Genomic DNA, 56,691 nt, shown 5'->3' on the forward strand with positions numbered 1-56,691 from the left:
GCGATCTCATACCCTGCATCTGCGTGGCGCATGACGCCGGTGGCCGGATCGTTCCACAGCACCCGTGCGATACGGTGGTCGGCATCCTCGCTGCCATCGCAGCAGATCACCACGCCGGAATGCTGCGAAAAGCCCATCCCAACCCCGCCGCCATGGTGCAGCGACACCCAGGTCGCCCCCGAGGCGGTATTGAGCAGCGCATTCAGCAGCGGCCAGTCCGACACCGCGTCGGATCCATCCATCATCGCCTCCGTCTCGCGATTGGGCGAGGCGACCGAGCCGCTGTCGAGGTGATCGCGGCCGATGACGACCGGCGCCGACAACTCGCCATTGCGGACCATCTCGTTGAAGGCCAGCCCGGCCCGATGCCGGTCGCCAAGGCCGATCCAGCAGATCCGCGCAGGCAGGCCCTGAAAGGCGATCCGTTCCTCTGCCATATCAAGCCAGCGATGCAGGCCCTCGTTCTCGGGGAACAGCTCTTTCATCTTGGCGTCGGTCTTGCGGATATCCTCGGGATCGCCCGACAGCGCGCACCAGCGGAAGGGACCAATGCCCCGGCAGAACAGCGGGCGGATATAGGCGGGCACGAAACCGGGGAAGTCAAAGGCGTTTTCCAGCCCCTCCTCCAGCGCCATCTGGCGGATGTTGTTACCGTAATCGACGGTGGGAATGCCCATCGCGTGGAACTGGCACATCGCCTCCACCTGCACCTTCATCGAGGCACGGGCGGCCTTTTCCACCGCTTTAGGGTCTGTTTCTCGCTTCTGCTTCCACTCGCCCATGGTCCAGCCCTGCGGCAGGTAACCATTCACCGGGTCATGGGCCGAGGTCTGGTCGGTCACCAGATCGGGGCGGACGCCGCGCGCGACCAGCTCGGCAAAGACATCGGCCGCATTGCCCAGAAGGCCAACGGATTTTGCCTCTCCGGCGGCAGTCCAGCGGTCGATCATCGCCAGGGCCTCGTCCAGGGTCTCGGCCTTCTCGTCGAGGTATTTCGTGCGCAGGCGAAAATCGATGCTGTCGGGGTTGCATTCCACCGCCAGACAGCAGGCGCCCGCAAAGACCGCTGCCAAAGGCTGAGCCCCGCCCATACCGCCAAGGCCGCCGGTCAGGATCCACTTGCCACGCATATCGCCGCCATAGTGCTGGCGGCCGGCCTCGGCAAAGGTTTCATAGGTGCCCTGCACGATGCCTTGGGTGCCGATGTAGATCCAGGACCCGGCGGTCATCTGGCCGTACATCATCAGCCCCTTTTTATCGAGTTCGTTGAAATGGTCCCAATTCGCCCAATGCGGCACAAGGTTCGAGTTGGCGATCAACACGCGCGGCGCATCCTTGTGGGTCTGGAATACCCCAACGGGTTTGCCCGATTGCACCAGCAGGGTCTGATCTTCTTCGAGCGCGCGCAGGTTGTCGACGATCAGGTCGAAGTCCTTCCAGGTCCGCGCGGCGCGGCCAATGCCGCCATAAACCACCAGCTCGTGCGGGTTTTCGGCGACGTCGGGATGCAGGTTGTTCATCAGCATCCGCAGCGGCGCCTCTGTCAGCCAGCTTTTTGCGCTGATCTCAGGGCCGGTGGGGGGATAGATATCGCGGTTGTTCTTGCGGGGATCGCTCATGTCGGCCTCCAGGTTTTCAGATCGGTCAGAATGCGGCTCAGATGCGCCCGCAGCCGGTCAGCGCGGGCGTTGTCATAGGTCCAGGGCGCCTGTTCAAGGCAATAGCAGCGCTGCGCCAGTTCCATCTGGATCGCATGCAGGCCCTCGGACGGGCGGCCATAGTGGCGGGTGGTCCAGCCACCTTTGAAGCGCCCGTTCAGGATCGCGGTGTAGCCTTCTGCTGCCTCACAATGGGCCAGGGTCAGCGCCTCGATCGCCGGATCGCAGGTCGTGCCCATATTGGTGCCCACGTTGAAATCCGGCAGCGGCCCGTCAAAGAGGAAGGGAATTTCGCCCCGGATCGAATGGCAATCATAGAGAATGGCAAAGCCGTGCTGTGCCCTGACCCGCTCCAACTCTGCCCCAAGCGCGGCGTGATAGGGCGCGTGATAGGCGTCGCGGCGGCGGGCGATCTCTGTTTCGTCCGGCTCCGCCCCTTGTGTCCAGATCGGGCGCCCGTCGAAATCGGTCAGCGGCACCAGCGTCGTGGTGTTCTGCCCGGGATAGAGGCTGACACCCGCCGGATCGCGGTTCACGTCGATGACATAGCGATGGACCGGGGTGCGCACGGTGGTGACCTCTTCCACCAGCCCCGCGTAAAGGTCGTGAATATGCCAGTCGGTATCGGCCAGTGCCCGGCCCGTCTCGTTCAGCCCCGCCCGGATGCCCTCCGGGACGTCGGTGCCGGTATGCGGCAGCCCCAGAACCAAAGGAGCAGAGCCACGGGTAACCTCGATCATCGCACCACCTCGGTTCCGGCGGCCCGGGCGATGTCACCGCTGCGGATCATGGCGCTGGCGGCCTCAATCTCGGGGGCGAGGTAGCGATCTTCGGCGAGCGGCGGGATCTCCGCCCGCAGCGCCTGCAGCACTTCCGTCAGCCGATCAGAGGTCACCAGCGGCGCCCGCGCCTCTACCCCTTGGGCGGCGCAGAGCAATTCGACGCCAAGGATCACAGACAGATTCGCGTTCATCCGCCCCAGCCGCAGTGCACCATGGGCGGCCATCGACACGTGATCCTCCTGATTGGCAGAGGTGGGGGTGGAATCGGTTACGCAAGGATTGGCCAGATGCTTGTTCTCGCTCATCAGGGCCGCCGTCGTGACCTCGGCAATCATGAAACCGGAATTGAGCCCCGGATCGGGGGTCAAGAAGGGCGGCAGGTCAAAGGACAGCGACGGATCCACCATCAGCGCCACACGGCGCTGCGCGATGGCACCGATCTCCGCCACAGCGAGGGCAATCTGATCAGCGGCGAAGCCAACGTATTCGGCGTGGAAATTGCCGCCCGACACGATCTTTCCGGCCTCGACCAGCACCAGCGGGTTGTCGGTGACCGCGTTTGCCTCGATCTCCAGCGTTGCGGCAGCCATCCGCAGCACGTCCAGCGCCGCGCCCAGCACCTGCGGCTGACAGCGGATGCAATAGGGATCCTGCACCCGGCTGTCGCCGTCACGGTGGCTTTCGCGGATCTCGCTACCACTCATGATGGCGCGCATCTCGCGGGCCACGTCAATCTGACCCGCATGCCCCCTGAGCGCGTGAATATCCGCGATCAGCGGCGCGGTGGACCCCATGATCGCATCCGTTGTCAGCGCCGCCACCACGATGGAGGCTTCGGCCAGACGCCAGGCATCAAACAATCCGGCAAGAGCGCAGGCGGTGGAAAACTGGGTGCCGTTGATCAGGCCCAGCCCCTCCTTTGGCCCCAGAACGATCGGCTCCAGCCCCGCCAGTTCCAGCGCCCTGGCGCCGGGCATGCGCGCCCCGTCATAGGTAGCCTCGCCTTCGCCGATCATCACCGCCGCCATATGCGCTAGCGGTGCCAGATCGCCCGAGGCGCCGACAGAGCCTTGCGAGGGCACAACGGGAATGACCCCGCATGCCAGCATAGCCTCGATCTGGGCGATCACCGACCAGCGCACACCGGAGGCGCCCCGTCCCATCGAGAGCAGTTTGAGCGCCATCATCAAGCGGGTGCGGTCTGCAGGCAGCGGATCGCCGACACCGCAGCAATGGCTGAGGATCAGATTGCGTTGCAGCGTGGCGGTGTCTTCCGGCGCGATCCGGGTCGAGGCGAGTTTGCCAAATCCTGTGTTGATGCCATAGATCGGCGCATCACCCGCTGCGGCGTCGGCCACCATCCGGGCTGCAGCCTCGACAGCGGGGCGCGCCGCCGGGTCCAGCCGGACCGGGGTGTCAGAGCGATACAGGGTTTCGAGCGTTTGCAGCGTCACCGCGCCCGGGGTCATCTCAATCATGGTCTGCCTTCGAAAATACGTGCGTGGAGCGGGTTGAAACCGATGCGATAGGACAGTTCGGCCGGGCGACTGACGTTCCAGATTGCCAGATCGGCGCGCAGGCCCGCCGCGATGCGGCCCCGGTCCGAAAGGCCCAGCGCCTGCGCCGCGTGGCAGGTCACCCCGGCCAGTGTCTCTTCCGGGGTCATGCGGAACAGGGTGCAACCCATGTTCATCGCCATCAGGAGCGAGGTCATCGGCGAGGAACCGGGATTGCAGTCCGTTGCCAGCGCCATCGGCACGCCGTGGTCACGAAACAGCGCGATGGGCGGCGCCTGGGTTTCCCGGATCGTGTAATAGGCACCGGGCAGGATGGTCGCGACACTGCCTGCCCCGGCCATTGCCGCAGCATCCGCCGCATTGGCATATTCAAGGTGATCGACCGACAGCGCCCCATAACGCGCGGCCAGCGCAGTGCCGCCCTGATGGCTCAGCTGCTCGGCATGCAGTTTGACCGGCAGGCCCAGTTCCTGCGCGCAGGCAAAGACCTGTTCGATCTCTGCCGGGGAAAAGGCGATGTTCTCGCAGAAACCATCCACCGCATCGACCAGTCCTTCGTCATGGGCCGCGCGCAGGGTGGGCAGGCAGGCCTCCTGCAGATAGGCCCCAGCGCGGCCGGTGTATTCCGGCGGCACGGCGTGGGCGCCCAGAAAGGTCGTGATGACTGTCACCGGGCGCATCTGCCCCAACCGACGGGCGGCGCGCAGCATTGTCAGCTCAGCCTCGCGGTCCAGCCCATAGCCGGATTTGATTTCGACCGTGGTGATCCCTTCGGCGATCAGCGCATCCAGACGCGGCAGGGCGCTCGCAACCAGTTCCTGTTCTGACGCGGCGCGAGTGGCCGAAACGGTCGAGACGATGCCGCCCCCGGCACGGGCGAGTTCTTCGTAAGATGCGCCGTTCAGACGCATTTCGAACTCCTGCGCCCGGTCACCGCCGAATACCAGGTGGGTATGGCAGTCGATCAACGCGGGCGTCAGCAGCCGCCCTTCGAGATCCTGCCGGTCCCAGTCTGCGTAAGTATCAGGCAGGTCAGCCTCAGCTCCGATCCAGTCGATCAGGCCATCCTTGATGGCGACAGCCGCTGCGGAAATAAGCCCATAAGGCGCGTCCCCCTGCACCAGCGTGGCAGCAGGTCCTCCGGTCAGCACGTATCGGGATGCGTCAGTCATCAGCCCCTCACAAAGTTCTTGATGCAGGATTGATATGAGCATATTCATATTATGTCTATACATAAGGTGATCAGATGCAGACAATTTTTGCACGGCAGGCCCGCACCCCATCGGGATGGGTCCAGAACGTCCGGCTGAGGATTGAGAATGGAGCCATTGCAAAGATCACCGCCAATGCGGCGCCCGGCGATGGGGATGCCCGCGTCGACACACTGTTGCCGGGGCTGGGCAACCTGCACTCGCATAGTTTTCAGCGGGCGATGGCGGGGATGAGCGAATACCGCGCCGCCGGGCAGGACAGTTTCTGGACCTGGCGACAGCTGATGTATCGCTTTCTCGACCACCTCAGCCCTGAGCAGTATCAGGCCATCGCTGCGCTGACTTTCATGGAGATGCTTGAGGCCGGGTACACCGCCGTGGGTGAGTTCCACTATGTCCACCACCAACCCGGTGGCGCCCTATATGACGACCCAGCCGAGTTGAGCAACCGGGTCTTTGCCGCCGCTGGCGAGACCGGTATCGGCCTGACGCATCTGCCGGTTTTGTATTCCTATGGCGGGGCTGGGCAGCAGCCTCTGACAGGTGGGCAATTGCGGTTCGGCAATTCGGTGGACGGGTTTACCGATCTTGTGGCGCAGGTTCGCAGAAATGCTGACCGAGACCTGCCCGCCGACACCCGCGTTGGCATCGCTCCGCACTCCCTACGTGCCACCAGCCCCGAAGATCTGGCAGAGGTCCTGAAGATCCAAGACGGCGCGCCAGTCCATATCCATATCGCCGAACAACCCGCCGAGGTGAAGGATATCCAAGACTGGCTGGGCGCTCGTCCTGTCGAATGGCTGCTGAACAACGCGCCGGTGGGCAAGGACTGGTGCCTGATCCACGCCACCCATATGACCGAGGCGGAAACGCGGACGATGGCCACATCAGGCGCGGTCGCGGGGCTGTGCCCGATCACCGAAGCAAATCTGGGCGATGGCCCGTTTAATGGGGCGGAGTATCTGGCGCATGGCGGACGCTTCGGGATCGGATCGGATTCCAATATCCGCATTGCCCTGCCCGAAGAACTGCGCCAGCTGGAGTATTCCCAGCGCTTGCGCGATCTGGCCCGCAACGTGATGACCCCGGGACCGGGATCCGTCGGTGACACCCTGTATCTGGGCGCCGCCCGGGGCGGGGCGCAGGCGCTGGGCCGCGCCGCCGGACAGATCGAAACCGAGGCGCTGGCCGATCTTATTGCCGTCGACACCTCTCTGCCTGCTCTCTGTGCGCTGACGCCCGAACAACTGCTGGACGGTCTGTGCTTCGCCGCGGGTGACGGCGCCGTCACCGATGTCTGGAGCGCCGGGCGTCATCAGGTGAAACAAGGGCGCCACGTGGGCCGGGAGCAGATTCTGGCCGCCTTCCGCGACACAGTGCAGTCCTTGCGCGCCGCACTCTGACCGCGCGACTTTACAAAACGCGCCCGGGCGCCGAGAACGGATCGACCCTTTCGCCACAACCAACAGCAGGACAGCCGGTGCAGCCACAAAAGAAAACCAGTTTTCAGGATATCCGGGACGAGGTGCTGCGCCGCATTCAGGACCGGGTTTGGGATCAGGGTGCCCTACTCCCCACTGAACAGGAGTTGTCCGAGGAATTCGGCTGCGCCCGCGCCACGGTGAACCGCGCGCTGCGCGAACTGGCCGAACGTGGCATCATCGACCGCAAGCGCAAGAGCGGCACGCGCGTTGCCATCGCGCCGGTGAAACAGGCGCGGCTGGAAATCACCGTAACCCGCCAGCAGGTCGAAGACATGAACGCGGTGTATCGCTACCGGCTGGTCAGCCGTGCCGCCGTGCCTGCGCCGGGGTGGCTGTCCTCGCAGATGGGGCTGACGGCGGGGGCAGAGGTCCTGCATCTGCAATGCATGCATTACGCCGACAACAGCCCCTTTCAGTTCGAGGACCGCTGGATCAATATCGACGCGGTGCCGGATGTCGCGGAGGCGGATTTTTCGCAGACCGGGCCGAATGAATGGCTGCTGTCACGGGTCCCCTTTTCCAATGCTGAAATCACCCTGTCCTCGGTGGCGGCGGATGCGGCGCTGGCCGGGTTCCTTGGCACGCAAGAGGGCACGCCGCTGTTCCTCATGGAACGGGCAACCTGGTTTCAGGAGCAGCCGGTGACCTTTGTCCGGATGCATTTTCACCCGGGCTACCGGATGCGCACCCAGTACTGACCCCGCACCTGCCCCTCAGCCAGCCTTCAAAAGCAGCTGGCTTTCGTATCCTTTCAGCGCCGGACGGGCAGCGGGGCCGTAGGCGGACCAGTCGCCGCCGATGAGGTTCAGGATCTCGGCCCGCGTTTCACCATCAAAACTGGCAGCGGTTTCAAGGCCGGGATGATAGCTTTCGCTGTCCAGCCCGTTGCCCCGGATGATCTCATGCCGGTCAAACAGCAGGTGCACATAGGTCACCGGGCCGCCATCACGGCGCATGCGGATGCTGTCGCCGTTTACCAGATCCTTGGCCTTGACCAGAACCTGCGGCGCACCAAACAACAGCTCTGCCCGATCCGAGGACACAAGAACCCGGTGGCAGGGCGACAGCTCTAGCGCAGCGTGATCGCCCAGCGCGCCTGCGGCCAGAACCACCGGCGCATCGGCGCCCTCTGCGCGGCGGTGGCTGCGGCCGACCCAGCGCAGCGGCTGCAATCCATTGTCACGGGTATGAACCAGAGTACCCGGCTCCAGCTTCTCCACCGGCTGCGGCCCCGCGGCGGTATCAATCAACGTCCCGGCCACGAAACAGGGGACCGTGGTCATTTTCACCAGACCCGTGTCGGTATTCCCCAGCCCATCGGCAACCGTATAGGTAAAAGTCGTGGTCTCGGGATCGTCGACATCATCCTGCGCGGCAATGTCAAAGGTGCCATCGTCATTCAGGGTGATGCGCTGGCCGCCCGACAGGGTGACGGTGCTGCCCGCCACCACCGGCTGGCCGTTGATATGGGTGATGGTCAGCGTCGTGCCGGGCGTGTGGCTGTCATTGGCCAGCACATCCAGCGTGTCCGAACTGCCCTCATCCAGCGTGATTGCGTCATCCCCTGCCACCAGCGCGGTCTGGATAGAGTCCCCAGCGATCAGCAGGTTGGAATCGTATTTATCATCACCCGCATCCGCGATGCCGATCTTGATCGAGTTCACCTGCCCCGGCTTGACCGGCGCGGTCAGCGTCAACGTGATGGTGAAGCCGTCCATTTCGGTATTGTAGGTGTCGTCATGCTGGTTGTTGTCGACATAAAGATCCTGGTTCGACCCATCGTTGATATTGTCGATGGAAATGTCACCGCTGCCGATCGTCAGCTCGGCCTGCTCGCCGTTGACCCAGACCCCGACCGCGTCGTTGAACCCCTTGTTGACGTACTCCAAATACTCTTCCGAGGAGAACACGAACTGCATGGTCAGCGTCGAGCCCGCCGGAATAAAATTCGCCTCGAACACCGCCGCATCATAGGTCTGCATACCCGCCAGATCGGTCAGGTCGGAATCGCCCGCTTCTCCGTGGCGAGTCGTGGTCCGCGAGCTGGTGTTCACGTCACCGCTGCTGTTGGTCACATCCGTCACATTGCCAGTCGACAGGATCACGCCGGTGTCCGAGGGGGTGATCTCGGAGGCAACCGTGTCGCCATCCGAATAGATGCCTGAGGCGTCTTTGGCGCCTGTGTAGCTGGCATTGAGAACGGTAATTCCGCTGCCGAACATCGCATCCGCCATCTGCGCCGCAGAGGCTGAGGTATCGACGGGCAACTCGGATGCAATGGGCATAAGATCGGTCCTGAAAAAGCATGAGCAAAACAGAAAATCGGCCCGGCACGTGAGAACCGGCCCCGCCTCCCTTAGCAGACCCGGAGTTGAGGATCGGTAAACCAGCGCAAATGACAGCCTCGCAGACCACTTCTGCAGGCTCTAAGACGATTGACCGCGCAGCGCGCCCCGCGTATGGCCTGCGCCATGGAAAAGAAGAAACCCTCCCGCCAGCAGGTCTATACGCTGCTGGTTCAGATTGGCCGCAAAGAAGGCGACGGGCTGCCCGATGGCGCCTCGGGCGCTGCGCTGATGGTCTATGCCTCCGGCGTGGATGAAGCCGAAGCCGTGCGTGAAACGGTGGCGATCCTGAAACAGGCCGACACCGCGCCGCTGGATGTGACCGGATATGGCACCCTGGCCGAGCGCGAAGCCGAAGGTCACGAGATCGGAGAGGAAGAGCGAGAGCTGATGGACCGCGCACTGGCGGAGAACGCCGTCATCGTCGCTCAGATGACGCCGTTCTTTGACGGGGAAGAACCCACCATCCACTGAACGCGTACCCGGGGGTCCAGATCACCTCGATCCGCCGAACCAGCGTTTATAAAGCTGATCATAAGTGCCGTCTTCTTGCAGTGCCAAGAGCGCGCGGTTGGCTTCTTCCGTGTGTTCTGAGCCCTGCGGGAACAGAAGACCGTAATTCTCCCGCAGGAAAGCAGACCCAATGGTGCGCCCGTGGGCCTCGCCTTCGTGTGTGACGTAGTAATTCAGCACCGGCGCGTCAAAGACCACCGCGTCGATCTTGCGCCCCTCAAAAGCTTCGATCAGCTCTTCCAGTCCCGGGTAGCCATAGAAATCGATATCCCGCCGCTGCAGGAAGCCCGATGCCGTGGATCCCTCGATGGTGCCGACCCGCTGCCCATAGAGGTCATTGACGGAATTCACCTTGCCGGTGATCGCCTCGACCGTCATCGCCGTGGTGATCTTTGCGACAAAGACCGACACCACGAACAGCGATGAAATCACCAGCAGCACCCCGAACAGGCGACCGATGGGGGTGCGGGGGACGCGCTCTTCAAAACCGCCATTCACCACCAGATTCAGCGCCCACCAGAAGGACGGAAACCAGGCTTCTTTCAGCGGTCGGTCGAAATAGGGCTGGGCGCGGCGTTCGAATGTCCACATCAGCATGCCACCCCCGAACAGCAGCAGGAACGCCAGACCGATGGCAATCGCCAGATCCCAGGACAGCATGGCCCGCCACAGCGACGGCGCCCGCACGTCCTCGGCATGCACCATGATCTGCAGCCCGCTTTCGAACACTGGCTGGCTGAAATCCATTTCGGTTTCGCGCGCCGCCGTGATCGAGATATTGGCCGCCGCCATATCCACCGTGCCGTTGCGCACGCCCTCCAGCATCTCGGCAAAGGTCTCGGTCCGGTTGATCTCGTAGTTCCAGCCAAGGCGATCAGCCATCGCCTCCACCAGCTCGATCGAGAATCCGGTATCGACCCCATTTTCCACCATTGAAAACGGCGGCCGCGTCACGGTGTTGACCGTCAGCATCTGGGCCAGGCTAACCTGTCCCCAGAGGGCAAACATCATCAATAGAAGAAGACGGAAGAAAGACACGTCGAAATCACGACCCTGGATTAAGGAAATCAGAAATGTCTTAGGCCGGATAATAGCATCACGCAAGCGTGATGCCGCGCGCTCCCCTCGGGTCATGCTCTGCCCTGCCCAATGGCGCGGCACAGGAGGCAGACTTCTTGCTCAGCCGATCTGCATAGCCGACAGCAAACGCCCCTCAGCCCCGGACAGGGCCCGCCGGGCCGCAGGTCCATAACCGGTGCCGGTTTCCGGGTCCAACTCGGGGAACAGGGCGCAGATTTCATCCAGCACCCTCCGTTCGAACAGGTTCGGGGTTTCCGGACCGGGCAGGAAGCTTTCGCTGGGCAGGTCCTCAGAATAGATCACCTGATGGCGGTCGAACATCAGGTGGACATACTCCACCTCGCGGCAGGGAGAGGGCCGGACCGTTCTGTCATTGATCAGATCCCGCGCCGTCACCAGAACCTCGGGTTCGCCAAACAAGAGTTCCGCCGCAGCGCCGCGCACCAGCACCCGGTGCTGCGGAGAGACGGACAATGTCCGGTGCGCGCCAAAGCTGCCCGCAGCAATCCGTACCGGTGCCAATTCCCCGGTCCCGGCAACCCGGCGCGATCCGGTCCAGCGCACCGGCTGCGGCCCGTCATCGCGGGTCATGACCAGATCCCCGGGCATCAGGCTCTCCACCGGCACTTCGCCGCGCGGGGTGCGGATCAGCGTCCCTGCCACAAAGCAGGGGATCGAAGTCGCATTCACCACCCCGGTATCTGAATTGATCCCATTGCTGACGGTATAGGTGAAGGTGAAATCCTCCACGTCGCCATCCCCGACCAAGGTCAGCGTGCCATCACCGTTCAGCTCGACCGTCTGCCCGGTGCTCAGCGTCACCAGCGATCCTGCTGTGACCGCGACACCATTCAGATGGGTGATCGTCAGCGTGCTGCCCGACACATTTGTATCATTTTCCAGCACATCGATCGTCTTGCTGCCGTCGGCCTGCACGTGCGCCAGATCCGTCTGCGCCACCAGATCTGTCTGGATCGAATCCCCGGCAATCAGAAGGTTACTATCGTATTTGTTGTCGCCCACATCGGCGATACCGATGCGCAGGGTGTTCACCTCATCCGGGTTGACCACCATCGTCAGCGTCATGGTGAGCGTCAGCCCGTCCATTTCGGTGTTATAGGCATCGCCGGTATTGTCGAGATAGAGGTTCTGATTGTTGGTAGAACTGACAGTGTCCGGGTTGGCGGTGTCGCTACCCACCTCCAACTGTACCTGTTCGCCATTGATCCAGACCGAGACCGAGTCCTGATAGATCGAATCCTGGTATTCCGGAAATTCCTCGGACGAAAAGATGAACTGCATCGTCATCACGTCCGCATCGGGAATGAAACTTACATCCAGATAGGAGGCATCATAGGTCCGCGCGCCAGCAGCCGCGTTGAAATCGGCGTTGTCGTTCTCACCGCTGGTATTGGTGGACTGGTTGGCCCGCTGGTTCGCCTCGCCGCTGGAATTGGTGTAGTCATCCGCGCGGCCCGTCGACAGGATCACCCCAGTATCGCCCGGCGTTGCACCGGGGGCTATTGTATCGCCGCCCGAGTAGATTGCAGAGGAACGACTGTCGCCGGAATAGCTCGCGCTGACCACCGTGACGCCGGTGCCAAAGATCTCTTCCGCCATCTGATCGGCAGACGCCGCCAGATTGTAGTTCAGTTCAGACGCTGCCACCATTGCCCTGCCCTCACTCATAACGATGAGACAGACCATCCGGCGCATTGAAACGCCTTTTCGGCGCCATGCGGGGTAAAGACCCTTCCGGGTCCTGTTTTCCGGGATGCAGTGGCCACATGGACCTGTACTGCGCGTTGGTGACCTGCCTCAGGTCTTCTTGGTTAATGGATTATTAACACGATTCTTTTTGCCTGTCCCCGCCTCTGAAGGGGGTACACAAAATGACCTTTTTTGCGCCACGTTTCGCCCCCTCTCCGCCCTTTCACAGTCCCATGACCTGCCCCCTTGGCGACCTTCTGGCGGTTTGCACCTTGCCGGGATCCACGCTAGGCCATGACAAACCGGAATTTCAGGAGCCCACCGCATGTCCCCGACCGATCCCGCCCGCCTGACCGCCGATCTGATCCGCTGCCCGTCGGTCACCCCTGAAGAGGGCGGCGCGCTGGAGCTGCTGGAACAGATCCTAAGCGCAGCAGGCTTTGACTGCGCCCGGGCAGACCGCGGCGGGATCAGCAACCTGTTTGCCCGCTGGGGTGCAAAAGGCCACGCCCGCACCTTTGGCTTCAACGGTCACACCGATGTGGTGCCCGTGGGCGATGAAGCAGCCTGGACCGTCGATCCTTTTGGCGCCGAGGAAAAAGACGGCATCCTTTATGGCCGGGGCGCCACCGACATGAAATCGGGCGTTGCCGCCTTTGCCGCTGCTGCCATCGATTTTGTGCAGACCACCCCGCCCGACGGCGCCGTCATCCTGACCATCACCGGCGATGAAGAAGGCGATGCGCTGGACGGCACCACCGCGCTGCTGGACTATATGCAGGAACAGGGGGAGGCCATGTCGGTCTGCCTGGTAGGAGAGCCCACCTGCCCCAATACCATGGGCGAGATGATCAAGATCGGGCGCCGCGGATCGCTGTCGGCATGGTTCACCGTGACCGGCAAACAGGGCCACTCCGCCTATCCGCACCGGGCCAACAATCCGCTGAGCGCCATGGCGCGGCTGATGGATCGTCTCGCCAGTCACGAGCTGGATCAGGGCACCGAACATTTCGACGCCTCGACGCTCGCGGTTGTCACCATCGACACTGGCAACCCGGCGACCAACGTGATCCCGGCGCAAAGCCGCGCCACCGTAAACATCCGCTTCAACGATGCCCACAGCGGCGCCAGCCTGACGGAATGGCTGCGGGCAGAGGCCGACAAGGTCGAAGCCGAGTTTGGCACCACCATCGACATGCAGGTCAAGATTTCCGGCGAAAGCTTCATAACGCCGCCGGGCGCGCTCTCCGATCTGGTCTCAACCGCAGTGGCGGCGGAAACCGGTGTCACGCCGGAGCTGTCCACCACAGGCGGCACCTCGGACGCGCGCTTTGTCAAATCGCACTGCCCGGTGGTGGAGTTCGGCCTCGTGGGCAACACCATGCATCAGGTGGATGAAAACGTTGAAATCGCGCAGATTCACCAGCTGAAAGCCATCTATTCCCGCATCCTGAAAGACTATTTCGCATGACGGCGCAGATTGCGGTCACCGAGGACCGCGAGGCCTGTTTTCGCCTGCGGTTCGATGTTTTCGTCACGGAACAGGGCGTACCTGTCGAGGAAGAGATCGACGCGCTGGATGATGTGGCAACCCATCTTCTGGCCACGCAGGATGGACAGCCCATCGGCACCGCCCGCATCGTCTTTGCCGGTGACACCGCCAAGATCGGGCGGGTTTGCGTCACACAGGCGGGCCGGGGAACCGGTCTGGGCAAGGCGCTGATCGAAAAGGCGGTGGAGATCGCCCGCCAGACACCCGGTATGTCCCGCGCCAAGCTGGGCGCCCAGCTGCACGCCCTCGGCTTTTATGAAAAGCTGGGCTTCACAGCCACCGGCCCCGTCTATGATGACGCCGGGATCGACCACCGTGATATGGTTCTGGACCTGAACTAAGATGAAACGCCAAACCCTTGTCATCATGATCAAGGAACCGCGCCCGGGTCGGGTCAAAACGCGGCTGGGACAGGGGATCGGCGTGATCCCCGCCACCTGGTGGTTCCGGCATCAATCGGCCCGATTGATCCGATCCTTGCGCGATCCACGTTGGCAGATCGTTCTGGCGGTGGCCCCGGACCGGGCCGTCACCTCCCGCGTCTGGCACGCTGATCTGCCGCGTCTGCCGCAAGGCGGCGGCGATCTGGGACAGCGCATGAAGCGGATGCTCAAGGCGGCGTGCTCTGTCCCGGTCGATAGGCTGGGCCGCGCCCCGGTGCACGGTCCTGTCTGCCTGATCGGCGCCGACATTCCCGGCATCACCCGCGCCCATATCGCCCGTGCCTTTGCCGCGCTGGGGCACTCGGATGCGGTGTTCGGCCCAGCCACCGATGGCGGCTACTGGCTGGTCGGAGCAAAACACCCGGCCCGCCTGCCGCAAACCCTGTTTCAGAACGTGCGCTGGTCCAGCGAGCACGCGCTGGCCGATTCTGTCGCGACGCTTCCGGAATGGCGCATTGCGCAAACAGACATCCTGAACGACGTGGACACGGCAGCAGATCTGCGCCAAAGCCGCAGCTGACCCGCTCTTTTCATCATGACCTTGTCTTCGGGTCATGATACGCGGGAGATATGACCCGTATCCCCTCCAAGGCCGAAATCCTCGACTGGATTTCCGCCCACCCGACCCAGAACTCGAAACGCGACATTGCCAAGGCCTTTGGCATCAAGGGGGCTGACCGTATCGACCTCAAGCGCGTGTTGAAGGAACTGGAGGCCGAAGGGCACTTGGAGAAGCGCAGGAAAACCTACCGCGATCCAGAACAATTGCCGCCCGTCACCATCCTGACGGTCAAACGTCCAGACCGGGACGGCGATCTGTTTGGCCGCCCGATGGAATGGCACGGCGAAGGGGTGGAACCCATTATCCTGCTGATGCCGCGCGCCTCGGATCCCGCATTGGGGGAAGGCGACCGGATCCTGGCCCGGCTGACCGCCGTCAAAGGCGCGGATCACAATTACGAAGCCCGGCTGATCCGCCGTATCGGTACCAACCCCAAACGGGTGCTTGGCGTCTTTCGCACCGGTGCCGAAGGGGGCCGGATCGTTCCGATCGACAAATCCAGCTCGACCGAATGGAGCGTGGCGCCGGATGCAACGGGCGGCGCCAAGGATGGTGAACTGGTCGAGGCCGAACAGGCCGGTCCCAAGACCCGTCTGGGCCTGCCGCGCGCGCGCGTCGTCGAACGTCTGGGCGACCCATCGGCGCCCAAGGCGGTATCGCTGATCGCGATCCACCAGCACGGCATTCCTGACCAATTCCCCGATCAGGTGATGGCCGAGGCGGACGCCGCCAAACCCATTGGCCTGAAAGGACGCGAAGACCTGCGCGACCTGCCGCTGATCACCATCGACCCGGTGGATGCGCGCGACCGCGACGATGCCTGTTTCGCCGAGGCCGACACCGATCCCAAGAACCCCGGGGGCCATGTGATCTGGGTCGCGATTGCCGATGTGGCCGCCTATGTACGCCCCGGCTCGGCGCTGGACCGCGAGGCTCGTAAACGGGGCAACTCCAGCTATTTCCCTGACCGCGTGGTGCCGATGCTGCCGGACCGGCTGTCGGGCGATCTGTGCTCGCTGCATGAAAACGTACCGCGGGCCTCTGTGGTGGTGCGCATGCAGGTCGATGCGGAGGGCAACAAGATCGGCCATCGCTTCATGCGGGCGCTGATCAACTCCAGCGCCGCGCTCAGCTATCAGGAAGTGCAGGATGCCATGGACGGGCGCCCGAGCGAGAAGACCGCGCCCCTTCTGGAGGACGTGATCAAACCGCTTTATGCCGCCTATCGCGCCCTGACCAAGGCCCGCGCCGCGCGTCAGCCGCTGGATCTGGATCTGCCGGAACGGCGCATCGTGTTGGATGACGACGGCCAGGTCGCCTCGGTCAATTTCCGTGACCGGCTGGAGGCGCACCGGCTGATCGAGGAATTCATGGTGCTTGCCAATGTCGCAGCTGCCGAGACCCTGATCAAGAAACGCACACCGCTGGTGTTCCGCGTCCACGAAGAACCCGCGCCGAAGAAACTTGAGGCGCTGCGCGAAACGGCGCAGGCGGCAGGTCTGAACCTCGCCAAGGGACAGGTGCTGCAAACCCGGCATCTGAACGCGCTGCTCAATGCGGCGGCGGGCACGGACGATGCAGAGCTGATCAATATCTCGACCCTGCGGTCGATGCAGCAGGCCTATTACAACCCTGAAAACTTTGGCCATTTCGGGCTGGCCCTTCGCAACTACGCGCATTTCACATCCCCCATCCGGCGCTATGCGGATCTGATCGTGCACCGGGCGCTGATTACCGCCCATGGCTGGGGGCCGGACAATGGCAAGGATGGCCTCACCCCCGATGAAATCGAGCGGCTGGACGACACCACCACTCATATTTCCGAGACCGAGCGCCGCTCGATGATCGCGGAACGTGACACCACGGACCGCTATCTGGCGGCCTACCTGTCGGAACGGGTCGGCAATGAATTTACCGGCCGGATCAGCGGCATTGCTCGGTTCGGCGCCTTCGTGAAACTGGATGAAACCCATGCCGACGGGCTGGTGCCCGTGCGCACTATCGGACGCGAGTTCTTCCATTTCGATGCTGATGCCGGGACGCTGATGGGGGCCGATACCGGTCTCACGCTTGCCATCGGTCAGCGCGTCACCGTCAGGCTGACACAGGCCGCGCCGGTCACCGGCGGGCTGGAGCTGGAGCTGTTGTCGATCGAGGATCAGGCCCTGCCCAAAGGTGGCAGCGGGCGCGGACGACGCAGCCCGGCGGGCCGCACCGTCAAACGCAAGGCGGCAAAATCCAAACACAAGGCCGCCAAGACCAAGCGCAAGGTCGAACGCAAACGCCGCAAGTAAAACAGCCAATAGATCCGGCCTGCTACGCCGGTTCGGCGGCGCCTTGCGCGCCTGCCGATTGCACCCTTTTGCGATGGACCGGCAATGATTACATTCAAGCTGAGCAGACACTGAACCAAGGTAGTATTCCCATGCGGATCTGGATGAAGGCGGCAGCCCTTGCCGCGACCGGCGCAGTTGCAGCACAGGCCGGACCCGACGAATCCCTGCGCCCACCTGAGCGCCCGGTCGAACGGGGCGCCCCGGCGGCTGATGGCTCTTACCAGCTGGCGGCGGCGATCTCGTTGCGCCCCTTGAGCCGCCCCAGCGGGCTGGCACCAGACATCGTTCAGGACGATCAGGTGGTGCCGGTCGCCGCCAACAGTGGCTTTCAGGCCTGGATCAACGGATTCCGGCGCCGTGCCATGGCACAGGGGATCTCCTCTTCGACCCTGAATCGCGCCTTTCGCGGGGTGGAGTATGACAACGACGTCATTCGCCGCGACCGCAACCAGTCCGAGTTCACCAAGACGATCTGGGAATACCTAGACAGCGCCGTCTCGGACTCCCGGGTCAAGAACGGCAAGAAGGCCCTGCGCGAACAACGGCGCCGCCTGAACCGGATCGAAGCCACCTATGGCGTTGACAAAGAGGTGGTGGTCGCCGTCTGGGGCATGGAAAGCAATTATGGCAATCACCGCGGCAATATGAACGTCATTCAGTCACTGGCGACGCTGGCCTATGACGGACGCCGCGGGCGGTTCTTTGAAAAGCAGCTGATCGCGGCGCTGAAGATCCTGCAATCCGGCGACGTCGCCCCGCGCAAGATGACCGGCAGCTGGGCCGGGGCCATGGGGCACACCCAGTTCATACCCACCTCCTATCTGGCCTATGCTGTGGATTTCACTGGCGATGGCAAACGCGACATCTGGTCGGAAGACCCCTCTGATGCGCTGGCCTCGACCGCCGCTTATCTGAAGCGGTTCGGCTGGGTCAAAGGCCAGCCCTGGGGCGTCGAAGTGCAGCTACCGCGCGGGTTCAACTATGGTCTGGCCAGCCGATCGGTGAAGAAATCCCCCGCGGAATGGGCCCGGCTGGGTGTCGTGGGAACTAACGGGCGCGCTGTTCCCAACCATGGCACGGCCTCGATCCTGCTGCCCGCCGGCGGGAATGGCGCCGCCTTCATGATCTTCAAGAATTTCTCGGTCATCGAGCGCTATAACGCTGCCGATGCCTATGTGATTGGTGTGGGGCACCTGTCCGACCGCATCGCAGGCGGACCGGCGATCCAGGCGAAATGGCCGCGCGGCGACCGCTCCTTGAATTTCCGGGAACGCAAGGAGCTGCAGCAGCGCCTGTCGCGGGCCGGTTTCAACACTGGTGGCGTCGATGGGAAGATTGGCCCCAAGACGCTGGCCGCGATCCGCAGCTATCAGGCCTCCAAAGGTCTGATCCCGGATGGTTATGCCTCGCTCAAACTGCTGCGTCGCCTGCGCTGAGCCACACCTCACGACAAGCAAAAGAAAAGGCCCCGCATCCTCTGCGGGGCCTTCTTTATAACAGCGTTCTGTGGCGAATCAGCCTGGGCTCATGCCGCGCAGACGTTCGGAGCGGCGACGCAGCAGTTCCAGCACCGTCAGCAGGCAGATTGAGATCCCCACAAGGATGGTCGCAACCGCCAGGATGGTGGGCGAGATCTGCTCACGCAGGCCGGTGAACATCTGCCACGGCAGCGTCTTCTGACCGGCGGAGCCGACAAAGAGCACCACGACCACCTCGTCAAAGGAGGTGATGAAGGCAAAGAGACCACCGGAAATCACACCGGGCAGGATCAGCGGCATCTGCACCCGGAAGAAGGTGGTCACCGGATCGGCGCCCATGTTCGCCGCAGCACGGGTCAGCGAGCGGTCAAAGCCGACCAGTGTCGCGGTCACGGTGATGATCACGAAGGGAATGCCAAGCGCCGCGTGGGCCAGAACCACGCCGAAGTAGGTGCCCTGCATCCCGATGCGGCTATAGAAGAAATACATGCCCGCAGCCGAAATGATCAGCGGCACGATCATCGGAGAGATCAGGATCGCCATGATCGCGCGGCGGAAGGGCACGTGCGGCTGGCTCAGACCAATCGCCGCCAGGGTGCCGAAGCTGACCGACAGGATCGTCGCCATCGGCGCGATCTTGATCGAGTTCCACAGCGCCTGCTGCCAGTCGTCATTGCTGAAGAAGTCCTTGTAGTGCTTCAGCGAATAACCAGCCGGATCAAAGCGCAGCATTTCCGGAGTGAAAGTGAAGAAGTTCTCGGCGTTGAAGCTGAGCGGCATCACCACGAGGATCGGCGTGATCAGGAAGACGAAGATAACGCCGCAGATCACCCGGAAACTGTAATGCCACAGCACCTGACCGGGGGTCAGATAGGGCGGCAGATGCGCCCGGTAGCGCGAGGTCGCCAGCCAGAAAATGAACCAGCCCGCGAACCAGCCGAACAAGCCGCCCACCACCGCGGCGGGCAGCCCGCCGAACAGGTAGCCAAGCACCAGGAACAGCGCAAAGGTCGCCCAGCGCAGCGGTTTTTCCTTGTCGGTCATACCGGCAAAGACAAATCCAAGTACGCCCAGGATGGCGCCGCCGACGAGGATCCCGATCAGGCCGGTGGCCTGAGCGGTGCCCACGAAGAGACCAAAGAAAGCTCCGGCGCCAGCTGCCACGGCGGCGGTGAAACCGGGGGTTTGATTTGTAACAGGAGTCAATGCCATGTCGATTATCCCAGTTTCACGTTGTCGATGCCGACGATCTTGTCATAGGCCCAGTAGAGCACCAGAACGACGACCAGAAGGATCGCGCCAAGTGCAGCCGCGAGGCCCCAGTTCAGCGAAGACGAGATGTGATAGGCGATCCGGTTCGAGATGAAGACACCCTTGGTGCCGCCGACGATTTCCGGGGTGATGTAGTAGCCGATGGCCAGAATGAAGACGAGGATCGACCCCGCGCCGATACCGGGCACCGACTGCGGGAAATAAACCCGCCAGAAGGCCGTCCAGTTGGTCGCGCCCAGCGACTTCGCCGCGCGCAGGTAGGATGGGTTGATCGTCTGCATCACCGAATACATCGGCAGGATCATGAAGGGCAGCAGGATGTGGGTCATCGCCACGATGGTACCGAACTGGTTGTTGATCATCACCAGCCGGGCGTCATCCGCCACAAGCCCCAGCCAGATCAGCACGTCGTTGATGACGCCCTGTTGCTGCAGCATCACCTTCCACGCCGATGTCCGCACCAGAAGCGAGGTCCAGAAAGGCAGCAGCACCAGGATCATCAGCAGGTTGGCCGAGCGTGTCGGCAGGTTCGCAAGGATCCAGGCCACCGGGTACCCTAGCAGAATACAGGAACCCGTGATCACCAGAGACATGAACATCGTACGCTTGAGCAGCGTGATATAGATCTGCTGGTTCTCGGGACGCGCTTCGGCGCCATCCGGGCCTTTCTGCATGTCGATGGAGTTCAGGAAATAGCCGCTGGTATATTTCGGGCTGTAGGTCTGGATCGTGCGCCAGTTGTCGACGTCGCCCCAGTCTTCGTCGATGTCGAGGAAGGCTGCCTTGAAGGAAATCGGCTCCAGATCGGCCAGTGCTTCGCCCGCGGCCTGAAGTTCAGCCGCGCCGGGGCCGCTATAGCTGGCCAGTTTTTCTGCGCCACCGGGGGCCTGCACTTCGGTGGCAAAGGCCACGAAAACGCTTTCCCAGGGATCTTCTTCGGCCACGACATCCTGATCGATGATCGCCGTGAACAGCGCGAAATCGGTATAGGCGGTCGCCATGCGCGGGAAGAGTTCGGAAATCTCGGCGCCGGGCACAAAGCCGATATCGGCCGGGAAAACCTCATCCGTGAGATTGCGCATCTTTTCGCGCTGTGCGGTCAGCAGATCGGAATTGCCCGCCGCGCCACTGCCACCGGTCATGATTTCGAACCAGAGCGCCTCATCCTTGAGGGCGCGATCGGCAGCGCGTTCGATGGCTTTGACGTGGTCCTTGCCGATGTCATCAACCTTGCGGCCGCTGCTGCGGAACAGGGAGGAAATACCGGTCTGTTCATAGTTCAGGCGGGTGCCGAGCTTGGTATGCTCCTTAGCCTCTGCCGCCACAAATAGATCGTAATATAGCTCTTCATATACCGCGTCGCCGGGGGCTTCACCGCTTTTGGCGTCCCAGTCGGCAAGGGTGACCACGGTCTTGGGAAGCGTGTCCGAAACGATCCGGTTCTCGACCGAGCGGAACAGCATGTCGCCGATCGGGAGAATGAAGGTCAGAAGGATGAAGAGCAGAAGCGGTGCGATCAGCATCAGCGCACGCATCTTTTGCATTCTCAGGGCGCGGGCCAGGCTGCGCTTCAATGGCGTGCCGTCAGCCGCCAGAACCGGGCCGGATTGGGTGGTGTCGCTCATATCTATCCCTGTGTTTTGCCCGCTGTGTCGCCCGCGGGTTTTGCTCTTCCGGTCGTTCAGATGCGACCTGATACGAAGAGTGGGTGCCAGAGAGCGGCGGGCGCTCTCTGGCGAGGTCTTCAGACCGGCTTACTTGGCCAGCCACGCCTGGAATTTGGCGTCGATGTCGTCGCGGTAGTCAGCCCAGAACTCGTAGTTGTAGAGGAACGTGTTCTTTGCGTTTGCCGGATCGGTCGGCATGTGCGGCGCCATGTCGATGCCCAGTTCGGCGTGCTTGCCAACCAGCGGAGCGGAGGACGCACGGGCCGGACCGTAGGAGATGTACTTGGCCTGGTCCGCCAGACGCTGGGTGTCGGTTGCGAACATGATGTAGTCCAGCGCGCGTGCTTTACGCTCGTCGGACAGACCTGCCGGAATAATCCAGCCGTCCAGGTCGAACACCTGAGCGTCCCACATCATGGCGACGGGCTGCTTCTGCTCTTCGATGACCGAGAACAGGCGACCGTTGTAGGTGGAGCCCATCACGACTTCGCCGTCAGCCAGCAGCTGCGGAGTGTCGGCGCCAGCAGACCACCAGATCACGCTGTCCTTGATGGTGTCGAGCTTGGCCAGGGCCTGCTCTTGACCTTCTTCGGTCTCCAGCACGTCATAGACTTCGTCCTTTGCAACGCCGTCACAGAGCAGAGCCCATTCCATGTTGTTGATCGGACGCTTTTCCAGCGCGCGCTTGCCCGGGTAGGCTTCCAGGTCGAAGACGTCGCAGATGTCATCCGGAGGCGTGTCGCCAACCATGTCGGTGCGGTAGCCGAAGGTGGTCGAGTAAACGATCTGCGGGATGAAGCAGTCGGAGACCAGCAGTTCGCCGAAGTCTTCGGAGGCCGGGGTGCCATCGGGTGCGGCAGCCAGTTGCTCGTCCGCGTCGATTTCCATCGCCAGACCTTCGTCGCACAGACGCATCGCGTCCGCAGCAACCACGTCAACCACGTCCCAGGTCACGTTGCCCGCTTCGTTCATCGCGCGCAGCTTCGCAACCGCTTCGGCCGAGCTTTCGTCGTTGATGATCTTGACGCCGGTCTTTTCAGCATAGGGCTCGTGATAGGCCTTCAGCTGGGAGTTCGAATATGCGCCACCCCAGGACACGATGGTCATCTCGTCTGCCATTTCTGCGAACGCCATCGGCGCGCAGAGCGCCGTCGTGGCGGCAAGGGCTGTCAGTTTGGTGAGTTTCATAAACACTCTCTCCTTGTTGATCTTGAATTTAACTGTGATCCCCCGGTCACTTGGCCGCCGGGGGTTTCAAAGCGCGCGCCGTCGTCAGGCGTCCAGCGCGCGGCAGTCTTCGGGCAGCCAGCCGATTTCAATCTGCTGGCCCGGCTTCAGGCGAACCTGGTCCGGTGCGTTCCGTGTCTTGATAATGAATTCGTCATTTCCCGCCACCCGCAGACGGGTACGGAAGATGTCACCCATGTAGATGAATTCCAGCACTTCGGCCTTCAGGGTGTGGGCGCCTTCCTGCAGGCGTTCCTTGTTGTATTCGACCCGCTCGGGGCGAATGGAAACGCGGGTGCGCTCGCCGGGCTGGGATACGTTGATCGGCTTACAGTCGATCAATTCGCCACCATCCAGCTGCACCAGAGCAAGACCGTTGTTGATCTCTTTCACGGTGCCTTCAAGGGTGTTGTTCTCACCGATGAACTGCGCGACGAAGCTGTTTTCCGGCTCTTCATAAAGTTGATCCGGCGGCGCCAGCTGCTGAATACGGCCATCGTCGAACACAGCAACGCGGTCCGACATGGTCAGCGCTTCGGTCTGGTCGTGGGTCACATAAACCACGGTAATGCCCAGACGGTGGGCAAGATCGGTGATCTCGAACTGCATCTTTTCGCGCAGTTGCTTGTCCAGCGCGCCCAGCGGTTCGTCCATCAGAACCAGTTCGGGTTCGAACACCAGCGCGCGTGCCAGAGCGACCCGCTGCTGCTGACCACCCGAAAGCTGCGCAGGGCGGCGGCCGCCAAAGGCGCCCATTTCCACCATGTCCAGCGCGCGCTTGACCTTCTCTTCACGCTCGGACTTGCCCATCTTGCGGACTTCCAGCGGAAAGCTGAGGTTCTCGGCAATGGTCATATGCGGGAACAGCGCATAGTTCTGGAACACCATGCCGATGCCACGCTTGTGCGGCGGAATGTTGTTGATCGAAACACCGCCCAGACGGATATCCCCGTGGGTGGCGGTTTCAAATCCGGCAAGCATCATAAGGCAAGTTGTCTTGCCAGAGCCAGACGGCCCAAGCATTGTCAGAAACTCACCTTTAGGCATCACCAGGTTAAGGTCTTTGACGACGAGCGTTTCGCCATCATAACTCTTTTGGACACGTTCGAATTCAACGAACGCATCACTGTTTGACGCATCAGCCAAAACAGGCTCCCCGTGTTAATTTGGCAGTTTGGTCTGCACTCGTTGCACTGATGTAAACATACCCACCATGGTGGATGCAACCGGATCGTCCTTTCAGTGCTTGAAACTAGCTTAGGGACTAGCTTTCAGCGGATCGGACCGATTGCGACCGCAAAAGCAGAATTTGCGGCATATTTTAAATGATCATACAGGAGAATCCTCTGCCACGGGCTCCCTTTCACGAAAATGTGCAAGAAAAGGCCCTGCGCCGGGAAGATCCTTTGATTCCGGCGCAGGGCCTGTTTTTCAGGCAAATAATGCATGCCAAACACCGCTTTCCTGCCGAAATTCGGTGTTTGCGCTTAAGTTCAGGCGCTGTGCAGCAGGTCTTGCTCTTTCAGTGCGGCATAGCATTCGTCCAGCGACAGGCGGGCTCGTTCGATCAGGGTATCGATCTCGGCCGGGGTCATGACCAGCGGAGGAGAGATAATCATCCGGTCGCCCACATGGCGCATGATCAAATTATTGGCAAAGCACCGTTCGCGGCAGATATAGCCCACCGTTCCGGCAGGTGCAGCAAAGGCAGCCCGCGCTTCTTTGTTCGGTGTCAGCGCGATTGAGCCCATCATACCAACGATCTTGGCCTCCCCCACCAGCGGGTGATCAATCAGCGCCTCCCATTTCTCTTTCAGATAGGGCGCAGCCACATCCTGCACGTGACCAACCACGTTTTCCTCTTCGAGAATGCGCAGGTTTTCCAGCGCCACCGCCGAGGACACCGGGTGCCCGGAATAGGTATAGCCGTGATTGAATTCGTCGCTCGCGATCACGGCGGCGACCTCATCCGACACCACCGAGCCACCGATCGGCGCGTAGCCCGAGCTCAGCCCCTTGGCGATGGTCATGATGTCCGGGCGGATGCCCATGGTCTGGCTGCCGAACCAGTTGCCGGTGCGGCCAAAGCCACAGATCACCTCATCCGCGATCAGCAGGATCTCGTATTTATCGCAGATGCGCTGAATTTCCGGCCAGTAGGTTTCCGGCGGCACAATAACGCCGCCCGCACCCTGAACTGGTTCGGCGATAAAGGCTGCAACGCGGTCTTCGCCCAGTTCCAGAATCGCCTGTTCCAGTTCCTGCGCGCGCTGCAGGCCGAACTCTTCGGGGGAGGTGTCACCACCCTCGGCCCACCAATGCGGCTGGTTAATATGGTGGATATCCGGGATCGGCAGGCCGCCCTGTTCATGCATCGCCGACATCCCGCCCAGGCTGCCGCTGCCAACCGAAGAGCCGTGATAGGCGTTCTTGCGGCTAATGATGATGGATTTGGTCGGTTTGCCCTTCAGCGCCCAGTAGTGACGCACCATGCGGATGTTGGTGTCATTCGCCTCAGATCCCGACCCGGCAAAGAATACATGGTTCAGATCACCGGGCGCCAGTTCCGCAATCTTGTTGGCCAGAGCGATGACCGGCACATGCGAGGTCTGGAAGAAGGTATTGTAATAAGGCAGCTCGCGCATCTGACGGGCGGCGACATCGGCCAGCTCGTCACGGCCATAGCCGATGTTGACGCACCACAGGCCCGCCATCGCGTCGAGGATCTCGTTGCCTTCACTATCGGTCAGCGTGACGCCGCTCGCGCGGGTGATGATCCGGGCGCCTTTTTCCGCCAGTTCACCATTGGCGGTGAAGGGATGCATGTGGTGCGCGGCGTCCAGGGCCTGCAATTCGGCCGTCGGCATGTGGTTGGTGATCGCATTCATGGGAGTCGCTCCAAAAATAAGAGATTGGCCCCAGAATATGATCAAATTTCACGGTGTCAATCGAATCAGTTGTCCGGATCCAGCCCCATGCTGACCTGATCCATGCCCTGACAAACGTCCCGCTCCATCGCCAAAGCAGCCATTTCGGGATCCCTGCGACGCAAGGCCTCAAGGATGTCCTTGTGACGGTCCGGAAAGCTCTGGGTGCCAAAGCGGCCACAGACCACCCGCAGGGACGGGCCAAAGCGCAGCCATAGGCGATCCGCAAGATCGGTCAGGATCGGAGCGGCGGCGCGACTGTATAATGCGGTGTGGAAACTGTAGTTTTGCGCCAGATACCCCGGCACATCGCCTGCGGAAATCGCCTGATCCAGCGCCGTGTCGATACGCTCCAGCTCAGCGATATCGGCGTCCGAAACCTGTGTTGTTGCGAGCCTGACAAGCTCACACTCAATTGTTTTTCTTGCGAAAATAAGCTCTTTGACATCCGATGTCCGCAGCAGGGGAACGGAAACACGCCGGTTGCCCTGAAACACCAGAGCCCCATCCGAGATCAGTCGGCGGATCGCCTCGCGGACCGGTGTCATCCCAACCCCCAAAGCCGCAGTCAAACCCTGGATCGTTACCGCCTGCCCGGGCGCCAGTTCACCGAACAGGATCTGCGCGCGCAGCTTTTGATACACGGCCTCATGGGCCGGCGTTTTCGCCGCGCCGTCTTCTGCATTCTGGGCCGAAGATGTGATCTCTGTCACCTTGGGGTATCCTCCTAGTTTTTGGGCAGCTTGCACCAAGAACCACCCGGTGAAAACATAAACAGTATTGCCCCACGAGGCAAAACTTGATCAAATCCACCCCAGCCGGGCAATGAAACCGGCAGGCACAGGGAGATACTCATGACACTCAAGACGATGACACTGACCGCCGTCGTTGCCCTTAGCAGCACGGCCGCCATCGCGGAAGAGGTGCGCGTTTATAACTGGTCCGACTACATCGACGAAGCCCTTCTGGAAAAGTTCGAGGCAGAGACCGGGATCGATCTGATCTACGATGTATTCGACAGCAACGAACTTCTGGAAACCAAAATGCTGGCCGGCGGGTCGGGTTATGACGTGGTGGTGCCCAGCGGCACCTTCCTGCAGCGCCAGATCATGGCAGGCTCTTTCCAGAAACTGGACATGTCCAAGCTGCCCAACCACAAGAACATGTGGGATGTGGTCGAAAACCGCACCGAACAGTACGACCCGGACAACGCCTATTCCATCAACTACATGTGGGGCACCACCGGCATCGGTGTGAACGTCGGCAAGGTCAAGGAACTGCTGGGCGACGATGCCCCGATCAACTCGCTTGAGCTGGTCTTCAACCCCGACAACATGGAAAAACTGGCCGAATGCGGCGTGCATTTCCTGGATGCCCCGGCAGAAATGATCCCCGCTGCGCTGAAATACATCGGCGAAGATCCCGACAGCCATGACCCGGACGTGATCGCCAAGGCCGAAGGCGTCTTCATGGCTGTGCGTCCCTATATCCAGAAATTCCATTCCTCCGAATACATCAACGCGCTGGCGAATGGTGACATCTGCGTGGCAGTGGGCTGGTCCGGTGACGTGCTGCAGGCCCGTGACCGCGCCGCCGAAGCCGACAATGGCGTCGAAATCGCCTATCACGCGGCCGTCGAAGGCGCCCAGATGTGGTTCGACCAGATGGCCATTCCGGTCGACGCCCCGAACCCGGATGCGGCGCATGTGTTCCTGAACTTCATCATGGACCCGCAGAACATGGCGGCGGCATCAAATTACGTCTACTACGCCAACGGCAACAAGGCATCGCAGGAATTCCTGGTTGAGGACGTGATCGGCGATCCGGCGATCTACCCGGATGAAGCCACCCTGGCCAACCTGTTCACCACCACGCCCTATGCCCCCAAGGTGCAGCGCGTCGTGACCCGTCTGTGGACCAAGATCAAGTCGGGCACCTGATCCGATATCGCCTGATCCGGCAGGGCGCACCCTGTGCCCTGCCGGGCTATGCCAATACACCTTCCAAAGGGGCCAGTGCCGCTTTGGACCTGGACCGCGCAGGGGGCCGGATTGACACTTCCCGTTTTTGAACCCTGGAACGACCCCGAGGCCAAGCCTCTGATCGAGTTCCAAAATGTCACCAAACGCTTTGGTGAGTTCACCGCAATCGACGATCTGACAATCGGTATATACGAGCGGGAGTTCTTCGCGCTTCTTGGCCCCTCGGGCTGCGGCAAGACCACGCTGATGCGGATGCTCGCCGGGTTTGAAACCGCGACCGAAGGTAAGATCTATCTCGCCGGTCAGGATATCGCCCCGGTGCCGCCGAACAAGCGCGCGGTGAACATGATGTTCCAGTCCTACGCGCTGTTCCCGCATCTCAGCATCTGGGACAATATCGCCTTCGGGCTCAAACGCGAAGGCATGCCCAAGGACGACATCGCCGAGCGGGTGGAGAACATGCTGCGCCTGACCCGGCTGGAAAAATTCGCCCGCCGCAAACCGCACCAGATCTCGGGTGGACAGCGGCAGCGGGTGGCGCTGGCCCGGTCGCTGGCCAAGGCGCCAAAACTGTTGCTGCTGGACGAACCCCTTGGTGCGCTCGACAAGAAGCTGCGCCAGGACACCCAGTTCGAGCTGATGGACATTCAGGAGAAGACTGGCACCACCTTTGTCATCGTCACCCACGACCAGGAAGAGGCGATGACCGTCGCCAGCCGCGTTGCGGTGATGGACAACGGCAAGATCATGCAGGTCGCCACCCCGGATCGCATCTACGAGACCCCCAATTCCGTTTACGTCGCCGATTTCATCGGTGATGTGAACATCATCGACGGCACCGTCACGCCCACCGGCGAAGACAGCTATGCCCTGAACTGGAAAGAAGGGCAGGAACCGCTGACGGTCAAAACCCCCAACACGTTCTCGGACGGGCAGACCGCACATCTGGCCATCCGCCCGGAAAAGGTCACCATCACGGCAGACCGTCCCGAAAGCGCCGATAACGCGGTGCAGGGCAAGATCCTCGACATTGCCTATCTCGGCAATATCTCGACCTATCACGTTGAACTGCCCTCTGGCGCGGTGATCAAGGCGCAGGCTGCCAATACCCGCCGCATCTCGCGCCGGGCCTTTACATGGGAAGACACTGTCTGGCTGTCCTGGACCGCCACGGCAGGCGTCCTGCTGGCGAACTGATGCGCCGCTTTGCCCTGATCATTGTCCCCTACCTGTGGCTCTTTGCGCTGTTTCTGGTGCCTTTTGCCATCGTCCTGAAAATCTCGCTTTCGGATGTGGCGCTGGCGCGCCCGCCCTATATGCCGCAATTCGACTGGGCGACGGGCATCTGGACCTTCCTGTCCGAGCTGGACTTAGAAAACTTTGTCTGGCTGACACAGGACGATCTATACTGGAAAGCCTATCTCAGCTCGCTGCAGATCGCCTTCTTCTCGACTGTGCTGACGCTGCTGGCGGGTTATCCGATCGCCTACGGCATGGCGCGGGCGCCGTCCGAATGGCGCGCGACGCTGATGATGCTGGTGATCCTGCCGTTCTGGACCAGCTTCCTGATCCGCGTCTACGCTTGGATGGGCATCCTGTCGAACGAAGGGTTCCTCAACCAGTTGCTGTTGTGGCTGGGGATCATCAACGAGCCGCTGACCATCCTCAACACCAATACCGCCGTCTATATCGGCGTGGTCTATACCTACCTGCCCTTCATGATCCTGCCGATCTATTCCGCGCTGGAACGGATGGATGAATCGCTGATCGAAGCGGCCGAGGATCTGGGTTGTTCGCGGCTCTCCGCCTTTTGGCTGGTGACCATCCCGCTGTCGAAACCCGGCATCATCGCGGGCTGTTTCCTCGTCTTCATCCCCACCTTGGGCGAGTTCGTAATTCCATCGCTCTTGGGCGGATCGGACACGCTGATGATCGGCAAGGTTCTGTGGGAAGAGTTCTTCTCGAACCGTGACTGGCCGGTTGCCTCGGCCGTGGCGGTGGTGCTGCTGCTCCTCTTGATCGTTCCCATCGTGCTGTTCCAACGCAACCAGCAGAAACAGCAGGAGGCCGAACAATGAACAGGATGAGCTGGTTCAATACCGTTTCGCTGACGCTTGGCTTTGCCTTTCTCTATGTGCCGATGGTGATTCTGGTCATCTTCAGCTTCAATGAAAGCAAGCTGGTCACCGTCTGGGCGGGCTTTTCGACCAAATGGTACGGCGAGCTGATGCAGAACGAGGCCTTCCTCAACGCCGCCTGGGTCACCATCAAGGTCGCGGTCTTCTCCTCGACCATCGCGACGGTCCTTGGCACCATGGCCGCCTATGTGATGGTGCGCGGCGGCCGGTTCTTTGGCCGCACCCTGTTTTCCGGGATGATCTACGCACCCCTCGTGATGCCCGAGGTAATCACCGGTCTGTCGCTGCTCCTGCTGTTCATCGGCATTGGGCTGGACCGGGGGATTCTGACCATCGTTCTGGCGCATACCACCTTCTCCATGTGCTACGTTTCGGTGGTGGTCTCCTCGCGATTGGTGACATTCGACCGGTCGCTGGAAGAGGCCGCGCTGGATTTGGGCTGTTCCCCAGCCGAGGCATTCCGTCTGGTGACCCTGCCCATCATCGCACCTGCGGTGATCTCGGGCTGGCTCCTCGCCTTCACCCTGTCGCTCGATGATCTGGTCATTGCCTCTTTCACCTCGGGACCAGCGGCCACCACCCTGCCGATCAAGATCTTTTCGGCAGTGCGCCTTGGGGTCTCCCCAGAGATCAACGCGCTGTCGACCATCATGATCGCCATCGTCACCGTCGGCGTGATCTCGGCCTCGCTGGTGACGAAACACCAGATGGTGCGGCAGAAACGGGATGAACAGGCGGCGGCGCGGACCTGATGCGGCGGATCTTCTCTGACTACGCCTATGGGCCGGGCCCGCGGGACGGCTGCTGGTGGGATGAAACCATCGCTGCCCCCGACTGGCCCAGGTTGTCCGGTGAGGTGACGGCGGACGTCGCAATAATCGGCGGCGGTTTCACCGGCATGTCCGCCGCCCTGCATCTGGCCGAGGCCGGAGCAAAGGTCGCCCTGCTTGAGGCTGAAACACCCGGTTGGGGTGCCTCCGGGCGCAACGGCGGCTTTTGTTGTATCGGAGGTGCCAAGCTGTCGGGCGCTGCCATGCGCCGCAAATTCGGCGCCGAGGCCACCGACATCTATGATGCCGGAGAGGTCGCAGCCGTGGATCTGGTGCGCCAGCTGCTGGATCGTCACCAGATCGATGCCGATACCCACTCGGATGGCGAAACCCAGATGGCCCACAGCCCGCGCGCCATGAAGGCGCTGCGCCGACAGGCCGATGAGATTGCCGCTGCGGGCGGCTCACCGCAGTTGCTGGAACAGCATGAACTGGCCGCGAACGGAATGAACGGCGGCTTTTTTGGTGCCCTGACAACCCCGGTGGGATTCGGTCTCAATCCCCGCAAATACCTGTTCGGCATCGCCCGCGCCGCGCAATCTGCCGGGGCCCGCCTGTTTCAGAACAGCCCGGTCACCGGACTCAGCCGCGCATCAAGCGGCGGGCATATCCTGACAACACCAGACGGTGCTTTGCACGCCGATCAGGTGATCGTGGCCACGAACGGCTATTCCTGGGACGGGCTTCCGGACTGGCTGTCAGGCCGCTATATCCCGGCGCAATCCACAGTGATGGTGACCCGCCCACTCAGCGATGAGGAGCTGCGGGCACAGGGCTGGTTCAGTGATCAGATGGCCTTTGATACCCGCAACCTGCTGCATTATTTCCGGCTGATGCCAGACCAGCGGTTCCTGTTTGGCATGCGGGGTGGGCTTTTTGCCTCGCCGCGCTCCGAAGCAGCGATTCGCCGCCTGCTGCGCCAGCATTTTGACACCATGTTCCCGGAATGGCGCGCGGTGGAAGGCACGCATTTTTGGTCCGGCATGGTCTCGATGGCGCGCAATCTGGTGCCCTTTGTCGGGCCGGTGCCCGGTGAAAAAGGGATGTTCGCGGGCCTGTGCTATCACGGTAATGGGGTTGCCATGGGCAGCTATTCCGGTCGGTTGCTGGCCGATCTGGTGCAGGGCAAACAGCCCGGTCTGCCCTATTCCCCGGTCATTCAGAGCATGGAAAAATTCCCCTTTGGCCGCGCCCGCCGGGTGGTGATGCCACCCGCCTATGCGGTGATGGGGATGATGGACTGAAGCGCGGCAAGCTCCAGCTGCATTGCGGCCCGGTCCTGCGCCCCGCCTTGCTCCGCTTTCCACAGACAATAGGCTGCCATGCGCCAATGGAACCAGGGCTTCAGGGCCTCTGTACGCTCGACGACCTGCCGATCCGGATAGGCCGCAAGAAAGGCGGCCTCCTCGGCGCGGCTCAAGACTTTGCCGCGGTACAGGAATTGCATTGCGGGCGACAGAAAAAGTGCCAGATCCTCGGCCGGGTCGCCTTTTTGCGGGCATTGCCAGTCGATCAGGGTCAGTGTTCCGTCATGCGCCACCAGATTGCCCGGCACCGGATCACCATGGATCAGGCTGGTGCCGGAGGCGGGCGGCACCTGTCCTGAGGGGCGCATCGCGCGCAGATCCGCGCCACCTTGGGTTTGGGACAGGATGCTTTCGGTCTGCGCCGTCAGCATCGCGCTGCCATTCACGCCTGCGGGAACGCCTGCGAAAACCGGCTGATCATGCAACCGGCCAAGCAGCCGGGCCACTTCGGCAGCACCGCGCTGCCAGGGAGCGCCCTCAATATGGGAATAGGCCAACCAATGGCGCCCCTCGAAATGACCCGAAGTGACCAGATGCGGCACCATTCCGGTCCCGGACAAGGCCGAAAGCGCTGCAATTTCCCGCAAGGGATCATTGGCAAACAGCGGATTTTTTCGTCCCGGCTCGAACAATTTCACCACCAAATCGCCCATGCGCCAGACATGATTCGAACGCCCCCCGGTCAAGATCCGGGGGGCCCGCGCCTCAAATCCCGAGGCGTTCAGATACGCAAAAAATCTGCTGTGAAATTCAGGCGATTTGGCTGACAGGGTCCACTCCAGTCTTCATCCCCCGGCGAAATGCGAGGGTATCAGGGGACGATGCCCCCCGATGTTCCGGCGGTCCCTGCCCTATTGTCAGGTTTCGGCCGGAGCGTCGCGAAGCCCCGTCACAGTGGATGCCAAGATCGCCGAGCCGCCTTCGGTGATCAAGACCACATCGCCGCCCTGCATCTGGGTTTCCGTCACCTTGGTATAAACCTCGGCCAGATCCGTTAGCAGCACCTCACCGTCCCGGCTGCTTTCGATGGTGAAGGCATAGCTGCCGGGTTCGAGCGTATTCCCCTCCTGATCGGTACCATCCCAGGAATAGGGCTCCGCCGAAACAGGCAGGTTGATACGGGCGACTTCGGTCCCATCAGCATCGGTGACGACCATTGTCACCTGATCCGCAGCAGCCGCCGGATTTGGAGCCACCACCACCGGAGAGGATCCGTCAAAATACCCCGGCGCCGCAACGCGGGCCTCCATACCCACCCAGCCGGACATCGCCGCCATATTGGACAGGCCAAGCTGATTCTGCATGGCCAGCAGCAGATCATTGCCCTGAACCTGTTGCTCCACCATCGAGAACTGCGCCAACTGTGATGCGTATTCGGTCGAATCGAGCGGTTCCAGAGGATCCTGATAGCGCGCCTGGGCGGTCAGCATTTTCAGGAAGGTCTCGAAATCCGAAGTCAGCCCGGTCGGACGCGTAGCTTTCGCGGCGCTGGCCTGTGTCGTTGTCGCGGCACTGGCCGCGCTTACAGCATCTGTCATGGTTCAAACTCTCATATCAACGCCGGTCGAGCCCAACCGGAGGTTCTGTATCTGCGTTTCAGCGACCTCATCGGTCGCGCTCATATCGGTGGCCCCGGTCGAGGCGCCATGCCCGGTCCCGGCACCGGTGCCATCGCCCAGCCCCTGCTGGGCCTGCCCGCCCGCGGAATCACCGCTGCTGAATTCGAACGAGATGTCCTGGAACCCCATGCGACGGAATTCCTCGGCCAACTCATTGATATGCCGACGCATCAGATCGCCGGTTTCCGGGCGTTCTGTCTGGATGATCATGGTGATGCCGTTTTCACTGGTCGCAACGCGCATCTTCACCTTGCCCAGCTCTTCGGGGTTCAGTGAGACATCCACGTTCCGGTCGCCTTTCGCCACGAATGCTTCGGCCATTTGCGAAGCGATCATACGCGGGGTTTCCGGCCGGTGCGTGATTCCGGGCTGGAACACCGCTTCGGTCAGAAGCTGCGGCAATCCCGGAAGATCTGCTGTCATGCTCAACCCGCTACCGGATGAATCCCCCAGCAACCCCGGCGCCTGCGACAGTTTCATGGTGTCTGCCTGCAACGCCTGCATCATTGCAATGGCGGAATTGGTGGTTGCGTTGACTGCAGTGGCCGCGTTTGTCTGGACACCCGCAGCAGCAGTGGATGCCTTGGCCACTTCGGCAGCGGCCTGCGCATCACCATTGCGGGTGCGATAGCGCGCCTTGCGGGAATCCCCGGCTTCTGCGTTTTCGACCTGCATCTGGAACACAGACTTCGGCAGACTGTCGGCGGAAGATGTCTTGCTCGCGGCGGCGGCGGCAGCGGGCGTCGCCTTGTCTGCTGCAGCCATCCGGGCGTCAGCCGCCTTTTCTTCTGCTTTCAACGATGCTTTCGCCTCTGCCGGACTAGCCGGTGTCGCGGATTTGGTCGCGTCAGCCGCGGTTGCAGGGCTGGCCGGAGTTGCCGCCGCAGCGCCTGGCTTGTCCTGAGCCACTCTGGCGACGGCCTGATCTGCGGCTCCGGTCTGCGTTCTGGCGGGGCTTGCTCCCTCTTCCTGGGCCGCTTCGGTATTGACCGTCATGGCCGACTGTTCGCCGACCTTCACATCGCCACCGCCCGCGGTGGCTTTACCACCTGACTGTGCCGCCCGCGCCGGGGCCTGGTTTTCAATCGTCTCTCGTCCGGCAAAGGCTGCGCCTGCGGCAGCCGGACCTTGCGCTTTTTCCTCGCCTGCCGTCTGAGCTGTCGTGTTACCGGCTGCTTCGCCGTCTTCTGCCACCGCCGATCCGGCGACAGCTCCCTGACCTATCTTCTGCCCCACGCGCGCACCTTCAGGCAGATCTGCAGACCTGGCAGACCGTTTTTCCGCATCCAGAGCCGCATGTCCTGCCGAAATGGCCGCTTCGCTCGGCGTTTCAACATCCTCTCCCGCTGCGCTCCCGGTCGATTCTCCCGTCGCCTGATCGGCAACCGCGTCCTCTGATCTTGCGGACGCGCTATCCGCCTCAACAGCAGCCTGAGAATCAGCCTGATCCGCTATGCCGCTATCGATTGTTTCTGATGTTTGGGACTGTGCCGCCTCCTGCTTGGAGGATGCGTCATTTACATGATCTGCGAACGAACGATCCTGAGTCTTTTTCGGAGCATCCTGCGCTGGGGAGGTCTTGCTGCCCGTAGCTCCGCCAAGGGCCTGACCTATGAGTGATGTGGTATGCATGGGTTTCCAGACGTTCTATCTCGATACCCCCTTCTACCTCAAAGCGGTTACGGCAATTTTAACCGGTTATGTCGCAGTCTCAGAAAAATCGAAGCAATTCGTAGTTTCTGTCAGACCGAGGCCAAAATGCCGAATGCAACCATATCCCCCCTGTCACAGGCCCTGCCGCAGGCCAAGCCCCAGCCAGTGCAACAGCCCCCGCAAGATGACCCTCTGCGCAAGGCGGCGCTCGAGCTAGAAGCTTCATTTTTGGCGGAAATGTTGAAATCTGCGGGGCTTGGTGAATCACGCGAAGGACTTGGCGGCGGCGGTGCTGGAGAAGAACAGTTTTCCAGCTTTCTGGTCCGTGCCCAGGCAGAACAAATTGCAAAAGCCGGCGGCATCGGGCTCGCCGAATCACTCTATCACGCACTGAAGGAATCTCAGAAATGACTGACCAAAATCCCCAGACCCTCATCGATGAACTGGATACCATCCTCGACGAAGAGCGCGCTGCCCTTATGGACGGCGATCTGAAAAAGATGGAAGCCATCCTCGCGCGAAAAGAACAGGCGATCGAAGCGCTCAACAGTTTTTCCGATCTGGAACGCCAAACCCTTTCGAAGGTGCAAAGCAAGGTCACGCGTAATCAGGATCTTCTGGAAAGCGCCATGGAAGGCATCCGCTCGGTCGCAACACGTATGGCCGAATTGCGCCGGGTTCGCAAAGGTCTGGACGTATATGACAGCGCGGGCCGCAAGACCCGCTATGGCACCCGTTTGGACCAAAAACTCGAGAGGCGCGCGTAGGGAAATACAACCAACGGTTGATATCACAGAAGCTTGATCTCGTAATTAGGGTTCCTTTAGCAAACTCCACAGCAAAGTCCGCTTGCGCTTCGGGAAACGAGGTGGCGCGGAAGCCAGATGGCTTAACGCATAGTCAGAAAGACGTCAGAGATGTCCTTCGGGACAGGAAATACTCGGGGACGAAACGTCTCATATTGCTAAAGGACTAAAAGCTATGACCAGCATTCTGACGAACAACGGCGCAATGGTCGCCCTGCAAACCCTAAACTCCATCAACATGAACCTGGAGAATACCCAGAACGCGATTTCCACCGGTAAAGACGTCGCAACGGCCAAGGACAACTCGGCCATCTGGGCGATCTCGAAAGTCATGGAATCGGATGTTGCCGGCTTCAACGCGGTAAGCGACTCGCTGGCTCTGGGGGAATCCACTGTTGCGGTTGCAACGGCCGGCGCCGAACAGATCACCGACCTTCTGAAAGAGATGAAGGAAAAAGTGGTCAATGCAACCGGCGAGAACGTGGACAGCGGGAAACTTGCCGCCGAAGTTACCGAGCTGAAAAACCAGATCACCTCGATCATCAAAGGGTCGCAGTTCAACGGTGCAAACCTGCTGAACAAGAACGGTGGTGACCTGACAGTTCTGTCCTCGCTTGACCGCAATGGGACTGGCACATCCTCTACAGTATCCGCTTCGAACATCACCGTAGCCTCGGTTAATTTTGAGGATAACCTGTCCCTGGGGACCATCGATGTTTCGAATTCAACGCAGGCTGAACTTTCTATCTCGAAGATTGAGTCTCTGATCCAGGTTGCAATCAACGGCGCCGCCGCCCTGGGTGCTTCGGCAGCCCGCATTGAGAAGCAGGCCGACTTCGTCTCAAAGGTGTCTGACGCGATGAAGAGCGGCATCGGCGCGCTGGTGGATACTGATATGGAAGCCGCATCCGCGCGATTAAAGGCGTTGCAGACGCAGCAACAGCTAGGCGTACAGGCGCTATCGATTGCAAACTCGGCGCCACAGACCCTACAGCAGCTGTTCCGTTAAACGGCCTGATCCGGGGCGCGCCAGACGCGCCCCGGTTTCTTATCCTTAGCCCCTCATCGATGAACGAAATGTCGGCCTCGGCGAAGGACGTACTGCCATGGTGGATGGCACTCTGAAAAAGAGAAAAGCCATTCTCGCGCGGAAAGAACAGACGACCAAAAACCTCAACAGTGTTCCGACCTGAAACGCCAGCCCTTTTCGACGGCGTGAGGCAAGGTCACGCGCATTCAGAACCCATCGAAAAGTGCCATTGGGGAGGGGCATCCGCTCAGTCGCAGCACGAATGGCGAACCTGTGCCAGTTGCGTGGCGATTGCAATCAGTGGACCCCACACACGAGCCTAGATGAGCTCCCCCCGTGCAGGTCGCACCAAAGGCCAGTTGAGCCCCTAACCTTGACCAGAGCGACGAAAAACCGCGCGTCCTGCGGCGAGCAAGTCATTCGGACAGGTTCGGATCTATACGAAGGCGCGGGCCGCAAGATCCGCTTGGAACCGGATTGGATCAAATATTCGAGAGGCATGCACAACTTAGGCGGAATTCTATAGATCCCAACTCTCTCCATTAATGTTCTCTTAGAAACTATTGCAGAAAGGTATAATCGCGCCTCGGGAAACGGGGGGGGGCGCGGAAGCCGCACGGCTTAACGCATAGTCAGAACGACGTCAGAGACGCCCTTCGGGGCATCAAACACGCGAGACGAAACGTCTCCTAATGCTAAAGGACAAAAAGCTATGACAAGCATTCTGACGAACAACGGCGCAATGGTCGCTCTGCAGACCCTGAACTCCATCAACATGAACCTGGAGAATACCCAGAACGCGATTTCCACCGGTAAGGACGTCGCAACGGCCAAGGACAACTCGGCCATCTGGGCGATTTCGAAAGTCATGGAATCGGATGTTGCCGGCTTCAACGCCGTGGGCGATTCGCTGGCTCTGGGGGAATCCACTGTTGCGGTTGCACTTGCTGGCGCCGAACAGATCACCGACCTTCTGAAAGAGATGAAGGAAAAAGTGGTCAATGCAACCGGGGAGAACGTGGACAGCGGCAAACTCAAAGCCGAAGTCGACGAGCTGAAAAACCAGATCAAAGCAATCTATAAAGGGTCGCAGTTCAACGGTGCGAACCTGCTGAACACCGCCGGCGGTAACCTGACCGTTCTGTCCTCGCTTGATCGCGATTCGACTGGCACAGTCACCGCGTCAAACATCACCGTAAGCTCGGTCAATTTTGAAGCCAGCCTGACGCTGGGCGACGTCGATGTCAGTTCTTCGACAGCCGCTGACGGTTCCATCGCGAAGATTGAGGCTTTGATCCAGACTGCGGTCGACGGCGCCGCCGCCCTGGGTGCTTCGGCAGCTCGCATCGAAAAGCAGTCCGAATTCGTCTCAAAGGTGACTGACGCGATGAAGAGCGGCATCGGTGCGCTGGTGGATACTGATATGGAAGCCGCATCCGCGCGATTAAAGGCGTTGCAGACACAGCAACAGCTAGGCGTACAGACGCTATCGATTGCCAACTCGGCGCCACAGACCCTACAGCAGCTGTTCCGTTAAACGGCCTGATCCGGGGCGCGCCAGACGCGCCCCGGTCTTTATCCCCGGCCCCTCATCGAAGCGCTCAACAATGTCTCCGACCTGGAGCCCCCCCCTTTCGGGAGCGCTAAGCAAGGTCACGCGCGATCAGGACCCATCGAAAACGCCATGGGGGCATTCGCTCAGCCGCAGCACGGATGGCGAACCTGCGTCGGCTGCGCAAAGGTCTGACGGTATAAGTCAGCGCAGACCGCAAGATCCGCTATAGCAACCGGGTGGATCAGAAACTGGAAAATCCTGCGAAAGGTCGCACAACTTTGCGACGATTTAACTACCGGCCACTCTCCCCATTAGAACTCCCTTAGCAATTTTCGTGGCAATGTCTAATTGCGTCCCAGGAACCGGGGTGGCGCGGGAGCCGGATGGCTTAACGCATAGTCAGAAAGACGTCAGAGATGCCCTTCGGGACATCAAACACGCGAGACGAAACGTCTCATATTGCTAAAGGAATAAAAGCTATGACCAGCATTCTGACGAACAACGGCGCAATGGTCGCTCTGCAGACCCTGAACTCCATCAACATGAACCTGGAGAACACCCAGAACGCGATTTCCACCGGTAAGGACGTTGCAACGGCCAAGGACAACTCAGCCATCTGGGCGATCTCGAAGGTCATGGAATCGGATGTTGCCGGCTTCAACGCCGTGGGCGACTCGCTGGCTCTGGGGGAATCCACTGTTGCGGTTGCAACGGCCGGCGCCGAACAGATCACCGAGCTTCTGAGAGAGATGAAGGAAAAAGTGGTCAATGCAACCGGGGAGAACGTGGACAGCGGCAAACTCGAAGCTGAAGTTACCGAACTGAAAAACCAGATCACCTCGATCATCAAAGGGTCGCAATTCAACGGTGCGAACCTGCTGAACACCGCTGGTGGCGACCTGACCGTTCTATCCTCGCTGGACCGCGATTCCACGGGTACAGTCACCGCGTCGAACATCACCGTAAGCTCGGTTGATTTTGAAGCCAGCCTGTCCCTGGGGACCATCGATGTTTCAAATTCAACACAGGCTGAACTTTCCATCGCGAAGATTGAGGCTCTGATCCAGACTGCGGTTGACGGCGCCGCCGCCCTGGGTGCTTCGGCAGCCCGCATCGAAAAGCAGGCCGAATTCGTCTCAAAGGTGTCTGACGCGATGAAGAGCGGCATCGGTGCACTGGTGGATACTGATATGGAAGCCGCATCCGCGCGATTAAAGGCGTTGCAGACACAGCAACAGCTAGGCGTACAGGCGCTATCGATTGCAAACTCGGCGCCACAGACCCTACAGCAGCTGTTCCGTTAAACGGCCTGATCCGGGGCGCGCCAGACGCGCCCCGGTTTCTTATTCCCAACGCTCATTGATGAGTTCAACACGCATTCCAGTCTGAAACACCCGGCCCTTTTGGGAGTGCTAAGGAAGGTCTGGCGCAATCAAAACCCATCGGAAAGCCCCATTGGGGCCGCCCGACTGAACCAAAAGCCTTGGATCAGAAGCTGGAGAACACTGCGCACCTTTATAACTTAAGAAAAACTCCAGGGAAATTTAGGGAAAAATTTACGAAGCCAAACTCCACGCATTAGGATTCCTTTAGCAATCATCACGGCAAAGTGTCTCTGCGCCTCGGGAAACGGGGGGGCGCGGAGGCCGGACGGCTGAACGCATAGTCAGAAAGACGTCAGAGATGCCCTTCGGGGCAGGGAAAACTCGGGACGAAACGTCTCATATTGCTAAAGGAATAAAAGCTATGACCAGCATTCTGACGAACAACGGCGCAATGGTCGCTCTGCAGACCCTGAAATCCATCAACATGAATCTGGAGGACACCCAGAACGCGATTTCCACCGGTAAAGACGTCGCAACTGCCAAGGACAACTCGGCAATCTGGGCGATTTCGAAAGTCATGGAATCGGACGTTGCAGGTTTCAACGCCGTGGGCGACTCCCTGGCTCTGGGTGAATCCACTGTTGCGGTTGCAACTGCTGGCGCCGAACAGATCACCGACCTTCTGAAAGAGATGAAGGAAAAAGTGGTCAATGCAACCGGCGAGAACGTGGACAGCGGGAAACTCTCCGCTGAAGTCACCGAGCTGAAAAACCAGATCACCTCGATCATCGGATCGTCGCAGTTCAACGGTGCAAACCTGCTGAACACCGCTGGTGGTGACCTGACCGTTCTGTCCTCGCTTGACCGCGATTCCACCGGCACAGTCACCGCGTCGAACATCACCGTAACCTCGGTTGATTTTGAAGCCAACCTGTCCCTGGGAACTGTCGATGTAAGTACTTCGACAGCCGCTGAAAATTCCATCGACGACATTGAAGCTCTGATCCAGACTGCGGTCGACGGCGCCGCCGCCCTGGGTGCTTCGGCAGCCCGCATCGAAAAGCAGTCCGCATTCGTCTCAAAGGTGACTGACGCAATGAAGAGCGGCATCGGTGCGCTGGTGGATGCAGATATGGAAGAAGCGTCCGCGCGATTGAAGGCCCTGCAGACGCAGCAACAGCTGGGTGTACAGGCTCTGTCGATTGCCAACTCGGCACCGCAGACCCTGCAGCAGCTGTTCCGTTAAACGGCCTGATCCGGGGCGCGCCAAGCGCCCCGGTTTCTTTTCTTTAGCCCGTCATCGATGAACGAAGTGTCGGCCTCGGCGAAGGACGCACTGAAAAAGAAAAAGTCATTTTCGCAATGAAACTGCTGATCGAAGAGTTCATCAGTTTTTCCGATCTAGAACGCCAGTCCCTTTCACAGGTGCAGGGCAAGATCACCCGCATTCAGACCCCCATCGAAAAATACCATTGAGGGTATCCTAGGGTGCCCGCATTGAGTGTTCCGATTTGCGTGGCACTTTATCATCTGAATCTGATCCACCATGACAATACATTCGAGCGCTGGCGGCCGATAGCGCTCTGCGCCCCGACCAGGTTGTATTGAGTGCGCCATTGCTCAATCCGCATTGGGCTTCCCGCAGACTGTAGAAGATTTCTCCATTTAGCAACTCGCCGCGGCAACGGACATTGAAGGTCTCGCAGTATTCGTCCCCGACAAGCGCTGCCCCCTGCCCCTACAGCACTTCAACCTGTCGAAATTTCGATGCAGGCTCTTCAGGAATTTTCGTTTCCAGCCATCGCTGATACCTCAAATTTGGGAAAAATTCACGTGGGTTTAGCCTCCTTTCCGGGGGCCACTCCAATCCGCTCAGACGGATCACGGATAGCAGGCCGGCGTCGGCTACGCAAAGGTCCGGTGCTATACGACAGCACAGGCCGCAAGACCCGCTTTGGCGCCCGGGTTGGATCAAAAACTGGAGCGGCGCGCCCAAGAAGACACAACCCTTAAGTGATTTCACGGAGGCGTGATCTCCCGATTAGCACTCCCTTAGCAAACGTCACGGCAATGTCCAATCGCGCCTCGGGAAACGGGGAGGGCGCGGAAGCCGCACGGCTTAACGCATAGTCAGAACGACGTCAGAGACGCCCTTCGGGGCATCAAACACGCGAGACGAAACGTCTCATATTGCTAAAGGACTAAAAGCTATGACCAGCATTCTGACGAACAACGGAGCAATGGTCGCTCTGCAGACCCTGAACTCCATCAACATGAACCTGGAGAATACCCAGAACGCGATTTCCACCGGTAAAGACGTCGCAACGGCCAAGGACAACTCGGCCATCTGGGCGATCTCGAAAGTCATGGAATCGGACGTTGCAGGTTTCAACGCCGTGGGCGACTCGCTGGCCCTGGGGGAATCCACTGTTGCGGTTGCAACGGCCGGCGCCGAGCAGATCACCGACCTTCTGAGAGAGATGAAGGAAAAAGTGATCAATGCAACCGGGGAGAACGTGGAAAATGGCAAACTCGACGCCGAAGTTACCGAGCTGAAAAACCAGATCACCTCGATCATCAAAGGGTCGCAGTTCAACGGTGCAAACCTGCTGAACACCGCCGGCGGTAACCTGACCGTTCTGTCCTCGCTTGATCGCGATTCGACTGGCACAGTCACCGCGTCGAACATCACCGTAAGCTCGGTCAATTTTGAAGCCAGCCTGGACCTGACCACCATCAAAGTCGGTACTTCTGCAGAGGCTGACGCTTCCATCGACGACATTGAGAAACTGATCCAGACTGCGGTTGACGGCGCCGCCGCCCTGGGTGCTTCGGCCGCCCGCATCGAAAAGCAGGCCGAATTCGTCTCAAAGGTGTCTGACGCGATGAAGAGCGGCATCGGCGCGCTCGTGGATACTGATATGGAAGCGGCATCCGCGCGATTAAAGGCGTTGCAGACGCAGCAACAGCTAGGCGTACAGGCGCTATCGATTGCAAACTCGGCGCCACAGACCCTACAGCAGCTGTTCCGTTAAACGGCCTGATCCGGGGCGCGCCAGACGCGCCCCGGTTTCTTATCCTTAGCCCCTCATCGATGAACGAAATGTCGGCCTCGGCGAAGGGCGTACTGCCATGATGGATGGCGCTTTGAAAAAGAGAAAAGCCGTCCTCGTGCGAAAAGAACAGGCGATCGAAGCGCTCAACAGTTTTTCCGACCTGAAACGCCAGCCCTTTTCGACGGCGTGAGGCAAGGTCACGCGCATTCAGAACCCATCGAAAAGTGCCATTGGGGAGGGGCATCCGCTCAGTCGCGGCACGAATGGCGAACCTGTGCCAGTTGCGTGGCGATTGCAATCAGTGGACCCCACACACGAGCCTAGATGAGCTCCCCCGTACAGGTCGCACCGAAGGCCAGTTGAGCCCCCAACCTTGACAAGAGCGACGAAAAACCGCGCGTCCTGCGGCGAGCAGGTCATTCGGACAGGTCCGGATCTATACGAAGGCGCGGGCCGCAAGATCCGCTTGGCACCAGATTGGATCAAACATTCGAGAGGCATGCGCAAGCCTGCACAACCCAGGCGGAATTCTAGAGATCCCAACTCTCGCCATTAATATTCTCTTAGAAACTATTGCAGAAAGGTATAATCGCGCCTCGGGAAACGGGGGGGGCGCGGAAGCCGCGCGGCTTAACGCATAGTCAGAACGACGTCAGAGACGCCCTTCGGGGCATCAAACACGCGAGACGAAACGTCTCCTAATGCTAAAGGACAAAAAGCTATGACAAGCATTCTGACGAACAACGGCGCAATGGTCGCTCTGCAGACCCTGAACTCCATCAACATGAACCTAGAGAATACCCAGAACGCGATTTCCACCGGTAAGGAAGTCGCAACGGCCAAGGACAACTCGGCCATCTGGGCGATCTCGAAAGTCATGGAGTCGGATGTTGCCGGTTTCAACGCCGTGGGCGACTCGCTGGCCCTGGGGGAATCCACTGTTGCGGTTGCACTTGCTGGCGCCGAACAGATCACCGACCTTCTGAAAGAGATGAAGGAAAAAGTGGTCACGGCAACCGGGGAGAACGTGGACAGCGGGAAACTCAAAGCCGAAGTCGACGAGCTGAAAAACCAGATCAAAGCAATCTATAAAGGGTCGCAGTTCAACGGTGCGAACCTGCTGAACAGCGCTGGTGGTGACCTTACTGTTCTGTCCTCGCTGGACCGCGATTCGACTGGCACGGTCACCGCGTCGAACATCACCGTAAGCTCGGTCAATTTTGAAGCCAGCCTAGTCCTGACCGACGTCAAAGTCGGCACTTCGGCAGAGGCTGACGCTTCCATCTCGGTGATCGAGAATCTGATCCAGTTTGCGGTAGACGGCGCCGCCGCCCTGGGTGCCTCGGCAGCCCGTATCGAGAAGCAGGCCGAATTCGTCTCAAAGGTGACTGATGCGATGAAGAGCGGCATCGGCGCGCTGGTGGATACTGATATGGAGGCGGCATCCGCGCGATTAAAGGCGTTGCAGACACAGCAACAGCTAGGTGTACAGGCGCTATCGATTGCCAACTCGGCGCCACAGACCCTACAGCAGCTGTTCCGTTAAACGGCCTGATCCGGGGCGCGCCAGACGTGCCCCGGTCTTTTTCGTTCCCCCGTGATGGATGAGCTCAACAGTTATTGCCGACCAGAACCGTCAGCCCCTTCGGGACGCAAAGGAAGGCCGCGCACAACTTAGAGATGTTGCCGCTGGCAATTACAGAAAATTCTACAGAATCGGTCTCTCCGAATTAGCACTCCCTTAGCAAATATCGCGGCAATGTCCACTTGCACCTTGGAAAACGGGGTGGCGCGCAAGCCGAACGGCAGAACGCACAGTCAGAAAGACGTCAGAGATGCCCTTCGGGGCAGGGAAAACTCGGGACGAAACGTCTCAAAACGCTAAAGGAATGAAAGCTATGACCAGCATTCTGACGAACAACGGCGCAATGGTCGCTCTGCAGACCCTGAACTCCATCAACATGAACCTGGAGAATACCCAGAACGCGATTTCCACCGGTAAGGACGTCGCAACTGCCAAGGACAACTCGGCCATCTGGGCGATCTCGAAAGTCATGGAATCGGACGTTGCAGGTTTCAACGCCGTGGGCGACTCCCTGGCTCTGGGGGAATCCACTGTTGCTGTTGCGACAGCCGGTGCTGAACAGATCACCGAGCTCCTGAAAGAGATGAAGGAAAAAGTGGTCAATGCGACCGGGGAGAACGTGGAAAACGGGAAACTCGAAGCCGAAGTTACCGAGCTGAAAAACCAGATCACCTCGATCATCGCATCGTCGCAGTTCAACGGTGCGAACCTGCTGAACACTGCTGGTGGCGACCTGACCGTTCTGTCCTCGCTGGACCGCGATTCCACCGGTACGGTGACCGCGTCGAACATCACCGTAAGCTCGGTTAATTTTGAAGCCAGTCTAGACCTGACAACCGTTATGGTCGACACTCCCGCTAACGCTGAAGCTTCCATCGACGATATTGAAGCTCTGATCCAGACTGCGGTCGACGGCGCCGCCGCCCTGGGTGCTTCGGCAGCCCGCATCGAGAAGCAATCCGAATTCGTCTCAAAGGTGACTGATGCGATGAAGAGCGGCATCGGTGCGCTGGTGGACGCTGATATGGAAGAAGCATCCGCCCGATTGAAAGCATTGCAAACCCAGCAACAGCTGGGTGTACAGGCTCTGTCGATTGCCAACTCGGCACCACAGACCCTGCAGCAGCTGTTCCGTTAAACGGCCTGATCTGGGGCGCGCCAGACGCGCCCCGGTCCTTTATTCTCAGAGAACCTGAAGAAATAGTACGTTAGGATAACACGTGAATGCCCTTCTGAATGCGAAGCGCGCCTATTCGGCGGCGAAAGCCCCGACCCGCACACCAAAAGACCTGGAGTTCGAGGCAATCGCCCGGATCACGCACCGTATGATCAGTGCTTCCAAACAAGGGTCAAAAGGCTTCACTTCACTTGCCGAAGCTCTCCATGACAACCGAAAACTTTGGCAGATTTTCCGCTCGGATGTTGCCGACTCGGACAATGGGCTTCCAGAAGAACTTAAAGAACAAATCGTATATCTCGCAGCGTTCACAAGCCAACACACCAGCCAAGTACTCTCCCGTAAATCGGGAATTGGCCCCTTGGTAGAAATCAACACAGCCATCATGCGTGGCCTTCGCAGTGGAGCAACCTAAAATATGAGTGGACTTGTTCTGAAACTCGCCCCGAAAGAGCGCGTTCTTGTTAACGGCGCTGTTATTGAAAACGGGGATCGTCGTAGCCGCCTTTCGATTGTAACTCCAGACGCAAACATCCTGCGTCTCCGGGACGCGATCCGTCCCGAAGAGGCAAATACCCCCGTCCGCCGCGTCTGCTATGCAGCGCAGTTGGTCCTGACAGGTGACAGCAATCCCGAAGAAGACCGCCTGCCGATGCTGCGCCGCATCGAAGAGCTCAGTCAGGTTTTCACCGATTCCGACAGCCGTGCGGCATTGGCCGAGGCGACGGAATCTCTGCTGAATGACAACCATTATCGCTGCCTGAAAGCGCTGCGGGCCTTGCTGCCGCGCGAAGAACGCCTGATGGCCATTCGCCCGTCATGATCCTCTACCAGCCAATCATACCAGCCGACGGGATTGTTGGATGGAGAATTCTGCAGGCGACCTACGACAAGCAGTTCGAAACGTTCTCCAACGACACCCTGCTCAAAAGCGAGAGCGACTATTTCCGCGAGAATATCGGAAATATCAAAACAGCTGGCGATTTGGTGAAAGACACCCGCTTGCTGGGCATCGCTCTGGGGGCTTTCGGCCTTGACGATCAGCTCCCTATGAAGGCCCTCGTCCAGAAGGTTCTGGAGGAGGGGTCTTCGGCGGATGATGCATTGGCGAACAGATTGGGAGACGACCGCTGGGTTGCCTTCACCGAAGCATTCGGTTTCGGTCCCGGTGACACAGTCAAAACCGGGTCCGTAGAGGACATGGAGAACATCATCTTCTCCAACAAGACCCAGTCTTTCGAAGCCGCGGTCGGCGTACAGAACGAATCCATGCGGATTGCGCTGTTTGCCGAGCGCGAACTGGTCAATATCGCAACCGACCTAAACGAGGACGGCGAGCCAACCTCCATTGATACCAAATGGTACAATATCATCGGTCAGCCCGCCCTTCAGAAGATGTTCCAGACAACGTTCAATCTGCCGCCGAGCTTTATTCAGCTGGACGTGGACCGTCAGCTCGAAATCTACAAGGATCGCGCGCAGAACTTTCTTGGGACCGACGATCTGAGTGTCTATGCCGATCCTGAAAAGATGGAAGAACTGACAACACGCTACCTGGCTCAGGCGCAGCTTGCCGATTACCAATCCTCGCAATCAAGTGCCTCGACCGCGTTGCGGCTGCTCCTTGGCTCCTAGGCGACAAGACACGTCCAAACCATGCAAAAGGCGCCTGTCGGTATTGTTCGACAGGCGCCTTTGTTTTTACCATCCTATTGAGACCATCCAGGCACGGCGCGTCGGCCGCGCCTGGTTCCGTTTCAACGCGCGCCTGCTGCGGCGCGGCGCAAGAGCAGTTTCAGGCGGTCGAAACTGCTCTTCACACCGTTGGGGTCGTCGCGGCCAAAGAAGCCGTCCAGCTCTGGCCAGAGTTTCACTGCCGTATCGAGAACCGGATCCGTCCCTTCTGAATAAAGGCCAGCGCGGATCATGACTTCGGACTGTTCATAAGAGCCGAGGTATTTCCGCACGTCGAGGATCAGATCGTTCTCTTCCTTGGTCGCCGCGGCTGGCAGGCTTCGTGACACCGACCGCGACACATCGATCGCCGGGAACCGGCCGCGTTCCGCGATTTCGCGGTTGAGCACGATATGCCCGTCCAGAACCCCGCGTAGGATGTCGGCAATCGGTTCATCCATATCGGAGCCGGCAACCAGAACGCTGAAGACCGCGGTGATATCACCCTGGTCTCCGGTCCCGGGACCTGCCCGTTCGCACATGCCCGTGATCAGCGGCGTGACCGAGGGTGGGAAGCCGCGCAGGGCCGGCGCTTCGCCCGAAGCCGCCGAGATTTCGCGGTGGGCTTCGGCAAAACGCGTAACCGAGTCGGCCAGCAGCAGGACGTTCTTGCCTTGGTCGCGGAAATGTTCCGCAATCGTCATCGCCGCCCAGGCACAGCGCCGTCGCACCAGCGGCGATTGATCGGATGTCGCGGCAACAACAACCGCGCGGCGCATGCCTTCCGGCCCCAGAACCTGCTCAACAAAGTGATTTACTTCGCGCCCACGCTCCCCGATCAGCGCCATGACGACCACATCGGCCTCCATATGCTGTGCCAATTTTGCCAAAAGCGTCGATTTACCAACACCAGACCCCGCAAAAAGGCCAATCCGCTGACCACGCACAATCGGGAGAATCGTATTGAACACCGACAACCCCGTATCCAGACGCTCTCCCATATGGCGGCGTCCGGCGGCTTTTGGCGGCGGCGTCATCAGGTCACGTGCTTGTGACCCGCGCAGCAATGGCCGCCCATCAAGGGGCTCTCCGAAAGGATCGATAACGCGCCCGATCCAGTTGTCACTTGGTGCAAACTGCGGCGCAGGATAGAGAAGAACCGCGTCCCCGATCGCGACACGATCCGGAGTTTTGTCTGACAACATGCTGATTTTGCTTGCTTCAATCTTCAGAACCTCGCCATGAAGTTCATCATTTGGACCGCGACGCAACACCAGGCGATCCCCGATGCGGGCGATATTCTGCAGGCCTGAAATCTCGATCTCACCGCCAACAATACCAATCACACGCCCGACCGGCGTCGACAGCCGTTTGCTGGCGATTTCTTCGGTCATGGCTTTCAGCTCAGCAATCATTGTCCTGGCCTCCAATTGTTTCCTGCAACAATTTCTAAAGGAATCGGGGTTAAGCCTTGATTGAAATTGATCGAGGGAGAAGCCCCGGTGTTTACGGAACTGAATGTTTTTAAAATCGCATATGCCATGGCGACCCATGCGGGTAAGCGCCAGGCCTTGGTGTCGCAGAACGTCGCGAATGCGGACACCCCTGGCTATCACGCCAAGGACATCAAACCCTTCAAGGAAGTCTACGCTGCAAACTCCCGGCCCGGCGACATGATCGCCAGCCGCGGATCACATCTGAATGGCACCTCTGGTGTCGGAATGGATTGGGCGGTGACGGAATCGGTAGATGGCAGCGATCCCAACGACAACTCTGTCTCGATCGAGACAGAGATCCTGAAAGGGGTCGACACGAAGCGCCAGCATGATCGGGCACTGGCGATCTACAAGTCGTCGATGAACGTCCTGCGCACAAGCATCCGCACCACCTAGATCGAGGGCTGATCCATGAGCGAATTTGCCAAATCCCTGAGCGTAACCGCCAGCGGCCTTCAGGCCCAAGCCAAACGTCTGCGCCACGTATCTGAGAACATCTCCAACGCCGACACCCCGGGTTACCGCCGCAAGACCGTGCCGTTCCAGGCCGTGCGCGACATCAACACCGATGTCGAAAGCGTCAAGGTCGGCCGCGTGTCGCTGGACCGCAGCGAATTGGAACAGGTCTATGACCCCTCGCACCCGCTTGCCGATGAAAGCGGCCACTACAAGGGCTCCAACGTAGATCTGATGATCGAAATCGCAGACGCCCGTGAAGCCCAGCGCAGCTACGAAGCTAACCTCAAAATGTTCGACCAGACGCGGCAGATGTCCTCGTCCTTGATGGACCTGTTGAGAAAATAAACTCCCCCTGAACCAGGAGATCCAGAATGGATATTCGCACTCTTTCCGCCGCAACCGGCTATGCCGCCGCCCGCCCTGCAACGCAGGCAGATCCGGAATTCACCGGCGCCACGCCGGGTGAACGGGCCAAGGCGAGCTTTGAAAACTTCACCAACACGCTGCAGCAGGGTGAACAGATGTCCGTGCAGGCCATGACTGGTAACGGCGACCCCCACGCGCTGGTGCAGGCGCTGGCACAAACGGAACTGGCGGTAGAAACCGCAGTGACCGTCCGCAACAAGGTGGTCGAAGCCTACCAGGAAATCCTGCGGATGCCGGTCTAAGCCATGATGAGTGAGGGCGTTTTCTACGACACGTTGCGGCAGGCCCTTTGGGCAGCCGTGGTGATGTCGACGCCGATTCTGGTCGTGGCACTGGTCGTCGGCCTGGCCGTCGGCCTGTTTCAAGCTCTGACATCGGTTCAGGAAATGACGCTGACCTTCGTGCCCAAACTCGTCGCGATCCTCATCGTCTTCTGGATGTCGATGGGCTTCATGACACAAACACTCGTGGCGTTTTTCAACGGCCACGTCATTCCAATGATTTCCGGAGGTTCGTGATGGAAACCGCAGGGTATGCAACACTGTCCCGTCAAACCGGCCTGATGCGTGAAATGCGGGTGGTGGCGAACAATATCGCCAACTCCGCAACCACGGGCTATCGCTCCGAAGGGCTGATTTTTTCGGAATACGTGCAATCAGCGCCAGGGCAGCAATCCATGTCGATGGCACGCGCGAATATTCACAACACCTCGATGGAGCAGGGCCAGCTGACCAAGACCAACGGCACCTTCGATTTTGCGATCGAAGGCGATGCCTTCTTCATGGTCGAAACCCCGCAAGGTCAGCGGCTGACCCGCTCCGGCGCGTTTTCATCCAATGCCCAGGGGGATCTGGTCACCATGGATGGCCACCGGGTGATGGATGCCGGTGGCGCACCGCTGTTTGTGCCGACGGATGCCGAATCCTTCCAGGTCGGCTCTGACGGCACGCTCAGTGCCGATGGCCAGCCCCTGGGCCAGATCGGTCTGTTCAAGCCGGTCGAGATGCACACCATGTCCCGCGAAGACGGGGTGATGTTCCGCGTCGATGGCGAAATCGAACCCGCACTTGAAGGCCGGGTTCTGCAAGGATTTCTCGAAGGATCGAACGTGAATGCCATTCAACAGGTGTCGCGCATGATCGAAATCCAACGGGCCTATGAAATGGGCCAAAGCTTTCTGACAACCGAAGACGAGCGCATCCGCGCCGCCATCAAGAACCTGATCAAGTAGGAGAAACACCATGCGTGCCCTTAAAATCGCGGCCACCGGTATGAGCGCACAGCAGCTGCGTGTCGAAACCATTTCGAACAACCTCGCGAATATGAACACCACCGCCTACAACGCACGGCGGGCGGAGTTCGCCGATCTGCACTATCAGCAGGTGTCGCGGGCGGGCACGGTGAATGCCTCGGATGGGACCGTTCTTCCCACCGGTGTTCAGGTTGGCCTTGGTGTGCGCCCCGCGGCCATCTCGGTTCACCTGTCGCAGGGGCCGCTGCAGGAAACTAACAATGACCTGGATGTGGCGATCGACGGCAAAGGTTACCTGGAAGTCACCCTGCCCTCTGGTCAGACCGCATACACCCGGGATGGTTCTCTGAAACAATCTGGCGAAGGGCTGATCGTCACCTCTGACGGCTACACTGTTTCTCCCGAAATCACCATTCCGGATGATGCGCGCAGCATTTCGATCAACGCCGAGGGTGAAGTTTACGCCTATTTCGACGAAACCGCCGAAGGTCAGATCCTTGGCCAGCTGACCCTCGCGGGTTTCTCCAACCCCAAGGGGCTGGAGGCGATCGGCAGCAACCTCTTCACTGAGACCGAAGCTTCCGGGGCACCTCTGGTTGCCACCGCAGGCGAAGACGGTCTTGGCACCCTGCGCCAGGGTTATCTGGAGGCCAGTTCGGTCGATGCGGTGCGCGAAGTCACCGAACTGATCGAAGCGCAGCGCGGCTATGAAATGAACGCCAAGGTCATCTCGGCAGTCGACCAGATGATGGGCGCAACCACACAGGTCCGCTGATGAAACTCAAGCTCGCCCTCCTTGTGACGCTGATCGCGCAGACCGCCTGGGCCGATATCCTGGTCCCGGTCCGCACGGTGCGCCCCAAGGAAATTCTGACGGCATCGGATCTGGCGCTCAAACCCGGCGAGGTTCTGGGTGCCCTGTCCGACCCCGAAGAGGTGATCGGTCAGGAAGCCCGCGTTGCGCTTTATCCGGGGCGCCCCTTGCGGCCCGGCGATGTTGGCCCGCCGGCCATCGTCGAGCGCAACGACATGGTGATTCTGACCTTCGTTCAGGGTGGGCTTTCCATTTCCGCCGAAGGGCGCGCGCTTGGACGCGGCGCCGAGGGCGAACTGATCCGCGTGATGAATCTGGCATCACGCACCACTGTAACCGGACGCATAGCAGCCGACGGATCCGTCGAGGTACGAAAATGAAACACACAGCATTCACTTCCAAAGCCGCCCTGGCAGGGCTGATCATTCTCGGCGCTTGTGGGCGGGCTGATCACCTTGGCAAGCCACCGTCGTTTTCGCCGGCCAATGAATCTTCCGAACATGTCGCGATGCTCTGGCAGGGCCTGCCGCAGGACAGCCAACCGCGGCGCGCTGTCGATAGCGCCTCTTTGTGGAGCGGTTCGCAACAGTCCCTGCTGGGCGACCGCCGCGCCATCAAGAAGGGCGACATCATGACCGTGGTCATCGAGATTGATGAAACGGCAGAGATCAAGAACGACACCGCGCGCTCCCGCTCCGGCTCGGAAAGCATGGCACTGCCGCAGCTTCTGGGTCTGCCTCAGCGCCTGGATCGTCACCTTCCGGATGGAGCCAGCGCCTCGAACGCGGTGGAACTTGGCAGCTCCAGCTCGGCCGCAGGCAAGGGATCGGTGAAACGCAGCGAAAAACTCGAGCTGCGGGTGGCAGCCACCGTGGTTGACGTGCTGCCAAACGGAGTTCTGGCGATCAGCGGCTCGCAGGAGTTGCGAGTGAACTTCGAAATGCGCGAACTCCTAGTGTCCGGCTATGTACGGCCGCAGGATATCAGCCGCCAGAACGAGATCACCTACGACAAGATCGCGTCGGCCCGCGTGTCCTACGGCGGTCGCGGCCAGATCACCGACATGCAGCAACCGCGTTACGGCCAACAGGTCCTGGACGCCATCCTGCCATTCTGAGGTAAACCATGCTTGCAAAGATACTGCCTCTCATCCTGCTGATTGTGGGCACCGGCGCTGGAATTGGCGCCGGGATCATGATGGGGCCCGAACCGGCCCCCGAGCATGAAATGGCCTCAACCGGGGAAGAACACATGGCCACGCCGACGGAAACTATGGACGACGGGCATGGCGCCGCCGAGTCCATGGAGGGTGGAGAGCATGATTACGTCAAGATCCCGAACCAGTTCATCGTTCCCGTTGTTGAACACGACGAACTGACCTCTTTGGTTGTGATCACTCTCAGCCTGGAAACAAAACCCGGTATGGCGGATAAAATTCGCACCTTTGAACCCAAACTTCGCGATGTGTTCCTGCAGGTACTGTTCGACCATGCAAACATGGGCGGCTTCAAAGGCGCGTTCACTCGCTCTGACGTGATGCACCCCCTACGCACGGCGCTGCGTGAAGCCGCACAGCGGCAGCTTGGACATGACGTCTATGACGTCCTGATTATGGATATGACCCGCCAAGACGTCTGATACAACTTACCTATATACAACAAAAAGGCCGGACCTTGATTGGTCCGGCCTTTTGCATTTCGCCTGTCATTGTTTCGTTTCGCCAATACGTTTCGCCTGCCACCAAAGCTGTGTGACCTTGCCTGGAGACCTCTCCGCGCCGCTCCTGTTTCAGAGCTGGTCGGGCGCGCCCAGCACCCGGACTTAATTCAACAACTTTTCCTGCAGCGCCTTAATACGCGCGGCCTTGTGCAGATCGCGTTCGGCCTTGGCCATGTCCGCAATAGCGGTCTTGCGGCCAAAGGATTTGCGCAGCTTGTCCATCGCCATCAGCTTCTTTGCCGTGACCTGGGCCAATTCGGTGTTCAGTTCCCGCTTTGCCCGGGTGTGCCAGCCTTCCCACAGCAGATCAGCGCCCAACGCCTTCATCATGTGGTTCTCATCTGCTTCACTGCGTGTGGCCTGCACATGGGCGTTCAGCTTGGTAAGCTGCCCACGCAAACGGGCTTCCTCATCCAGAATCGGCTTCACCCGCGCATGTTCGCGCAGATATTGCGCCGCAGTCACCGCTGCCATTTGATCCAGCATCTTCTGTTTCATCAGATCCCTCCTTTCGCCCGCTGGCGCATGGCCTCGGCAAACCGGATGGCCGCCGCAACAGGAGCATAGTGCTCTTCCATGATTTCCTCACCGATTTCGATGGTGGCGTGCAACGCCCGGGCAGTGGGCGGATCACTGTGGATCGGTACCGCATGTTCGTTGGCAACCCGGCGGATTGCGGCGGCAACCTCATCCACCCCTTTGGCAACGCATTTCGGGGCAGAGCCTTTTTCCCGGCTCCACTGCAGCGCAACCGCATAGTGGGTCGGGTTGACGATCACCACATCGGCCTTGGGAACATCAGCCATCATCTGACCCATGGCGATTTGTTGGCCCTTCTGACGGCGTTGCCCCTTCACATGTGGATCGCCTTCGGAATCCTTCACCTCATCCTGGATTTCCTGGCGCGACATCATGTTCTTACGTATGTGCTCGGCGTGCTGAAACACCGCATCCACGACACCGACAGGCAATGCGAGCAACAGGGCGATAACAAGAAATTCCATTCCCAGCTGCGCCAACATCGCGACGACGGAAAAGGCACCCGTTCCGGAGGAGGCAATCATCTCTGGCAACCGGTAACTAAGATAGACACCAAGACAAATCGAATAGAGAACCAGCTTTACGAAGCTCTTGAGGAACTCAAACAATCCAGCTCGGCCGAATTTGTTCTTCGCGTTCGAAATGATAGAGATCTTTGACATCTTCGGCTCCAGCTTGCTGGGCGCAAAGACCAGCGCGCGCTGTGCCAGGATCGACAACAGCACCGCACCAAAGGGCAGAATGAAGATCGGCAAAATAGGTATCACCAAAGCCATCAGGATCCCGCCGACGGGGGCGCTTGCGGCGCCGGTGAACATTTGCTGGGCCAGCCGGTCGGGTTGATCCAACAGGGATATCAGCACCGTTCCGAAGCCCTCGACCATGCCACTGCCAGAAACATACAAAGCCACGACTAGCCCCAGATAGGCAGCCGCAACCGACAGATCGGTGGATTTGGCAACCTCGCCTTTTTCCCGTGCCTTCTGAAGCTTCTGCGCCGTCGGCTCGAATGACTTATCTGAGTCGTCGTCACCACCGCTCATGGTATGTTGCCTCCCGGATTCGCAAGGAACGTCATCAACGCCCGAACCCAGACATCCAAGATCACCGGGCTGCCGACCATCAAAATAAACAAGCCGCCAAAGGTGATCACCGGCGCCCCGACAAAGGCCACCATCAGCTGTGGCATCGCACGGTTAATGACGCCAAGTGCCAGATTGTAGATCACCGCCGTAATCAGGAAAGGTGCCGCAAGGGTAAATGCCATGTAATAGCTTTTGGCAACCCGGTGGACGCCCCATTCGGAAAGACCGCCCGCCGCCGGGAAAACCCCGGCCGGAAAGGCGTCGTAGGAATAGATCATGAACTCTGCCACCCGCACGTGCAGGCCCATCATCACTGCCAGCGCCAGGCCAGAGATCAAAAGAACAGCGCCAAGGGCCGGCATCGGTTCTGCGCCGATACCGCCCAACACCTGCGACAGCGAGGTACTTTGCGCGGCGATGGTGCCGGCGGTCTGGAGACCGTGAACAAAGAAACGGATCCCGACGCCAAGCGCCAGCCCGACGACAGCCTCGCTGGCGGCATACCCTGCAAACTGCAAGGCGCTTGTGGGCTCGGGGATTGCGGGCAGCGCAGGGGCCACAATCGCGGTAAAGGCAATGGATAGCGCCAATTTAACCCGCATCGACACATATTGCTCACCAAAGGCGGGCAGCACGGACACGATCGCCGAGATCCGCAAAAACACGATGGCCGCGTGCCAGAAGCCCGCCCCCAGAAGCGCAACCAGCCCTGGGGGAAGATCCAGCAGGTTCATGCTTGCACCATCCCCACGAGCGCCGGGCGGGCCTCCAGCCCAATTTCCTCGAAGGACAGCACCGGGTTGGTAATGCCGCGCGACTTCAGGATCGTGCGCAGATAACGGCGGCGGCGGGTCGAGGTGACAACTGCAGCAAAAATCCCCTGCTCGGTAATCGTGTTGAGCCGCTCGCTCAACCCTTCGGCCAAGCGGTTGAACATGTCGGGCGGCAGCGCGATATCCATCCCCCCGCCCTGGATGTCCACCTGATAGGTGGAGAAGGTGTCTTCCCATTCCGGCGCCAGTTGGATCAGCGGAATGGTACCATCTTCGCGCTTCATCTCTGCCACCAGTTGGAACCCCATGCGCTGACGCACGTGCTCGCAGATCAGTTCGGGCTGGGTGGTGTGCACCCGTGCCTCTGCAATGGCTTCAAGGATCAGTGGCAGATTCCGGATCGACACGCGTTCATCCAGGAGCAGGCGCAGCACCGAATGTAGCGTGTCCATTGGCACCTTGTCCGGCACCAGATCATCCAGGAGCTTGCGGTTTGCCTCGGCCCGGAAAGCATCCGACAGCTCGGTCATTTCGTTCAGCAGACGGCGCAGCGATTTCAGGGTCAGCAGCCGCGAGAAGTTCTGTTTGATCACCTCAAGCAGGTGGGTGGCCAGGATTTCGGGCGG

Annotated in this window: 55 protein-coding genes and 1 pseudogene (2 of these 56 running past the window's edge); 34 read left to right on the forward strand and 22 right to left on the reverse strand. The window is 60.2% G+C overall.

Annotated elements, in window-relative coordinates; all coding sequences use genetic code 11:
• The 4 genes in view from hutU to hutI are tightly spaced (each overlapping or abutting the next) and all read right to left on the reverse strand, a layout consistent with a single transcriptional unit that may run on beyond the window.
• On the reverse strand, positions 1-1,619 hold the 5' portion of the coding sequence (hutU, locus tag SM763_RS06020; protein ID WP_368997976.1) for a urocanate hydratase. 49 nt of this gene lie to the left of the window's left edge; 1,619 of the gene's 1,668 nt are visible here — the first part of the coding sequence; the start codon lies at positions 1,617-1,619; the stop codon falls past the left edge of the window.
• Positions 1,616-2,398 carry an N-formylglutamate deformylase gene (gene hutG / locus SM763_RS06025; protein WP_368997977.1) on the reverse strand — a complete coding sequence of 261 codons (783 nt, stop codon included), beginning with the start codon at positions 2,396-2,398 and terminating at the stop codon, positions 1,616-1,618. Before hutG ends, hutU begins: the two co-directional genes overlap by 4 nt.
• Positions 2,395-3,918, reverse strand: coding sequence for a histidine ammonia-lyase (gene hutH / locus SM763_RS06030; RefSeq protein ID WP_274831665.1), 1,524 nt, complete (start codon positions 3,916-3,918; stop codon positions 2,395-2,397). Before hutH ends, hutG begins: the two co-directional genes overlap by 4 nt.
• Entirely contained in the window at positions 3,915-5,129 is a 1,215-nt protein-coding gene (gene hutI / locus SM763_RS06035) for an imidazolonepropionase (RefSeq protein ID WP_368997978.1), read from the reverse strand. Before hutI ends, hutH begins: the two co-directional genes overlap by 4 nt.
• A gap of 74 nt (positions 5,130-5,203) precedes the next feature.
• Here hutI and SM763_RS06040 point away from each other — a divergent pair, with 74 nt between their 5' ends.
• Complete coding sequence (locus SM763_RS06040; protein WP_368997979.1) at positions 5,204-6,571, forward strand: formimidoylglutamate deiminase; 1,368 nt, start codon at positions 5,204-5,206, stop codon at positions 6,569-6,571.
• 77 nt (positions 6,572-6,648) lie between these two features.
• On the forward strand, positions 6,649-7,350 hold the full coding sequence (gene hutC, locus SM763_RS06045) for a histidine utilization transcriptional repressor HutC (protein WP_274829401.1): 702 nt from the start codon (positions 6,649-6,651) through the stop codon (positions 7,348-7,350).
• Between the two features lie 15 nt (positions 7,351-7,365).
• On the opposite strand, the gene SM763_RS06050 is transcribed toward hutC, so the two are convergent.
• Positions 7,366-8,937, reverse strand: a complete 1,572-nt coding sequence (locus SM763_RS06050; RefSeq protein ID WP_368997980.1) for a choice-of-anchor L domain-containing protein — start codon at positions 8,935-8,937, stop codon at positions 7,366-7,368.
• A gap of 186 nt (positions 8,938-9,123) precedes the next feature.
• Between SM763_RS06050 and SM763_RS06055 the strand changes: the two genes are divergently transcribed.
• A complete protein-coding gene (locus SM763_RS06055; RefSeq protein ID WP_065273666.1) occupies positions 9,124-9,471 on the forward strand; it encodes a DUF8846 family protein in 348 nt (115 codons plus the stop codon).
• A 21-nt stretch (positions 9,472-9,492) separates the two neighbouring features.
• Here SM763_RS06055 and SM763_RS06060 read toward each other — a convergent pair whose 3' ends face one another.
• A complete protein-coding gene (locus SM763_RS06060) occupies positions 9,493-10,521 on the reverse strand; it encodes a transporter substrate-binding domain-containing protein (protein ID WP_065272171.1) in 1,029 nt (342 codons plus the stop codon).
• 168 nt (positions 10,522-10,689) lie between these two features.
• On the reverse strand, positions 10,690-12,261 hold the full coding sequence (locus SM763_RS06065; protein WP_368997981.1) for a Hint domain-containing protein: 1,572 nt from the start codon (positions 12,259-12,261) through the stop codon (positions 10,690-10,692).
• Positions 12,262-12,625: 364 nt separating this feature from the next.
• Here SM763_RS06065 and dapE point away from each other — a divergent pair, with 364 nt between their 5' ends.
• From dapE to SM763_RS06090, 5 genes are all read left to right on the forward strand, one after another.
• Positions 12,626-13,771: a succinyl-diaminopimelate desuccinylase gene (gene dapE, locus SM763_RS06070; protein WP_368997982.1), complete on the forward strand. Its 1,146-nt coding sequence runs from the start codon at positions 12,626-12,628 to the stop codon at positions 13,769-13,771.
• The gene (locus tag SM763_RS06075; protein ID WP_065272168.1) at positions 13,768-14,193 is read left to right on the forward strand and encodes a GNAT family N-acetyltransferase; all 426 of its coding nucleotides are present in this window, start codon (positions 13,768-13,770) and stop codon (positions 14,191-14,193) included. Before dapE ends, SM763_RS06075 begins: the two co-directional genes overlap by 4 nt.
• A gap of 1 nt (position 14,194) precedes the next feature.
• Positions 14,195-14,815 carry a TIGR04282 family arsenosugar biosynthesis glycosyltransferase gene (locus SM763_RS06080; RefSeq protein ID WP_368997983.1) on the forward strand — a complete coding sequence of 207 codons (621 nt, stop codon included), beginning with the start codon at positions 14,195-14,197 and terminating at the stop codon, positions 14,813-14,815.
• 50 nt (positions 14,816-14,865) lie between these two features.
• Complete coding sequence (rnr, locus tag SM763_RS06085) at positions 14,866-17,151, forward strand: ribonuclease R (RefSeq protein WP_368997984.1); 2,286 nt, start codon at positions 14,866-14,868, stop codon at positions 17,149-17,151.
• 131 nt (positions 17,152-17,282) lie between these two features.
• Positions 17,283-18,629 (forward strand): lytic murein transglycosylase, encoded by a 1,347-nt coding sequence (locus SM763_RS06090; RefSeq protein ID WP_368948529.1) that lies wholly within the window; start codon positions 17,283-17,285, stop codon positions 18,627-18,629.
• A 78-nt stretch (positions 18,630-18,707) separates the two neighbouring features.
• Here the strand turns inward: SM763_RS06090 and SM763_RS06095 are convergent, their stop codons facing one another.
• From SM763_RS06095 to SM763_RS06120, 6 genes are all read right to left on the reverse strand, one after another.
• The gene (locus tag SM763_RS06095; RefSeq protein WP_065272164.1) at positions 18,708-19,883 is read right to left on the reverse strand and encodes an ABC transporter permease; all 1,176 of its coding nucleotides are present in this window, start codon (positions 19,881-19,883) and stop codon (positions 18,708-18,710) included.
• Positions 19,884-19,888: 5 nt separating this feature from the next.
• On the reverse strand, positions 19,889-21,568 hold the full coding sequence (locus SM763_RS06100) for an ABC transporter permease (RefSeq protein ID WP_368997985.1): 1,680 nt from the start codon (positions 21,566-21,568) through the stop codon (positions 19,889-19,891).
• 129 nt (positions 21,569-21,697) lie between these two features.
• A complete protein-coding gene (locus SM763_RS06105; protein ID WP_065272162.1) occupies positions 21,698-22,798 on the reverse strand; it encodes an extracellular solute-binding protein in 1,101 nt (366 codons plus the stop codon).
• 84 nt (positions 22,799-22,882) lie between these two features.
• A complete protein-coding gene (locus SM763_RS06110; RefSeq protein WP_274829392.1) occupies positions 22,883-23,983 on the reverse strand; it encodes an ABC transporter ATP-binding protein in 1,101 nt (366 codons plus the stop codon).
• Positions 23,984-24,330: 347 nt separating this feature from the next.
• On the reverse strand, positions 24,331-25,725 hold the full coding sequence (locus SM763_RS06115; protein ID WP_274835466.1) for an aspartate aminotransferase family protein: 1,395 nt from the start codon (positions 25,723-25,725) through the stop codon (positions 24,331-24,333).
• A 65-nt stretch (positions 25,726-25,790) separates the two neighbouring features.
• Complete coding sequence (locus tag SM763_RS06120; protein ID WP_274829391.1) at positions 25,791-26,477, reverse strand: GntR family transcriptional regulator; 687 nt, start codon at positions 26,475-26,477, stop codon at positions 25,791-25,793.
• A gap of 141 nt (positions 26,478-26,618) precedes the next feature.
• Between SM763_RS06120 and SM763_RS06125 the strand changes: the two genes are divergently transcribed.
• The 5 genes from SM763_RS06125 (at position 26,619) to SM763_RS06145 (ending at position 31,958) form a co-directional block, all read left to right on the forward strand.
• Positions 26,619-27,704, forward strand: a complete 1,086-nt coding sequence (locus tag SM763_RS06125) for a polyamine ABC transporter substrate-binding protein (RefSeq protein ID WP_065272159.1) — start codon at positions 26,619-26,621, stop codon at positions 27,702-27,704.
• A 111-nt stretch (positions 27,705-27,815) separates the two neighbouring features.
• Positions 27,816-28,943: an ABC transporter ATP-binding protein gene (locus tag SM763_RS06130; protein WP_368997986.1), complete on the forward strand. Its 1,128-nt coding sequence runs from the start codon at positions 27,816-27,818 to the stop codon at positions 28,941-28,943.
• Entirely contained in the window at positions 28,943-29,824 is an 882-nt protein-coding gene (locus SM763_RS06135) for an ABC transporter permease subunit (protein WP_368997987.1), read from the forward strand. The genes SM763_RS06130 and SM763_RS06135 overlap by 1 nt, the downstream gene beginning before the upstream one ends.
• Positions 29,821-30,636, forward strand: coding sequence for an ABC transporter permease (locus SM763_RS06140; protein ID WP_274831677.1), 816 nt, complete (start codon positions 29,821-29,823; stop codon positions 30,634-30,636). The genes SM763_RS06135 and SM763_RS06140 overlap by 4 nt, the downstream gene beginning before the upstream one ends.
• Positions 30,636-31,958: an NAD(P)/FAD-dependent oxidoreductase gene (locus SM763_RS06145; protein WP_368997988.1), complete on the forward strand. Its 1,323-nt coding sequence runs from the start codon at positions 30,636-30,638 to the stop codon at positions 31,956-31,958. Before SM763_RS06140 ends, SM763_RS06145 begins: the two co-directional genes overlap by 1 nt.
• On the opposite strand, the gene SM763_RS06150 is transcribed toward SM763_RS06145, so the two are convergent.
• The 3 genes from SM763_RS06150 to fliK form a co-directional block, all read right to left on the reverse strand.
• Positions 31,931-32,707: a phosphotransferase family protein gene (locus SM763_RS06150; RefSeq protein ID WP_368997989.1), complete on the reverse strand. Its 777-nt coding sequence runs from the start codon at positions 32,705-32,707 to the stop codon at positions 31,931-31,933. The genes SM763_RS06145 and SM763_RS06150 overlap by 28 nt on opposite strands.
• Before the next feature lie 171 nt (positions 32,708-32,878).
• Entirely contained in the window at positions 32,879-33,559 is a 681-nt protein-coding gene (locus SM763_RS06155; RefSeq protein WP_368997990.1) for a FlgD immunoglobulin-like domain containing protein, read from the reverse strand.
• A 3-nt stretch (positions 33,560-33,562) separates the two neighbouring features.
• Complete coding sequence (fliK, locus tag SM763_RS06160) at positions 33,563-34,876, reverse strand: flagellar hook-length control protein FliK (RefSeq protein WP_368997991.1); 1,314 nt, start codon at positions 34,874-34,876, stop codon at positions 33,563-33,565.
• 522 nt (positions 34,877-35,398) lie between these two features.
• On the opposite strand from fliK, the gene SM763_RS06165 reads away from it, so the two are divergent.
• From SM763_RS06165 to SM763_RS06190, 6 genes are all read left to right on the forward strand, one after another.
• Positions 35,399-35,704 (forward strand): rod-binding protein, encoded by a 306-nt coding sequence (locus tag SM763_RS06165; RefSeq protein ID WP_274831681.1) that lies wholly within the window; start codon positions 35,399-35,401, stop codon positions 35,702-35,704.
• On the forward strand, positions 35,701-36,060 hold the full coding sequence (locus tag SM763_RS06170) for a flagellar export chaperone FlgN (RefSeq protein WP_065272151.1): 360 nt from the start codon (positions 35,701-35,703) through the stop codon (positions 36,058-36,060). The genes SM763_RS06165 and SM763_RS06170 overlap by 4 nt, the downstream gene beginning before the upstream one ends.
• 214 nt (positions 36,061-36,274) lie before the next feature.
• Positions 36,275-37,108 carry a flagellin N-terminal helical domain-containing protein gene (locus SM763_RS06175; protein WP_368997992.1) on the forward strand — a complete coding sequence of 278 codons (834 nt, stop codon included), beginning with the start codon at positions 36,275-36,277 and terminating at the stop codon, positions 37,106-37,108.
• Between the two features lie 733 nt (positions 37,109-37,841).
• Entirely contained in the window at positions 37,842-38,666 is an 825-nt protein-coding gene (locus SM763_RS06180) for a flagellin N-terminal helical domain-containing protein (protein ID WP_368997993.1), read from the forward strand.
• A gap of 497 nt (positions 38,667-39,163) precedes the next feature.
• Positions 39,164-39,988 (forward strand): flagellin N-terminal helical domain-containing protein, encoded by an 825-nt coding sequence (locus SM763_RS06185; protein ID WP_274831684.1) that lies wholly within the window; start codon positions 39,164-39,166, stop codon positions 39,986-39,988.
• Positions 39,989-40,430: 442 nt separating this feature from the next.
• Positions 40,431-41,255: a flagellin N-terminal helical domain-containing protein gene (locus tag SM763_RS06190; RefSeq protein ID WP_274835472.1), complete on the forward strand. Its 825-nt coding sequence runs from the start codon at positions 40,431-40,433 to the stop codon at positions 41,253-41,255.
• Positions 41,256-41,548: 293 nt separating this feature from the next.
• On the opposite strand, the pseudogene SM763_RS06195 reads toward SM763_RS06190, so the two are convergent.
• Positions 41,549-41,717 (reverse strand): annotated as a pseudogene (locus SM763_RS06195) (integrase core domain-containing protein); the annotation flags it as partial.
• Between the two features lie 502 nt (positions 41,718-42,219).
• Here SM763_RS06195 and SM763_RS06200 point away from each other — a divergent pair.
• From SM763_RS06200 to SM763_RS06225, 6 genes are all read left to right on the forward strand, one after another.
• Positions 42,220-43,044: a flagellin N-terminal helical domain-containing protein gene (locus SM763_RS06200; protein WP_274829382.1), complete on the forward strand. Its 825-nt coding sequence runs from the start codon at positions 42,220-42,222 to the stop codon at positions 43,042-43,044.
• Positions 43,045-43,786: 742 nt separating this feature from the next.
• Positions 43,787-44,611, forward strand: a complete 825-nt coding sequence (locus tag SM763_RS06205; RefSeq protein WP_368997994.1) for a flagellin N-terminal helical domain-containing protein — start codon at positions 43,787-43,789, stop codon at positions 44,609-44,611.
• Positions 44,612-44,963: 352 nt separating this feature from the next.
• Positions 44,964-45,788 (forward strand): flagellin N-terminal helical domain-containing protein, encoded by an 825-nt coding sequence (locus SM763_RS06210; protein ID WP_065272143.1) that lies wholly within the window; start codon positions 44,964-44,966, stop codon positions 45,786-45,788.
• 82 nt (positions 45,789-45,870) lie between these two features.
• Positions 45,871-46,242, forward strand: coding sequence for a flagellar biosynthesis regulator FlaF (gene flaF / locus SM763_RS06215; RefSeq protein ID WP_274829380.1), 372 nt, complete (start codon positions 45,871-45,873; stop codon positions 46,240-46,242).
• Positions 46,243-46,245: 3 nt separating this feature from the next.
• Entirely contained in the window at positions 46,246-46,650 is a 405-nt protein-coding gene (gene flbT / locus SM763_RS06220; protein WP_065272142.1) for a flagellar biosynthesis repressor FlbT, read from the forward strand.
• Positions 46,647-47,462, forward strand: coding sequence for a DUF1217 domain-containing protein (locus SM763_RS06225; protein ID WP_368997995.1), 816 nt, complete (start codon positions 46,647-46,649; stop codon positions 47,460-47,462). Before flbT ends, SM763_RS06225 begins: the two co-directional genes overlap by 4 nt.
• 122 nt (positions 47,463-47,584) lie before the next feature.
• Here the strand turns inward: SM763_RS06225 and SM763_RS06230 are convergent, their stop codons facing one another.
• Entirely contained in the window at positions 47,585-48,916 is a 1,332-nt protein-coding gene (locus tag SM763_RS06230; RefSeq protein ID WP_274829379.1) for a FliI/YscN family ATPase, read from the reverse strand.
• Between the two features lie 87 nt (positions 48,917-49,003).
• Between SM763_RS06230 and SM763_RS06235 the strand changes: the two genes are divergently transcribed.
• From SM763_RS06235 to SM763_RS06275, 9 genes are read left to right on the forward strand one after another with little or no spacing between them, the layout of a single operon-like run.
• A complete protein-coding gene (locus SM763_RS06235) occupies positions 49,004-49,393 on the forward strand; it encodes a FlgB family protein (protein ID WP_368997996.1) in 390 nt (129 codons plus the stop codon).
• Between the two features lie 15 nt (positions 49,394-49,408).
• Positions 49,409-49,801 (forward strand): flagellar basal body rod protein FlgC, encoded by a 393-nt coding sequence (gene flgC / locus SM763_RS06240; RefSeq protein WP_065272140.1) that lies wholly within the window; start codon positions 49,409-49,411, stop codon positions 49,799-49,801.
• A 26-nt stretch (positions 49,802-49,827) separates the two neighbouring features.
• Positions 49,828-50,124, forward strand: coding sequence for a flagellar hook-basal body complex protein FliE (gene fliE / locus SM763_RS06245; protein ID WP_065272139.1), 297 nt, complete (start codon positions 49,828-49,830; stop codon positions 50,122-50,124).
• A gap of 3 nt (positions 50,125-50,127) precedes the next feature.
• Positions 50,128-50,400 (forward strand): flagellar biosynthesis protein FliQ, encoded by a 273-nt coding sequence (gene fliQ / locus SM763_RS06250; protein ID WP_065272138.1) that lies wholly within the window; start codon positions 50,128-50,130, stop codon positions 50,398-50,400.
• On the forward strand, positions 50,400-51,113 hold the full coding sequence (locus SM763_RS06255; RefSeq protein ID WP_065272137.1) for a flagellar hook-basal body complex protein: 714 nt from the start codon (positions 50,400-50,402) through the stop codon (positions 51,111-51,113). Before fliQ ends, SM763_RS06255 begins: the two co-directional genes overlap by 1 nt.
• A gap of 10 nt (positions 51,114-51,123) precedes the next feature.
• The gene (gene flgG / locus SM763_RS06260; protein ID WP_368997997.1) at positions 51,124-51,909 is read left to right on the forward strand and encodes a flagellar basal-body rod protein FlgG; all 786 of its coding nucleotides are present in this window, start codon (positions 51,124-51,126) and stop codon (positions 51,907-51,909) included.
• Positions 51,909-52,328, forward strand: coding sequence for a flagellar basal body P-ring formation chaperone FlgA (flgA, locus tag SM763_RS06265; RefSeq protein ID WP_065272135.1), 420 nt, complete (start codon positions 51,909-51,911; stop codon positions 52,326-52,328). The genes flgG and flgA overlap by 1 nt, the downstream gene beginning before the upstream one ends.
• Positions 52,325-53,065, forward strand: coding sequence for a flagellar basal body L-ring protein FlgH (flgH, locus tag SM763_RS06270; RefSeq protein ID WP_065272134.1), 741 nt, complete (start codon positions 52,325-52,327; stop codon positions 53,063-53,065). Before flgA ends, flgH begins: the two co-directional genes overlap by 4 nt.
• 8 nt (positions 53,066-53,073) lie before the next feature.
• Positions 53,074-53,586 (forward strand): flagellar basal body-associated protein FliL, encoded by a 513-nt coding sequence (locus SM763_RS06275; protein ID WP_368997998.1) that lies wholly within the window; start codon positions 53,074-53,076, stop codon positions 53,584-53,586.
• A 183-nt stretch (positions 53,587-53,769) separates the two neighbouring features.
• On the opposite strand, the gene SM763_RS06280 is transcribed toward SM763_RS06275, so the two are convergent.
• The 4 genes in view from SM763_RS06280 to flhA are tightly spaced (each overlapping or abutting the next) and all read right to left on the reverse strand, a layout consistent with a single transcriptional unit that may run on beyond the window.
• Positions 53,770-54,165 (reverse strand): hypothetical protein, encoded by a 396-nt coding sequence (locus SM763_RS06280; RefSeq protein ID WP_065272132.1) that lies wholly within the window; start codon positions 54,163-54,165, stop codon positions 53,770-53,772.
• On the reverse strand, positions 54,165-55,250 hold the full coding sequence (flhB, locus tag SM763_RS06285; protein ID WP_368997999.1) for a flagellar type III secretion system protein FlhB: 1,086 nt from the start codon (positions 55,248-55,250) through the stop codon (positions 54,165-54,167). The genes SM763_RS06280 and flhB overlap by 1 nt, the downstream gene beginning before the upstream one ends.
• Complete coding sequence (locus SM763_RS06290) at positions 55,247-56,026, reverse strand: flagellar biosynthetic protein FliR (protein ID WP_065272130.1); 780 nt, start codon at positions 56,024-56,026, stop codon at positions 55,247-55,249. The genes flhB and SM763_RS06290 overlap by 4 nt, the downstream gene beginning before the upstream one ends.
• On the reverse strand, positions 56,023-56,691 hold the 3' end of the coding sequence (gene flhA / locus SM763_RS06295; protein ID WP_420480638.1) for a flagellar biosynthesis protein FlhA. It continues 1,365 nt past the right edge of the window; the window shows 669 of its 2,034 coding nt (coding positions 1,366-2,034); its start codon lies off the right edge, out of view; its stop codon occupies positions 56,023-56,025. The genes SM763_RS06290 and flhA overlap by 4 nt, the downstream gene beginning before the upstream one ends.

This window comes from Pseudophaeobacter sp. C1-32P7, assembly GCF_041008775.1.
Classification (GTDB): Bacteria; Pseudomonadota; Alphaproteobacteria; order Rhodobacterales; family Rhodobacteraceae; genus Phycobacter; species Phycobacter gallaeciensis_A.

What these genes read in the sequence shown, in the direction of transcription:
- SM763_RS06065 (WP_368997981.1), bottom strand. Translation starts at nt 12,261, where the DNA reads ATGGTGGCAGCGTCTGAACTGAACTACAATCTGGCGGCGTCTGCCGAT.
- SM763_RS06225 (WP_368997995.1), top strand. Translation starts at nt 46,647, where the DNA reads ATGATCCTCTACCAGCCAATCATACCAGCCGACGGGATTGTTGGATGG.
- flbT (WP_065272142.1), top strand. Translation starts at nt 46,246, where the DNA reads ATGAGTGGACTTGTTCTGAAACTCGCCCCGAAAGAGCGCGTTCTTGTT.
- hutG (WP_368997977.1), bottom strand. Translation starts at nt 2,398, where the DNA reads ATGATCGAGGTTACCCGTGGCTCTGCTCCTTTGGTTCTGGGGCTGCCG.
- fliE (WP_065272139.1), top strand. Translation starts at nt 49,828, where the DNA reads ATGGATATTCGCACTCTTTCCGCCGCAACCGGCTATGCCGCCGCCCGC.
- SM763_RS06080 (WP_368997983.1), top strand. Translation starts at nt 14,195, where the DNA reads ATGAAACGCCAAACCCTTGTCATCATGATCAAGGAACCGCGCCCGGGT.
- SM763_RS06185 (WP_274831684.1), top strand. Translation starts at nt 39,164, where the DNA reads ATGACCAGCATTCTGACGAACAACGGCGCAATGGTCGCTCTGCAGACC.
- SM763_RS06165 (WP_274831681.1), top strand. Translation starts at nt 35,399, where the DNA reads ATGCCGAATGCAACCATATCCCCCCTGTCACAGGCCCTGCCGCAGGCC.
- SM763_RS06115 (WP_274835466.1), bottom strand. Translation starts at nt 25,725, where the DNA reads ATGAATGCGATCACCAACCACATGCCGACGGCCGAATTGCAGGCCCTG.
- hutI (WP_368997978.1), bottom strand. Translation starts at nt 5,129, where the DNA reads ATGACTGACGCATCCCGATACGTGCTGACCGGAGGACCTGCTGCCACG.
- SM763_RS06205 (WP_368997994.1), top strand. Translation starts at nt 43,787, where the DNA reads ATGACAAGCATTCTGACGAACAACGGCGCAATGGTCGCTCTGCAGACC.
- SM763_RS06105 (WP_065272162.1), bottom strand. Translation starts at nt 22,798, where the DNA reads ATGAAACTCACCAAACTGACAGCCCTTGCCGCCACGACGGCGCTCTGC.
- SM763_RS06155 (WP_368997990.1), bottom strand. Translation starts at nt 33,559, where the DNA reads ATGACAGATGCTGTAAGCGCGGCCAGTGCCGCGACAACGACACAGGCC.
- flgA (WP_065272135.1), top strand. Translation starts at nt 51,909, where the DNA reads ATGAAACTCAAGCTCGCCCTCCTTGTGACGCTGATCGCGCAGACCGCC.
- flhB (WP_368997999.1), bottom strand. Translation starts at nt 55,250, where the DNA reads ATGAGCGGTGGTGACGACGACTCAGATAAGTCATTCGAGCCGACGGCG.
- SM763_RS06190 (WP_274835472.1), top strand. Translation starts at nt 40,431, where the DNA reads ATGACCAGCATTCTGACGAACAACGGCGCAATGGTCGCTCTGCAGACC.
- SM763_RS06170 (WP_065272151.1), top strand. Translation starts at nt 35,701, where the DNA reads ATGACTGACCAAAATCCCCAGACCCTCATCGATGAACTGGATACCATC.
- SM763_RS06200 (WP_274829382.1), top strand. Translation starts at nt 42,220, where the DNA reads ATGACCAGCATTCTGACGAACAACGGAGCAATGGTCGCTCTGCAGACC.
- SM763_RS06050 (WP_368997980.1), bottom strand. Translation starts at nt 8,937, where the DNA reads ATGCCCATTGCATCCGAGTTGCCCGTCGATACCTCAGCCTCTGCGGCG.
- SM763_RS06055 (WP_065273666.1), top strand. Translation starts at nt 9,124, where the DNA reads ATGGAAAAGAAGAAACCCTCCCGCCAGCAGGTCTATACGCTGCTGGTT.
- SM763_RS06280 (WP_065272132.1), bottom strand. Translation starts at nt 54,165, where the DNA reads ATGAAACAGAAGATGCTGGATCAAATGGCAGCGGTGACTGCGGCGCAA.
- SM763_RS06095 (WP_065272164.1), bottom strand. Translation starts at nt 19,883, where the DNA reads ATGGCATTGACTCCTGTTACAAATCAAACCCCCGGTTTCACCGCCGCC.
- hutH (WP_274831665.1), bottom strand. Translation starts at nt 3,918, where the DNA reads ATGATTGAGATGACCCCGGGCGCGGTGACGCTGCAAACGCTCGAAACC.
- SM763_RS06175 (WP_368997992.1), top strand. Translation starts at nt 36,275, where the DNA reads ATGACCAGCATTCTGACGAACAACGGCGCAATGGTCGCCCTGCAAACC.
- flgG (WP_368997997.1), top strand. Translation starts at nt 51,124, where the DNA reads ATGCGTGCCCTTAAAATCGCGGCCACCGGTATGAGCGCACAGCAGCTG.
- SM763_RS06040 (WP_368997979.1), top strand. Translation starts at nt 5,204, where the DNA reads ATGCAGACAATTTTTGCACGGCAGGCCCGCACCCCATCGGGATGGGTC.
- flgH (WP_065272134.1), top strand. Translation starts at nt 52,325, where the DNA reads ATGAAACACACAGCATTCACTTCCAAAGCCGCCCTGGCAGGGCTGATC.
- SM763_RS06090 (WP_368948529.1), top strand. Translation starts at nt 17,283, where the DNA reads ATGCGGATCTGGATGAAGGCGGCAGCCCTTGCCGCGACCGGCGCAGTT.
- SM763_RS06275 (WP_368997998.1), top strand. Translation starts at nt 53,074, where the DNA reads ATGCTTGCAAAGATACTGCCTCTCATCCTGCTGATTGTGGGCACCGGC.
- SM763_RS06060 (WP_065272171.1), bottom strand. Translation starts at nt 10,521, where the DNA reads ATGATGTTTGCCCTCTGGGGACAGGTTAGCCTGGCCCAGATGCTGACG.
- SM763_RS06145 (WP_368997988.1), top strand. Translation starts at nt 30,636, where the DNA reads ATGCGGCGGATCTTCTCTGACTACGCCTATGGGCCGGGCCCGCGGGAC.
- SM763_RS06255 (WP_065272137.1), top strand. Translation starts at nt 50,400, where the DNA reads ATGGAAACCGCAGGGTATGCAACACTGTCCCGTCAAACCGGCCTGATG.
- SM763_RS06230 (WP_274829379.1), bottom strand. Translation starts at nt 48,916, where the DNA reads ATGATTGCTGAGCTGAAAGCCATGACCGAAGAAATCGCCAGCAAACGG.
- SM763_RS06140 (WP_274831677.1), top strand. Translation starts at nt 29,821, where the DNA reads ATGAACAGGATGAGCTGGTTCAATACCGTTTCGCTGACGCTTGGCTTT.
- SM763_RS06210 (WP_065272143.1), top strand. Translation starts at nt 44,964, where the DNA reads ATGACCAGCATTCTGACGAACAACGGCGCAATGGTCGCTCTGCAGACC.
- SM763_RS06180 (WP_368997993.1), top strand. Translation starts at nt 37,842, where the DNA reads ATGACAAGCATTCTGACGAACAACGGCGCAATGGTCGCTCTGCAGACC.
- rnr (WP_368997984.1), top strand. Translation starts at nt 14,866, where the DNA reads ATGACCCGTATCCCCTCCAAGGCCGAAATCCTCGACTGGATTTCCGCC.
- fliQ (WP_065272138.1), top strand. Translation starts at nt 50,128, where the DNA reads ATGATGAGTGAGGGCGTTTTCTACGACACGTTGCGGCAGGCCCTTTGG.
- SM763_RS06075 (WP_065272168.1), top strand. Translation starts at nt 13,768, where the DNA reads ATGACGGCGCAGATTGCGGTCACCGAGGACCGCGAGGCCTGTTTTCGC.
- flgC (WP_065272140.1), top strand. Translation starts at nt 49,409, where the DNA reads ATGAGCGAATTTGCCAAATCCCTGAGCGTAACCGCCAGCGGCCTTCAG.
- SM763_RS06100 (WP_368997985.1), bottom strand. Translation starts at nt 21,568, where the DNA reads ATGAGCGACACCACCCAATCCGGCCCGGTTCTGGCGGCTGACGGCACG.
- dapE (WP_368997982.1), top strand. Translation starts at nt 12,626, where the DNA reads ATGTCCCCGACCGATCCCGCCCGCCTGACCGCCGATCTGATCCGCTGC.
- SM763_RS06125 (WP_065272159.1), top strand. Translation starts at nt 26,619, where the DNA reads ATGACACTCAAGACGATGACACTGACCGCCGTCGTTGCCCTTAGCAGC.
- SM763_RS06135 (WP_368997987.1), top strand. Translation starts at nt 28,943, where the DNA reads ATGCGCCGCTTTGCCCTGATCATTGTCCCCTACCTGTGGCTCTTTGCG.
- SM763_RS06290 (WP_065272130.1), bottom strand. Translation starts at nt 56,026, where the DNA reads ATGAACCTGCTGGATCTTCCCCCAGGGCTGGTTGCGCTTCTGGGGGCG.